Origin of the sequence: Hahella sp. HN01 (assembly GCF_018986435.1) — a bacterium.
GTDB lineage: Bacteria > Pseudomonadota > Gammaproteobacteria > Pseudomonadales > Oleiphilaceae > Hahella.
In genome coordinates this window covers 1-53809 of record NZ_JAHMIN010000040.1, presented here as the reverse complement: position 1 = coordinate 53809, position 53809 = coordinate 1, and the positions used below count along the sequence as shown (strand labels likewise).

The following is a 53809-nucleotide window of genomic DNA, read 5'->3' as shown; positions in this document are numbered from 1 at the left end:
GCGCCGGCGCCTCTTTGGGCAGCTTCGTCAGCTATACCCTGGAAAAACGCATTCTGGGCAAGAAGGCCAAGTTCGGCGAAGGCGACCCTCGCGGCGTGGCTGCGCCGGAAGCGGGCAACAACGCCGCCGCCAATGGCGCGCTGGTGCCCATGCTGACCCTGGGCGTACCCGGCAGCGGCACCACCGCGGTTCTACTGGCGATGCTGATTTCCATGAACATCACCCCAGGCCCGCTGATGTTCCAGCAGCATGGCGACATTGTCTGGGGCGTTATCGCCGCGCTGTTGATCGGTAACCTGATGCTGCTGTTGCTCAACATTCCGCTGGTCGGCGTGTTTGTGAAACTGCTGTCGGTGCCGCCTAAATACCTGTTGCCGATTGTCACCATGGTCGCTTTTGTAGGCGTCTATTCAATCAGTCACAGCGTGTTTGATCTGTACTTTATGATTTTCTTCGGCGTGCTCGGCTATGTTCTACGCAAGGTCGAGATCCCACTGGTTCCTGTCATTCTTGGAACTTTGCTGGGGCCGGAGATGGAGAAAAACCTGCGTCACGCCATGACGTTGTCGGACGGCGACTGGAGCATCCTTTGGAGCAGCGGTCTGTCCATCACGCTTTGGATTGTCGCTGGAGTGGGTCTAATCGCTCCCTACGTTATCGGGCCGATTCTGCGCAAGCGCATGAAAGGCGTCGATCACGAAGTGGACGAGGCGGTGACCGCCGATTGACCCTTGCGTCCAGGGACGGGCGCGCAACTGAGATTTGATTGTAAGTCTTGGTCCCATTTTCGGGTCGAAAGACCCTTTTTCCTCGGTGTGGAAACTATGCCCGCTCTCCTCCTGTTAAAGTCATAGTTTCCATTGCCTTGGCTGCGCGGCCCCCGATTTTTGCCGTCGCAGCCTTTCTTTACTCTTTTCTTTCTCTTTCTCTTTCTCTTTTCCTATTTCCCTTTGCCCTTATTTTTTCACCTCTCTATCCCTTCACGTCTGCATTTATTTACATTCCTTGTCGCTGATTGAGTGTCCTGATTACGCAGGTTCTGGACGCACGGGTTTGCCCGGTTCCGCCTCGACATTGGCCGTCAGCCGGATGCGCCAGGTTTTGTCGTCGTCCGCCAGTTCGCCATCTTTCAGCGCCGTTGGTTGCGCCACTGGCGCTACGAAACCTTCGGGATCGCATACGCGGACTTCCAGTGTCCAGCACTCTCCCGCAGGGATGGCGTCCACGCGCACGAACTGGGATTTATCCGCCCGCAACAAGCGCGCTTCCGCCTGCAGTTGTAACTGCGAGCCGTGCATGGGCACGATGCTGGGTTTTTCCCACTCGAAATCCCGGGGATTGGCGTTGGCGAAGGGCAGTGGCGCGTACAGACCGGACGACACGATCTGCCATACCGTCACGGGCTTGCGGTTCGATACCGCCTGATCCGCTGGGTTGGCCAGAGTCATGCGCGCCAGGGCGCATAAATGCTGGTCGCCGCCGACGAAAATGACGTTAGCGATCTGCCGCTCGTAGATTAGCCCCATTACCGCCGCCAGGGTATGAGGATAGCCGCACCAGCTGTCGTGGTTGCGCCACAGGTCAGGGTACTGTGTGAGGCGTTTTTCCACTGGCGCAATCACGCTGCCGGAAAAGATAAATTTAGGTCGTTCCGGCGTCAGCCGTTGCGCCTCGGACAGCCAATTGGACAGGGCGGCGAATTGGGGCGCGTCGATCATTTCCGCTTGCGCGCCGACGGCGCCAGCGCTGCGTAGTCGCCGTTCGGTGCGGGTGTCCATGACGAAGATCGGACAGTCGAATTCCCGAGCCGCGCTAACGCCCTGGGGATACCAGAGCGCGGCGTCCGGCTGGCGTCCGCTGCATTGAAAACTGCGGGCGGCGCGCAGGGCGAAGTCAAAGCGTTCGCGCTCCTTCAGGTGAGCGTCCAATTGGGGAGGGCGCCCAGAGCAATCGTCGCTGAACTCATGGTCATCCACCGTGAAGTGAACGGGCGCCAGTTGCAGCAGTTTGCGCATATTGGGCGAGTTGAACGCCTCCCGGTAGCGCGTGATGTAGCGCTCTTTCAGGGCGGTGTTATCGAACGCCTCGGCGGTGGCGTCTGCGTATATCTGATCTCCGATAAAAAAGACGGAATCTGCGCCAGGCAGTTGGGCGTCGCCTCTGACCTGACGTCCCATACCGACGAACGCCTGATCGGCGAGATCCCGTTCCAGCACCGCGCCCGGATAGCGGCAGGAGCCAACCAGAAAGCGCATGGCGGGGCTGACGCCGCGATGCAGGCAAAGCTCGCGCAAACGCCGCAGCCAGCCAGCGGAGGCGGGGATATGCAATGTCTGCGACAGTGCCAGCTGGGTTTCTGGATCAAACTGGCGCTGGGTCAGGCTGAAGCGGATGCGCACCTCACGTTCCTGTCCCGGATCGACTTTCACCGCCACATCCAGCAACAAGTGATGCGGATCATTGGCGGAGCAGAACTGACATTGAATCAACTCCGCGCCTTCCAGCGCCAGACGTCGTGTCGGCGTCGCCTGGGCGTCGGCCAGATCCGCCAGATCGGAAAGCTCCGCCCACAAACGCAGCACCATGCGCGGGCGGCCAATCCCAGCGCTATCCAGCCAGGCGCCGCGGATGATCGGTCCGGCGCTGAACAGGTTGGCGCTTACCGCATGCAAGTCATCCGCGGGGCGATAGCTGTCGAACAGTTGATGGTGAAATTCAATGCGGTCCCCGGCGGAGTGGCGCAGACACCCTACATCTTCGCTGAAAAAGGCGCGCAGACTGGGAAAAGCGTCCTTGTAAGCGTTCTGCGCCAGGATGACATCCATGTGGCCGAAATGTGGTACCCGCTTCAACAGCACAGGCGGCGCGGATGGACTGCCTTTCAGCATTTCACTGAGCCGGATGGCGGAACGGGTGGCGGATTGCGGATTGAATACCTTGCTTTGCTCGCCATGGATGAACAGGGTGGGATAACCCCAGTGTTTGCGCACCGCAGAGGGGGTGAGAAAGGTGTTTTCGCCGTCCCGGGAGGTCACCCGCTGTTGCTGGGCGAAGTAATACAGATGCCGATAGACGGCGCCGGGAGCTTGCCCCAGCATGTCCTGAAAAGCTTTGTGGGTGGCGGGAGAAATCTGATCGTGTCGCCACATGCGGCCGTACAGAAAGCTCATTTTGTCGCAGATGCCCTGGGATATTTCCACGCCGCCATCGGGCGCATGGTCGCTGTGTGTATGCAGCTCGCCGCCGTTGCGCGCTCTGCCTTCTTCCGCCTCCTGCAGCTCGCCCAGGCGTGCGAAAGAGAACGCCAGACGATCGAACATGGAGTCGAAGGCGCTGGGGTCAGGTTGTGGGATGGGGTTGAGCTGAGCGTCATTCACCGAGTCGCGCAGGAAACTGCCTAGCTTGGCGCGGCTGCGATTGACCGGGGAAGGGATGATCCAGGGATGGATTGCATTGAAGGCCACCCGTCCGATAAAGGAATCGGCGGGATCGTCCAGCCAGCCTTTGAGTATGGCCATGGTGGTGGCGGTGGCGCCGACGCAATGGGCGAACAGGTTGATCTTACCCGGATTGACCCGGTGAATATGGCGCACCGCGGCGGGTATATCGTAGCGGGCGATTTCTTCAATACTCCAGCCCTGCAGGGGCGCCGGCGTGGGAAGGGCGTTGCTGAGTCGATAATCCAGCAGCCACACATCGAAGCCGGCCCGCCATAGATAAACCGCCATGTTCTCGGGGATGGCCTCAGAGCAATAAATCAGACTGCCCTGGGCGAGCCCATGAATGAGCAGCACCGGTTGTCCCGGCCGCTGTGTGTTGGTTTGCGGATAGCGGGTCAGAACAATACCGATCTGCACCGAGGAGGCGTCATTCAAGGGGACGCTGAGTTCCGCGCGCTGCGGGCTGATCACCCGGTTATCCGATACGCGTAACGCCCGGGGATGCGGATTGGAAGCGATGGGCTTGTCAGGATAATGGGGCGAGCCAAAATCCCAGAACTGGGTTTGCAGCAAGCAGCGCAGAAACAGCATGCCCAGGCCCGCCGCCGCCATGGCGGACTCCGGCAGATTGGGCGATTTGACCACCTGAGCCAGCCCCCTTTCCGACATGTACTCCATGTCCACGTACAGGGAGCCCGACACAGCGTCGCCATAGCGCTGGTGGGACAGCTCGATGGGAAGATTGGTCAGGGCGCGCCAGAGCCTGGGAACGCCGTTCTTCCAGGCCAGCAGCTTTTCTCCGCGCAGGTGAATGATCTCCCCAGGCATGTTTTTGAAATGAGGCGTGCGCGAGCCGTTGGTATTAGGGGTGAACTGGAAGTTGTAACTCATGCGACGATATTGCGCATGATGCTTGGCGACGGTCCAGAAGCCTTTGATTTGTTTGAACAGCCCTGGCGCCGGCTCCTTCAGCGAAGCGTCTGAATCCCAGCGACTCAGGCGCTGTTTGAGCTGACGCAAGGCGAAGCCGGACAAAGATTGGCGGCGGGTGCGATAAGCGTTGAGGGCCTGCGCGCCGCGCCAGGCGGTGGTCAGCGGACCGGGTTCATCGCAGTGCAGCAGGCGCACTACGCCTTCGCCGACAGCGATGGGAATCGCGCCTTGCAACAGCTCCGGAGGCAGACCGTAAGTGTGCATTTTGGCGGTTTGCTCCGCGCTGAGCGGATTCAGGTACAGCTTCGCCGTCGCTTTCAGCTCCTCTCCGGGTTTCTGCAACCAGTCATGCAGATCTTCTATCTGTGTTTCCACCTTGAAGATCAGGCCCTGATCACCGGTAAGACGCGCAGCGACGCCACTGGCGGGTTGGGCCTCAGTGGGGAGCGCTTCGGCCCACTGTTTGATCCAGCTTTCTATCCAGTCGGGCAGACGAGCGTTGACTTCCTGCGCCTGCAAACGGCCGAACATCTGCTCGCTGATGCTCAGCGTCACTGTGGGGCTGGGCTTGGCCGCCGTGGTAGACGCGGACTGTTTTACTGGAGAGATGGCTTGCGCCAGCTCAGGACTGACCTGTTCCTGCGTTGGCGCAAGCCAGTCATGTTGTTCCTGAATCGCCTCTGCGGCCCGAAGAGACAACGCGGATATGGTCAGGAACGGATTGACCCCCAGAGCGGTCGGCAGGATGGAGCCATCCAGCACATATAGCCCCTCATGCAAAGCGGGTGCGTCCGTATTCCTGGCGCTTGGATCGGCTTTGAAGACCTGGCCGTAATGGTTGACGACCCCGGTGTCGGGACCGTCGCCCATGGCGCAGCCACCCAGCGGGTGCACAGTGATGACGCGACCGCCGGGAAGCTTGCCGCTCATAACGGTAGAGGCGTCATCCGGCAGGGTTTTCCAAAGAGGGTTAGGGACGTACTGGCCGCCGTCGAAGCCTTCTTTTCTGTCCTGGCTGCGCAGCAGGGCGTCAGCCGCGGTCAGGCAGGGGTTCTCCGCCGCCTTGGGCCAATCGACGCGAATGCGGGAGTAGTCTGTGTCAGCCTGTTGTGCGGGGTTATCGCTGGCGCGCAGGGAAAGGCCGCCGGCGGCGCCGTCATCTCCCATGATCAGGAGGATTTGCGATCGGTCCATGGCGTCGTTGTGGTGCGCCAGAGGATCTTTGAATATGCCGTTTTTACTCGCGTTGAGAAACCAGGCGGGCAAGGTCATGTCGGTGAGACGGTTCAGTTGCGCGCCGGTGGTGGCGATTTCGCCGAAAAGGCGCGCCACGCCATAGGGCGCAGAGCCGTCCTCCAAGGTCAAACGTACTTCTGCGCCGGTTTCGGGATGGCGAGCCAGCGGGCGGGATACGCCGGTAATGGTTGGGCCGACGCAGGACTCCTCGCCGGCTTGCAGAGATTCGTCAGGCTTGCCGATCGCCATGACCGGGTTCGCCTGTCCATAGCTCATGGCGAAACCGTCGCCGTTGGTGGAAAAGCGCTTGCCCAGCCTGTCGGAGAGCTGCAAACGGCCGGAATTCTGCGACCGTAACAGAATTTCCGTGCTTCCCAGCGCCCCCGCCGCCAGGATGACGGTGGCGGCTTCAACCCAGAATACCTCGTCGGACAGACTGTTCTTTTCCGTAGCGGTGCGTCGTACCCGCACCCGCCAACGACGCCCGTTTGGCCCGGTCGTATTATCCGTAGCAGAAGAGACAATAGGCTCCAGAGTGAGCACGGTGGCGCCAGTGTAAAATCTGGCCCCACGGGCTTTAGCCAACGGAATGAGGTTCATGGCCAGGGTATTCTTTGCGCCCTGATTGCATCCGGAAACACAGTTGCCGCAGAGATTGCAGCCCGGCTGCTCAACACCGACGGCGTTGGCGCCAGGACGCATGCTGATGGTCAATGGCGCTGTTTCCACTGACGCGTCAATTGCGTTGGCGAGTCTGGTCAGCGCCTGAAACTTGGGGAGACGGCATAGCCTGTCGCGGGCGGTTTGATCCTGATCGCGGACTCCCAGCAAGTGACGCACTCTTTTAAAGTGCGCTTGCAGCAGTCCAGGGTGCTCCCGAAACTCACGCGGCCAGGCGGCCTGCGCCAATGTATCCGCCTCTGGCTCCAGGGCCACGTTGGCGTTGATCAGCGACCCGCCGCCGAGCCCGCAGCCCACCAGCACATCCACCTCTTTACCAATGCGGAAATCATAGAGCGCGTCGGCATAGCCAATCGGGCGGGTGGAGCCGGATTTGAGTAATTGCATATGGCCGGGAATATCCCCCAAGGCTTCCGGGAAATCCCCAGGACGGTATTCCTTGCCCCGTTCCAACACTGTCACTGTCGCGCCACCGGCATTGTCTCCGGAAGACTTGCCCCCCGCCAGTTGCATGGCGGCGATGGAGCCGCCATAGCCGGAGCCGATAATCAATACATCGGTATCGTGGACCCGCGTTTCTGGGAGCGCATCTTTTATCAGGCTTTCGAATGGTTCGGAAAGATGAAAGTGCATGGCCGGAACTCCTTCCCTAGCAAAGGACTTGTTATGAGGTTGATGTCCGTTCGGCGGCGTTTTGACTGCGATGTCCGGGCGCAAGGGAGCGTCGGACTGCGCCGCTCTGGTTCCAGGGTGATGGGCTACGCCAATGCGTTGCACGCATTGTATTGACCGACAACATGTTGACCGACAAGGGGATGGCGTTCGGCTTGTCTGTCGATCGGGTCGTTATTGTTAGAGGACTGCTTGAATCAGAATAGCAATGAAAATTCGGTTTGGTTATTTTTTGAACAAAATACAGGTTGAATACACAGAAAGGAATAAACGAGGGGCCTAAACCTAGGTTTACTTGCAAGCGTCGAAAATTCTGCTGTTAAACTGAAATTGAATCGCCGCGCGGTAATCAAACTCATCTAAGATTAAAAGAGAGCGTGGCGTGACGCTCATCCACCGATGAGAAGCGTTCTCAACCCAGCCCGGAGAGCAAGGTGAGACAAGAGCATAAAGCTAAGGATTCCAGTCGCTTAGGGACGGCGCCGGAGGAGTTTGAGCGCGCCCATCTGATCGAATCCGTCAAAATCCGATGCCAGCAGACGCTTCCTGCAGTGCAGGGCGTGTTTCTTATCATGGCGATCTTTCTATTCATGTTATGGGATCAGGCGCCCCTGTCGCGCATATTGCTGTGGGTGGGCCCTGTCGCGGCGGCGCAAGTTCTGCGCCTGCAGATCAGTCGTCAGATTATGCGCCAGCTGGACAGCATGACCTTTCAGGAGATGCTGCACAGCGACAGACGCTTGTTGCGCAGCAGCCTTTTCAATCAGGCGCTGGTCGGCACGGGCATTTGGACCGTTGGCGCGGTGGAGACGGACAATGTCGCGTTTTTCATGACCCTGGCCATCAGCCTGTACGGAGTGGGGGCCATGGTGAATCTGGCGTCCGATTACCGCTCCTTCCTGTTGTCCATTCCCCTGTTGATGGGGCAGCCGATTCTGTACTGGTCCCTGCAGGGGGTGGACGAACTGCGCATCGCCGCGCCTTTGGCGACCCTGACGCTGTTAATGATCAGTTCGGTGCGCCGCAGCAGCCGCACTTTTGCGGAAAGCGTCGCCATGCGTTTTGAAAAGAGCGCGTTGCTGAACAAAGTCGAGGCGGAGCGCAAAAAAGCCGAAGAGGCGTTGGCGGCGGCGCAGGAAGCGAATAAAGCCAAAACCTATTTCATGGCGGCGGCCAGTCACGATCTGCGCCAGCCCTTATACGCGGTGTCACTGTTGACGGACACGCTGTCGTATCAGCCTTTGGGGGAGACGGCGCAGGAAATCGTCAGCAAACAGCGGCAGGCGATTGAAGTGCTGCGCACGCTGTTCAACAACCTGCTGGACCTGTCGCGCTTCGAAGCCGGCAAGTTTCAACCCAATATGAAGGCGCTGTCGCTGGAGGAAGTCATGCGGCCTCTGGAGGCGGAATTTCAGCCATTGTGTCAGGCTAAAGGTCTGGCCTGGCGCTGCAGTTATACGCGGGTCAGTCTCTATTCCGATCTGGAGCTGCTGAGCCGACTGCTCAATAACCTGATTTCCAACGCCATCCGTTACACCCACAAAGGCGAAGTCAGCGTGGATGCGGCGGTGGATGGACGTCGAGTGACGTTCACTATCAGCGACACGGGACCGGGAATTGAGCGTGACGACCAGGTGCGCATCTTTGAAGACTTTGTGCAGCTCAATAATCCCAGCCGCAATCGGGACAAGGGCATCGGTATGGGGTTGGCCATCGTACGCCGCATCAATGAAATTCTTGATGCGGGGTTGACTGTGCAGTCTTCGCCGGGCAAGGGCTCGCGCTTTTCCTTTTACGCGCCCCTGGCGGAATATGCCTGTATCGCGCCCAGCCTTCGCGACATAGAGGCCCCGGACAATGCCTTCATTGATCTTAATGTCTGGCTGGTGGAGGACGATCCATTGGTGAGGTCGGCGCTCTCTTTTCAATTCGACGCCTGGGGATGCCGCTACGAAATCGTCGCCAACAAGGACGAACTGCTGGCGCTGCGCCATCGCAGCCAGGGCTGGCCGGACGCGCTGATACTCGACGACATGCTGGACAAAGGCGAGGATGGGCTGGATATCGCCGATAGTCTGTCCCTGCAGATGCCGAAGGAAAAGATGCTGCTGGTGTCCGGCAATGTGCAGCCTGAGCGAGTAAGAGAACTACAGGAAAGTGGGTTCAGCTTTCTCACCAAACCCATCTCTTCACATCAATTGCAAACCTGGATAGAGTCCGTCGCGCCCCACTAGGCATCCCACTAGGCGCCCCACTGGGCGCCCCATCAAGGGCGACTGAGCGCTTTAGATGACGCCCAGCTGCCTCGCCTTCAGAATCGCCTGCGCCCGATTACGCACCCCCAACGCTCTGAATATGGTGTTCATATGGGTTTTCACCGTGCCTTCCGCCATATCCAGACGCGCGGCGATCACCTTGTTGGGCATGCCTTCCAGCAAATAGTGAAACACCTGCTCCTGGCGGGGGGAGAAATAGGGGCGGGACTCGACGGCGGTATTGCCGATGGCCACGGTTCCCGCCGCTGGTTCAAAACCCAACATGCGGATCGCGTGGGGCGGGATGTAGCAACTGCCGGCGAGTACGACTTTGACTGCGCTCACCACCACTTCCACAGGCGAGTTCTTTGGCACGTAGCCGCGTACGCCATACTCAAACGCCTTGGCGATGGTGTCGGTGGAGTCATCGCCGGAGAAGATGATGATGGGAACGTCGGGATAGGTTTCCCGCAAGGTCATCATGGCGTGTATGCCCTCGGCGTCGGACAAGTGCAGATCAAGCAACACCAGGCTGAATTCCACATTGTTAGCCAGTTTTTCCTTGGCTTCCGCCAATGTGTTGGCCTTGTCGATCCAGTTACACAGCTTCAACGCCAGCAACGAAGTGGAGAGTGCGTCAATCACTATCGGGTGGTCATCGACCAGAAGGGCGCGAACGTCAGCGCAATGAGTGCTTTCCATGTTTTTCCCCTTGGCAAAATCGCGTATACGCCTTGATTTCCAGTGTAGTAATGCTGGCCCAGCGCAACAATAAAATCGACATTTCTTTGGCCCTAAACTTTGGTTTAGGCGGGACTGTGGATAGTCGGAGGGGAGTGGGAGGCGTATAACTGAAGCTGAGACAGGAGATACGACGGGTGGGGACTGACAGTCATCTCTCTGAGAAGAAGCTAGGGCGCGATGGTTATCCACCGCGCCCGTTTTTTTGACGCCCCCGTTTCGATCACATGATCAGTGCGAGCGGCGTCGAGTTTCGCTGTACGGGATGCTTAGAACAACACGCGGCAGCGAATGGTGCCTTTGACGGACTTGAGTTTTTGCAGCGCCAGATCGCTGTAATCCTTGTTCACGTCCACGACCACATAACCGACTTTATCGTTGGTCTGCAGGTACTGACCGCAGATGTTGATGCCGTTGTCGGAGAACACGCTGTTGATCTCGGACAGCACGCCCGGCACGTTTTCGTGGATGTGCAGCAAGCGATGGTTCTGCGGATGCGAAGGCAGAGACACTTCCGGGAAGTTGACGGATGTTACGGTGGCGCCGGTGTCGCTGTACTTGGCCAGCTTCTCGCCGACTTCGCGACCGATGTTTTCCTGGGCTTCCATGGTGCTGCCGCCGACATGAGGCGTCAGAATGACGTTGTCGAACTCGCGCAGGGGAGAGACGAACTCTTCGTCATTGGAGCGAGGCTCCACCGGGAATACGTCGATCGCGGCGCCGAGCAGCTTCTTGGCGCGCAACGCGTCCGCCAGGGCGTCGATATCCACCACAGTGCCGCGGGAAGCGTTGATGAAGATGCTCTTGTCCTTCATCGCCTCGAATTCCGCTGCGCCCATCATGTCTTTGGTGCTGTGAGTTTCCGGCACGTGCAGCGTGACGATGTCGCTGATGGCCAGCAACTCTTTCAGGCTGTCCACTTGTGTGGCGTTGCCCAGGGGCAGTTTGGTGGAAACGTCGTAGAAGTAGACTTTCATCCCCATGGCTTCCGCCATGATGCTCAACTGCGCGCCGATGCTGCCGTAACCGACAATGCCCAGGTTTTTGCCGCGAATTTCATAGCTGTCCTTCGCGTGTTTCAACCAGCCGCCGCGGTGCGCCGACGCGTTTTTCTCAGGAATGCCGCGCAGCAGCAGAATGGCTTCCGCCAGCACCAGTTCGGCGACAGAGCGGGTATTGGAGTAGGGGGCGTTGAAGACGGCGACGCCTTTCGCCAGCGCTGCGTCAAGGTCGACCTGATTGGTTCCGATACAGAAACAGCCGATCGCAATCAGCTTTTTCGCTTCTTCCAGCACGCTTTCAGTGAGCTGGGTGCGGGAGCGTATTCCGATGAAGTGAGCGTCAGCGATGCGTTCTTTCAGTTCCTGTTCGGGCAGGGAGCCCTTGTGATACTCGATATTGGTGTAGCCAGCCGCTTGCAGGGTGTCTATCGCAGACTGGTGCACACCTTCGAGAAGAAGGAACTTGATCTTGCTCTTGTCTAAGGACGTCTGTGTCATATCGGTTCGGACCTTTTGTGTAATCGCACTTATTTCCGCCGCTAAGTTCTTAAACAGAAAGGCTTCCCGGGCCGCCTCCATCGTTATTCTATTTTTCAGGCTGGGAACGGCGCCGACAAACTCCGCCACTGGCGCTTAGCATTTTGGGCTCTGCTGTTGGTGACCAAACCCCGGATTCAGACATAAATCGCATCAGGGATCTACAGCGCAGGGCGCGTATGATACCATAATCGCCGCTTTTTGAACTCGCATATTCATATAAATCGCCGGTTGACCGATGTCTCTCCACGGCATGTGGGAAAAGGCTGCGCGCGCAGTGGCGGCGCGGTTTTCCGGACGCTGATTACAAGGTGTTGTTGAGAAATCCTATGAGTAAGGTTGCGGCGGAACAGATCGTTGAGAGGCTTAAGGCCATTGTCGTCTCCGGCAAAGTGTTGACGGACGCGGATTCCTTGCAGGCGTACGGCAAGGACTGGACCAAAAAATACGAGCCCGATCCCGTGGCTGTCGTGTTGCCCAAAACCACGGAAGAAGTGCAGGCGATAGTGCTGGCGGCCAATGAAATGGGCTTCGCCCTGGTGCCGTCAGGCGGCCGCACGGGGCTGAGCGCCGGCGCGGTGGCGGCCTCCGGTGAGGTGGTGGTGGCGTTCGACGCCATGAACAAGGTCAGCGACTTCAATCCCGCCGACCGTACTGTCGTCTGTCAGGCCGGAGTCATTACCGAGCAACTGCAGAGCTTCGCCGAGGAGCAGGGACTGTTTTACCCGGTGGATTTCGCCTCCGCCGGCTCCAGCCAGATCGGCGGCAACCTGTCCACCAACGCCGGCGGCATCAAGGTGATCCGCTGGGGCATGAGCCGCGATTGGGTGGCCGGCCTGAAAGTGGTCACCGGCAAGGGCGATATTCTCGAACTCAACAAAGGTCTGGCCAAGAACAACACCGGCTATGATCTGCGCCATCTGTTTATTGGCGCCGAAGGCACTTTGGGCTTTATCACCGAAGCCACCATGAAGCTGACCCGTCAGCCTAAAAACCTCACGGTGCTGGTGCTCGGCCTGAGCCACTTCAATCACGTGATGGATGTATTGCAGGCGTTCTCCCGCCGCATCGACCTGACCGCATTCGAATTTTTCTCCGACAAAGCGTTGCGCCATGTGCTGGCTAACGGTGATGTGACGGCTCCTTTCGAAGGGGAAGCGCCGTTTTACGCATTGCTGGAGTTTGAATCGCTGACGGAAGAAACCCTGGAAGAAGCCATGGGCGTTTTCGAAGAGTGCATGGAAAACGGCTGGGTGGTGGATGGCGTCATCAGCCAGAGCGAAACCCAGGCTAAGAATCTGTGGCGTCTGCGTGAAGATATTTCCGAAACCATTTCCAAGTTCACGCCTTACAAGAACGATATTTCTGTCGTTCCCAGCAAGGTGCCTGAATTCCTGACTGAAATCGACGACATCGTCGCCAGTCGTTACCCGGATTTCGAGATCATCTGGTTCGGCCACATCGGCGACGGCAACCTGCACTTGAATATTCTGAAGCCGGAAGGTCTGGCTAAAGAAGAGTTCTTCGCGAAGTGTGAAGAAGTGAACACCCAGGTGTTTGAAACGGTGCAGCGCCATCAAGGCAGCGTTTCCGCCGAGCATGGCGTGGGCTTGCTGAAAAAGGACTATCTGCAATACACCCGCGCTCCGGAAGAAATCGCTTACCTGAAGGCGATCAAGGTGGCGTTTGATCCCAACAATGTGATGAACCCCGGCAAAGTGCTGGATATCTAAACGGGAAAACGGAGCGTTTGCTATGGTCAAGGCGCGTTTTATTGGCGGCGGCGATTTTGAGAGTCAGATCGGTAAAGTGGTGTGCGTAGGACGTAATTACGCCGAGCACGCCCGGGAGTTAAACAACCCGGTGCCGACCACGCCCATTCTGTTCATCAAGCCGAGTACTGCGGTGGTGGAGATGCGGGGTCCCCTGGTTATTCCGGAGGGGGATGTGCACTATGAAACGGAAATCGCCCTGCTTATCGGCAAACCGTTGAAAAACGCGACCCCACAGGAGGCGCGCAGCGCCGTCATCGGCGTTGGCCTGGCTCTGGATCTGACCCGACGCGACCTGCAATCCGCTCTGAAGGAAAAAGGCCTCCCCTGGGAAATCGCCAAGAGCTTTGACGGCGCCTGCCCGTTGTCGGATTTCGTTTCCGTGACGGCGGAGGACGACCTCGCCGACCTGAATTTCAGCATGTATCTGAACGGCGAGCTGCGTCAGGATGGCAAAGCGTCGGACATGATCACCGCAATAGCGCCTCTCCTGGCCTATATGTCCTCGCATTTCACACTGATGCCTGGCGATGTGGCGCTTACCGGCACGCCGGCCGGCGTCGGTCGTCTGCAATCCGGCGACCGCGTGGAGCTGTCTTTGTCCCTTGGTCTGGATGTCGCCACTACCGTCGCTTGATAGGAAAGGGCGCGCTGCGCCCGTTCCTTTTCCTGTTCTCTTCGCTCTCCGTAAACCGATTCCTCTTTTACGCCAGAACCCCGGCGCAGCTTGACTCCGCTCACAGTGTCGCCGCGCCTGCAACAACATATTACAGTTGCGCCGGTTAAGCCTTCATGCGCCGTCTATACTTAGTTGGTTACGCACCAAAAAAATAAATTTGTAGAGGTTGGTCATGAAGTTACCTACGTCATTGCGCTTGTTAATGACCATTAAGGCGCGCGTTATCCTGTTGTTCCTGGTCTTTATTCTTATCTCGGCGACGTCATCCTATTTTTTGAATCTCCGCATCAGCGAAATATCCGACACGGTCTCTGTGCAGTTGCAAAGCATTGACGCGCAGAACGAGTTGGTGCGTGAGCAGAACCAGTTGATGGGGGAGCAGCAGAAAATCTATGACAGGGTGGCGGCGATTACCCAGGCGCAGTTGTTGTTGAGCGAGTTGCAGTACTGGTTTTTCCACGCCTCTCTGGCGGCGGACCGCAATTCATTGAGCCTGGGCGAAACCACCTACGGTCGGGTTAAAAAAATGCTGGCGGATCTGGCTGCGAATGATCCCGAGCGAGAGGAGCGTTTCAAAAAGATTCAGGATGCGTTGGACCGGTATCAGGGCTTCGCAGTGAGAATGTTCGGGTTCTACGAGGAGCGCTCCATGAGCATGGGTAAGTCCATGAGCGAACGGGCGCGGGGCGAGGCCATTAAATTCATCACTATGCTGAACCAGATTCGCGGCGAGTACGAGATGGCGCAGAAAACCTCGGCGGAAGGCGTGGCGTCGGCGGCCGATAAGGTCGCGCATCAGGGCAGTCTGGTGCAGGAGGGCGCCTTGTCGATTGGCGGCGCCGTAGAAGATGCGCGTCGGGCGAGTCTGGTCGGGCTTGGTTTTATGGTGATCTCCTGTCTGTTATTGGGCGCTTTCTTCATCTGGTCGGTCGTGCGCCCGGTGCGCAAAGTGACTCGGGTGATTTCCGACATCGAAGCGCAGAATGATCTGACCCGCACCATCGATTATGACAACTCAGATGAATTGCAGGATATCACTGAGGCCCTTGACCGTATGCTGCTCAAATTCCGCAGCCTGATCAGCGATGTCGGCAAGGCGACCGAAGTGTTGCAGGGCGTGGCGGCGGAAGGGGCTGACGGCAGTTTGAAACTGGCGGACCAAGTCAATCAGCAACAGGCGGAAACCTCCATGGTGGCGGCGGCGACCAACGAGATGACCGCGACGGCAAAAGGCATTCAGGAGACGACGGACAGCGCCGCGCATATTGCGGAAGAGGTGACCGACCTCACAGAAGCGGGACGCAGTGCGATGGCGGCGTCGGTGCGCTCAATCGAAGACCTTGCCAACCGCATTCAGAGCGCCAGCGAAGTCATTGGCAAACTGGCGCAGCGCACCGAGTCCATTGGCGGCGTGCTGGATGTGATTCGCGGCATTTCCGAGCAAACCAACTTGCTGGCGTTGAACGCGGCGATTGAAGCGGCTCGGGCCGGCGAGTTGGGGCGTGGTTTCGCGGTGGTGGCGGATGAGGTGCGGAGTCTGGCCAAGCGCACCAATGAATCGACCACGGAAATACAGGAAGTGGTGCAAAACCTTCAACGGGATGCGGAGAGCGCGGTAGGTGAAATCGGCGTCAGCCTGAACGAGAGCAAGCTCAGCGTGGCGAAGATCGATGACTGTCGCAAAGCCCTGGAGGCCATCTCCGACGCGGTGGCGCGTATGCATGAGCTGAATCATCAAGTGGCCCAGGCGACGGCGGAGCAGTGCGAAGCGGTGCAGAGCATTGACCGCAGCATTGATAACCTGAGCGGTCAAACCAATGAGATCAACGGATTGGCGGAAGCCACCACGGATATGTCATCAAGGTTAAACGAGGTCAGTAGCGATATCCGCACGGCGGTTGGACTCTTCAAGTTTTAAATCTTCGGCTCGACAACTCGACAGCTCGACAGAAAAAAGCGCAGGCGGATAATCCGCCTGCGCTTTTTTGTTTGCTGATCTTGTTAAGCGTTGGCTTAGAAGATCGTTTTGCTCATCAGATTAGAGAAGTCGCTTTCCGTACCGCTGGTGTCGATGGCGGTAATGGTGAAGTAGTGCGTGCCGGTTTCCAGGTTATCGAAGTAGTGATAGTACTGGCCGGCGGGCACGTTATAAGTCGCTTCCAGGGAGCCAGCGTCGTTAGTGACGTAGATGCGGTAGCCTGAGATGTCTTCCAGAGCTAGCGCGCTGCCGTCTTCGCGAGTAGTGGGCGGCTGCCAGAACATGTTGGCGGTTCTGTCTACGAACACAGTGACTTGCGCACTGTTGCTGACCACGGAGCCTGTGCTGTTGGAGACGATGACATCATAGATCCCCTGGTCGTCCATGGTGGCGGCGCTGATATCGTAGTAAGACTTAACCGCGTCTGGGATAGCCACGCCGTTCTTACGCCATTGGTAAGCCAGAGTTCCGCTGCCAGTGGCGGAGACGTTCAACGTGGTCAGGTTGTTGACTGACACGTACTGAGACATCGGTTGGAAAGTAATGTTGATGTCTACCGCTACGGTTTGTTGTTCCGTGGTGGCCGCGCTGCTGGTGGAGGTATCCGCAACAGTGGTGGTTGTGGAAGTGTCCGTAGCAGTAGAGCTGTCAGTGCTGGAAGTGCTAGTCGTAGACGTGTCAGTAGTAGAGCTACTTGTAGTAGAGGTGTCAGTAGTCGTGACGTCTGTGGTCTTTTTCCAGGAACCCTTAGTGCTGACTTGTGTGTCGTTAGAGCGCTTCCAGGAAGCGGCTTCCGCCATGGGAGCCAGTTGGGCCAACAGGCCGCTAGCCAGAATGACGCTGAAAACTTTTGCTGTAAATTTGGTAGTAGTAGTCATGTTGTTATTCCCCAGATGAATGGTGATTCGTAACTGATGGGGCCATTCTACGGATTAATTTTTAGTCAAAAGTTGTAAAACGCACATAAAATGTACAAAAATGCGTCAAAAAATTGGCTATTTTTTGAACTGAGAAATAGTCCATTTGGGATATGTGAACTAATTGGGACAAAGGCGCCGATTAGTTCACGGGGACAAAGAACGCGAAGAGGAAGGAACGGAAAAAATTGAGGGTATTATTCGATGAAAGTCGCTTGCCGGCGTTTTTTTATCTTTCGGTGAAGGGCCCTATTGGGGGATTTGAGCGCCAAGAAAGTCCAAAAAAGCCCGAATAGCCGGCCGCATGTAGTGGTTATCAATGTAGACCGCATAAATCTCGGCGCTTTTTTCCGCATAGAGCGAGGCGTCCCATTGCGGCAGCAACTGCAGTAAACGTCCTTCATCTATATAGGGCTGCATCGACCATTGTGTGAGCAGCGTGACCCCCGCGCCTTGTAGCGCGCATTCCAGTAGCGGCGTGCCGCCGGCGGAGCGGATGGAGCCTTGCACCTGCACGCGACGATACTCCTGGCCCTTGCGAAAGTGCCACCAGGCCTGACGGCGTCCGCGACTGATCAGTAGACAGTTATGTTGCGCCAGTTCGTCGGGTGTTTGTGGTGAGCCAAACCTTTGCACGTACTCCGGGCTGGCGCATAACAGTGTGCGGCCGTCGGTCAATTTCTTGGCTTTAAGCCGTGAGTCTTCCGGCGGGCCGATGCGTATGGCGATGTCCACGGCGTCCCGATACAGATCCACCATCTGATTTTCCAGCTCAATGTCGATGCTGACTTTGGGATAAAGCGCGAGGAATTGCGGCAGCAGGGGAGCGATGCGTAATCTGCCGTAGCTATCGAACACTGAAATGCGCAAGCGGCCCTCTGGTTCGCTGTGCTGTTGGCGTAAGGATGCAATGGTGTCGTCGACCAGCGCGAGAATGTCTTCCGCACGCTTGAGGAAAAAGTGGCCTTCATCACTGAGAATAAGCTGTCTCGTCGTGCGCTGGAAAAGCTTGGTCTGCAGCTTGGCCTCCAGATTGTCGATTTGCCGGGAGACGGATGAGGGAGATAACACCAGCGCCTTGCCGGCGGCGGAGAAGCTGCCGCATTCACAGCATTTGATGAAGGTTTTGAGTTCGTCGAGCATAGGTGTATTTTACCGTTGACGGAAAATGGTCGGCTTTGCAATTTATGCAAAACAGATTTGATTATAGGTCTTATTCCTAAGTTTTTTGCATAGATTGATAATGCCCATGGCTAAAGCCGATATCGTTAACTAATAGAAGGAACATGATGATGAGCACTCGTATCGCCCTGGCTGAAATCCCCAAACCCCTGTACGCCGCGATGATGGCGGTGGAAAGCTACGTACGCGGAACCGGTCTCGCAGAAGAGTTGCTGGAACTGGTGCGCCTGCGGGCGTCGCAGATTAACGGCTGCGCTTACTGTGTCGACATGCACTATAAGGATGCGGTGGCGGCTGGCGTCGACCCTTTGAAGTTGAACGCTGTCGCAGTGTGGCGGGAAATGGCTTGCTTTGATGACAAGGAGCGGGCGGCGCTGGCGCTGACAGAGACATTGACTCTGGTGGCGGAGCAGAAAGTGGAGGACGCCTTGATGGAAAAAGTGATCGGCCTGTTTGGGCATGCGCAGGCGGCGAACCTTGCTCTGGCTATCGCGCAGATCAACAGTTGGAACCGCCTGGCGAAGTCTTTTGCATATACTCCCGGTGATTATCAGGTAGGGCAGTACTCTTAAGCGTCCTGCGACACTGGCCTTATCCAGACCTGCGCGGCGGGGGCGTTGGCTCCTTCCGCGGCTTTCTCCTCCCGCTCTCTATCTCGATTCACAGCCATGCCTCCTTCTATTTATATAGCTATATAGGTTTACATCGGTGATACGCAGATTTGCACTGGACCTTTCTGCGGCGGCAGTTTAATCCTTACGCCCGATTACCTGGGCCGTAATTTTGCTAGTAATCTTTTGCACATGATTATCTACGTATTTTCACGTAAAATGACGCGCTCTTCGCCTGCTTCGGAACGGATGGGGACCCGTAATGAAGCGTCTGCGGCGGCTTTTGCGGCATCATGTCGCACAGGTCTGTCGATGCGCGAAGGGATTCAGGAAACCACAAGAGAGTGTGTTGAGGCTTACTATGACAGATAGAGTACAAGTAGGCGGCTTACAGGTCGCTAAGGTTCTGTACGACTTCGTGAATGAAAAAGCGATCCCCGGAACTGGCGTTTCTGCGGATAAGTTCTGGTCCGAGCTGGAAGCCGTCATCAATGAAATGGCTCCCAGAAACAAGGCGTTATTGAAAAAACGCGATGAGCTGCAGGCGCAGATCGACGCCTGGCACCGCGAGAACCCAGGTAAGGTCGATCTGTCGGCCTATAAAACATTTCTACAAGACATCGGTTATCTGGCGCCGGAAGCGGAAGACTTCCAGATCGCCACCGCCAATGTGGACCCGGAAATCGCCACCATGGCCGGTCCGCAGTTGGTTGTGCCGGTGATGAACGCCCGCTTCGCTCTGAATGCCGCTAATGCCCGCTGGGGCAGCCTGTACGATGCGTTGTACGGCACCGATGTCATCTCTGAGGAAAACGGCGCGGAAAAGGGCAAAGGCTATAATCCGGTGCGCGGCGCCATGGTCATCGAGTTCGCCCGTAAGTTTCTCGACGAAGCCGCTCCTTTGGCCTCCGGCAGTCACAAAGACGCCATCGGCTACAGCGTGGAGAACGGACGTCTGGCGGTGAAACTGCAGTCCGGCTCCAGCGTCGGCCTGTTGGATGAAAGCAAGTTGGCCGGCTACGTCGGCGAACCCTCCGCGCCTAAAGGCCTTCTGCTGCAAAACAATGGATTGCGCTTCGAGATACAGATTGATGCAAGCAGCCCTATCGGCAAAACCGATCCCGCTGGCGTCAAAGATGTCCTGATGGAAGCTGCGTTAACCACTATTCAGGACTGTGAAGATTCTGTGGCCGCGGTGGACGCGGAAGACAAAGTAGTGGCGTACGGCAACTGGCTGGGTCTGATGAAAGGCGACCTGGCGGAAACCTTCGACAAGGGCGGCAAACCCGTTACTCGTACGTTGCACGCTGACCGCGAATACATCGCCCCGAATGGCGAGCGTTTCAGTCTGCCAGGACGCAGCCTGTTGTTCGTGCGCAACGTCGGCCACTTGATGACGATCGACGCCGTGCTCGACAGCAATGGCGAAGAAATTCCGGAAGGCATCCTGGACGGAATGATGACGTCGCTGATCGCCATTCACGATCTGAAAGGCGAAGGTCCTTTACGCAACAGCAAGACCGGCAGCGTCTATATCGTAAAACCGAAGATGCATGGCCCGGAAGAAGTGACGTTCACCAACGACCTGTTCGCTCGCATCGAAGATGCGCTGGGACTGCCGCGCTTCACTCTGAAAGTCGGCATCATGGACGAAGAGCGCCGCACCACTATCAATCTGAAGGCGTGCATCAAAGCGGCGGCGGACCGGGTGGTGTTCATCAATACTGGGTTCCTGGATCGCACGGGCGATGAAATTCACACCAGTATGGAAGCCGGTCCAGTCGTGCGTAAGGCGGCGATGAAACAGCAACCCTGGATCAACGCCTATGAAGACTGGAACGTGGATACTGGTCTGGCGGTAGGTCTGAAAGGTAAGGCGCAGATCGGCAAAGGCATGTGGCCGATTCCCGATGAAATGGCGCAAATGCTTCAAGCCAAGATTGGTCATCCGCAGGCGGGCGCCAATTGCGCCTGGGTGCCGTCACCCACGGCGGCGACCTTGCATGCGCTGCACTACCATAAGGTGAACGTGGCGGCGCGTCAGGAGGAGCTTGCTTCCCGTACGCGTGCGTCTCTGGACGATATCCTGACCATTCCATTGCTGGGCGATCAGACTTTGTCCGCGCAGGATATTCAGCAGGAGCTGGATAACAATGCGCAGGGCATTTTGGGCTATGTGGTGCGCTGGGTCGATCAGGGCGTGGGATGTTCGAAGGTGCCTGACATCAATGATGTGGGGCTGATGGAAGACCGCGCCACGTTGCGGATTTCCAGTCAGCATATCGCCAACTGGCTGCGTCATGGCGTTTGCTCGAAAGAGCAGGTGCTGGAAACCATGCAGCGCATGGCGGCGATTGTAGACCGTCAGAATGCAGGCGACCCCAGTTACCGCAATATGGCGCCAAACTTTGACGACAGTGTGGCGTTTCAAGCCGCCTGCGACCTGGTGCTGAAAGGATGCGAGCAGCCCAACGGTTACACCGAGCCGTTGCTGCATGCCTATCGTCGCAAGGCGAAAGCCAAATTCGGCGGTTGATCCCGTAACGCTGAACGCAAAACGCCCGGCCTGAAGCCGGGCGTTTTCGTTTTCAGGCCAAGAGGCCGGCTAAGCGCCTCTTGCGACCAGCCTTAGGTGACGGAGCCCACCGCCAGCAACGGCGATGCGTCGATATCGGTGGCGTCCATCATGTCCGCGACTTTGGCGAGGCTGGCCAGGATCAGATATTGCTCCCACTCCGGCAGGTTGTCGAAGCGGGAGGTGAACAGCTCCTGCAGCGGCCGAGGCGCGCCCGCCAGTACTTCTTTGCCTTCATCCGTCAGCACCAGATAAATGCGACGCTTGTCTACCGAGTCGCGAATACGCGCCACCAGATTTTTCTTTTCCAGGCGGTCAACGATACTGGTGACCGTCGCCTGGCTCAGACTGATGTTCTGCGCGACCTGGCTCATCGTTGTGTTTCGTGAGTCGCCGATAGAGCGAAGAATTAGTAACTGCGGCGCGGTGAGTCCGGTTTCTTTGCCCAATTGCTTGGAGCGGAGGTCCGCTGCACGAATAATCCTTCGTATCAGGACCAATACTTCATCGTGTCGAGTCATGGGTAAATTACATCAATGGAAAAACTCATATTATCCTTCATACTTGTTGGGCTATCCACCTTTTAATTTGTGACATAAATATTACATGACAAAATTTTAAAATAGCCTAAAAACAGATGTGTAGGAGGTTTCGTGTCATTTTTTTACTTTGTTGTCAAAGTAAATGTGTGCTAATATTGATCAGCTATATGTATGAACAAACCAAGGAGTTCTTATGTGTGGCATATGCGGAGAGATCCGCTTCGACAACCACTCGCCCGATTTAAATTTCATCCGTCACGCCAACGACATTCAAACCCCCCGCGGCCCGGACGCCGAAGGCGTCTTCGTCCAGAACAATATCGCATTCGGCCACCGGCGCCTGAAAATCATGGACCTTTCCGATGCGTCTCAGCAGCCGCTGTACGACCCTGCGTTAGGGTTGGCGCTGGTGTTCAATGGCGCTATCTACAATCACCGGGAATTGCGCGCTGAATTGGAAGGTCGGGGTTATACATTTTATTCTGACGGCGATACGGAAGTGGTGTTGAAGGCCTATCATGCATGGGGCAAGGATTGCCTGACCCGGTTCAACGGCATGTTTGCGCTGGCTGTCTGGGAGCGCGACAGCGGTAAAACGATGCTGGCCCGCGACCGTCTTGGCATCAAGCCGCTGTATTTTCAACATGACGCCAAAGCGCTGCGTTTCTCCTCATTTATGCCGGCGCTGGCTAAAGCGTCGGACTTCAACGCGCGGATCAACCCCAAAGCGTTGAATATGTATCTCAACTTCCACTCCGTCATACCGGCGCCTGATACGATTTTTGAAGGTATCTACAAAGTGCAGCCGGGAACCTGGATGGAGCTAGATAAAACCGGAAACATCAACACGGGCAGCTACTGGAGTCTTGCTTTCGGCATGCAGCCTGGCGACGAGGCGCTGACCGCGGATGATTGGCGCGATCGTCTACTGGAAGCCTTGTTCGCGTCCGTGCGCCGTCGCAATAACGCGGCGGTTGAGGTCGGCGTGCTGCTCTCCGGCGGCGTCGACAGCAGTCTGCTGGTCGGATTGCTGGCGGAAGTGGTTCCGGACGGATTTCAGACTTTCTCCATCGGCTTTGAAGCGGTTGGCGGGGAAGAAGGGGACGAGTTCCACTATTCCGATATCATCGCCAATCATTTCGGCACTCGTCATCACAAAATTCAGATCGCCTCGGACCGCATGTTTTCGGCCTTGCCGAAAGCGATCGACGCGATGTCGGAACCGATGGTCAGCCACGACTGCGTGGCGTTTTATCTGTTGTCCCAGGAAGTCAGCAAGTACTGTCGCGTGGTGCAGAGCGGGCAGGGCGCCGACGAGGTGTTCGGCGGCTATCACTGGTATCCGCCGCTGGTGGGCGCGCAAGATCCCTACGCCTGTTATCGCGAAGCGTTTTTTGACCGCAGTTACGAGGAATACAAGCAGACAGTGCAGCCTCGCTGGATAGCGCCGGATTACGCTGGCGAGTTCGTCAAGCAGCACTTCCTGCGTCCCGGCGCCAATGACCCGGTGGACAAGGCGTTGCGTCTGGATATGAGCGTCATGTTGGTGGACGACCCGGTGAAGCGGGTGGATAACATGACAATGTCCGCCGGCTTGGAGGCGCGGGTGCCGTTCCTTGATCACGAGCTGGTGGAGCTGGCCGCGCGTATTCCATCGCCATTGAAGGTGAGAGATGAAGGCAAATGGATTTTGAAGGAAGCCGCGCGCCGCGTTATTCCTTCTCAAGTGATCGACCGCCCCAAAGGCTATTTTCCGGTGCCTGCGCTGAAGTATCTGCGTGGGACCATTCTGGAGTGGGTGAAGGAAGCCCTGTCCACGCAAAGCGCACGGGAGCGCGGCCTGTTTGATCAGGCGTATGTGGACAACCTGTTGTTGTCGCCCGATATGCACATTACGCCGTTGCGCGGCTCCAAACTCTGGCAGCTTGGCCTGCTGGAGCTTTGGCTGCAGCGCCACAATTTATAACGGTAAGCATTATTCAGCCGTGAAGCCCGCAGCGTCTCACCGGCGCTGCGTTAAGCAACCTCAGGCACGAAAAGGTTACATCAATATGGCTATTACACCCCGCCATCATCATGAAAGGATGTTGCGCAAACAAATGCCGTCATACGAATCCATGCAGGCGGAACATATACGCGCCGACGCGGACGTGGACGCTCCCAGGAATGTGAGCGTTCACTGCGGCTGGGGGCGACTGCTGCTGGCGAATACATTCGAAAGCCCGAAAGAACTGGCGAAGAGTCTGGCGGAAGAGTCCTCCGGCGATCGCGATATCGCGCTCTACGTCGCGGACCCGCATGTGGTGCTGAGTCATGCGCCGCAGTCGCTGTTTCTGGACCCCTCCGACACCATGCGCTTGTGGATGAGTCAGTATCGTCCACGCACTCGCGCTCTGCCGGGCGTCACGGTCAGACGAGCCAGCAGCACGGCGGACGTGGAAGCGCTGAATGCGATTTTCACCCAGAGAAAAATGGTCTGCGCACCTGTGGATCATGTGCTCGCGCATCGTCATTCCAAAGATGTCGTCTATCTGGTGGCGGAGGCGTTGGGCAGCGGCAAGATCATCGGCACCGTAATGGGCGTGAACCACATCAAGGCCTTTGGCGACCCCAGCAAGGGCTCCAGTCTGTGGTGTCTGGCGGTGTCTCCGGACAGTAAGACGCCGGGCGTCGGCGAAGCGCTGGTGCGCTATCTGGCGGAATACTTTCAGACGCGGGAATGCCAGTACATGGACCTTAGCGTGCTGCATGACAATTATGAAGCCAAGGCGCTATACGAAAAGCTCGGGTTTCAGGCGATACGCACCTTTGCGCTCAAAAAGAAAAACGCCATCAATGAGAAGTTGTTTGTTGGACCGGAGCCGTCCGCGAAGCTGAATCCTTACGCGAAAATCATCGTTAACGAGGCCATGCGCAGAGGCATTGAGGTGGTGATTGATGATGAGGTCAACAACCTGTTCACCTTGAGCTTCGGCGGTCGTCGCATACGTTGCCATGAGTCTCTCACCGACATGACGACGGCGCTGACCATGTCCCTGTGCCAGAACAAGATGCTGACGCATCGCACCTGCGCCCGCGCTGGTCTGCGCACGCCGATTTATCAACTGTATCACTCGCGGGAGCAGGCGGAAGAGTTTCTCGCCGATCACGGAGCGGTGGTGGTGAAGCCACTGGATAGTGAGCAGGGTAAAGGCATCTCCGTGGATATCCGCAATGTGGACGACCTGCATGCCGCGATCAGCAAAGCAGAAAGCGTTTCCTCATCGGTATTGCTGGAGACTTATCATCCCGGATTCGATCTGCGGGTGGTGGTGATCGACTTCGACACGGTGGCGGCGGCGATTCGTCGCCCGGCGGAGATCTACGGCAACGGACGCGATTCCATTCGCACGCTGGTGGAAAAACAAAGCCGTCGTCGCGCCGCGGCGACGGGGGGAGAGAGCCAGATCCCCATAGATGCGGAAACCGAACGCTGTATTCGCGAGGCGGGCTATGACTGGGACAGCGTGTTGCCCGTGGAAGCACACCTGTTTGTGCGGCGCACCGCTAATCTACATACCGGCGGTACGCTGATTGACGTCACCGACGATCTGCATCCCGAACTGCGCGCGGCGGCGGAAGAGGCCGCCAGAGCGCTGCAAATTCCGGTGGTGGGCATGGACTTCATCGTCAAGGACCACACCTCGCCGGATTACGTCATTATTGAAGCCAATGAACGCCCAGGGCTGGAGAATCACGCGCCCCAGCCGACGGCGCAACGTTTTATCGATTTGCTGTTCCCGCTGACGCGGAGCGTACGACATGCATCTTAGAGGCGAAGTTATGATAGAAGAGAAAGGCTATACCCTGGACTCTGAGTACCTCACCAAAGTATTGCTCGAATTGCTGGCCATTCCTTGTCCCACCGGCTTTACGGATGGGGCGGTTGTATACGTGTGCGAGCGTTTGAGCGAGCTGGGCATTGATTATGAGCTGACCCGGCGCGGCACCATCAAAGGGCGATTGCGGGGCAAACTGAATGCGCCGCAGCGGGCGGTGGTGACGCACCTGGACACCATCGGCGCGATGGTGCGTGAAATCAAGCCCAACGGCCGTTTGTGTCTGACTCCGGTGGGGCATTGGTCGAGCCGCTTCGCGGAAGGCTCGCGTGTGACTATCTTCAGCGACAGCGGCTGTTTCAGAGGATCGGTATTGCCTTTATATGCGGCGGGACACCGTTACAACGAGGAGGTGGATCGCCTTCCGGTGACCTGGGATCACGTGGAAATCCGCGTGGATGAATGCATTTACACCAAAGAAGACGCCCTCAGAATCGGTATCTGCGTGGGCGACTTTGTGGCTTTTGATCCCAATCCGGAATTTCTGCCCAATGGCTTTGTGGTTTCACGTCATTTGGACAACAAAGCGGGAACCGCCGCGTTGTTGACAGGGTTAAAAGCTATTGTTGATCACAATCTGCCGCTGGCCATGGATTGTCTGCCGATATTTACCCTGACAGAAGAAATCGGATCAGGGGTTGGGCATGCAATTGAGGCGGATGTCACTGAATTTGTCGGTATTGATATCGGCCCGGTGGCGGAGGGCCAGAACGCCAAAGAACATGGCGTCACCATTGCGATGAAAGACTCCTCGGGGCCATTCGACTGGCATTTGACCCGGCACCTGATTCATCTGTGTCAGGATCATCATATTCCCCATCAGCGCGATGTATTCCGCTACTACTACAGCGACGCGGTGTCGGCGGTGCAGGCGGGCCATGATATCCGCCATGCGCTGGTGACCTTCGGCACTGACGCCACCCATGGTTACGAACGCACCCATATTGACGCGCTGACTGCGATTTCCGATCTGGTGGTGCGCTACGCGCAAAGTGAGCCGGTGCGTCCTCATGACGCCCAGGCGAATATTCCCAAGGAGGATTTCCAGGATCAGATCACCTGGGACGAAATGCAGTTTGGCGGCACTGCCGTGCCGACGGTGAACGAAGTACTGGGCGAGCGCGAGAAAGGCGGCCGCAGTAAAAAGCAGATCGTGAAATAGGCGCTAAAAATTGCCTTTGAGCATATCGTCCATGTAGCCGTCGAAGACGCCGTCTTTATCCATTTCCTCCAGGCTGGCCGTCAGCAGGGAGGAAAGGCGTTCGCTGTCCGGGTGGGCGCGGGAAAATAGAATGAAGCCCTGCGTGGTGGTCAGCGGCTTGGCCAGGGTGGTCAGCAGGTCCGCCATGCCTGCGTCGAATTGTTCCCGCACAATGCGCCAGCCGGTCATTTCGTCAATGGGGAAGAGGTCAATGCGACGGCGCAGCAGCTTGCGGAAGTTAATGTCGTCGCGTGCAGTCTCCTCCAGCCCAAACACATTATTGCGCGCGGCGTTCCAGAACTCGTCGGAGTAGGTGTAGCCGATGGTGGCGCCGACGCGATAGGGTTTCAGGTCGGAGAGCTTGTTCCAATTGGGGATCGGATTGGACTTGAGGTGAAAGAACACCTCGTTATGCCAGGACACCGGCCCCACCTGATAAAACTCCGCGTTACGCTCTTCATTGAAAAACCAGAATGAGCTGGCGTGGACGCGCAAGTTGCGCACTTCCTCGTAAGCCCGTTTCCAGGGTAGATAGACAAACTCCACTTGAATGTTTTTGCGTTTGAAGGCTTCTCGCACCAGACGGTTGACGTAGCCGCCATAGCTGGACTTTTCGACGGTCCAGGGTGAATAGTCGCCGGTGCTGATAGTGATGGTTTCCGCCGCACTGCAGAAAGTCGCGGCGAGCGTCATGATGATGCAGCCCAGAAAAGTCGTTACACGTCTGTTCATAACATTCAACCCAGTACGCCGAGGTTATGGCGCGACTCGGAAGACTGCGCCCGGCCGCTGCGGGAAGTCGAAGGGTCGCTATAGTCTAAGCATAGGCCATCGTCGGGAAACCGCTAGGGACTGTCGACGTTTCGGCGTCGCTATGGAACAAGGTTGTTTTTTGGCTAAACAGACTCGAATGCGAGATTATTTGCCTGCGCTTTCCTGCAGCTTTTTCAGCACCCGCGACACTGCGATAAAACCGAAAGTGGCGGTGACCGCCGTGGCGGCGCCAAAGCCGGAAGCGCAGTCCAGACGCGTACTCTCCATATTGCCCGGTTTGCTCTGGCAGACTTCACCCCCTGCATCGGGGTAAACCTGCTGCTCAGTAGAGAATACCGCTTCAATGCTGAAACGGCGTTGCGGGTTGTCGGGAAAGTTATATTCCTGACGCAGGCGCTTGCGGGTTTTCGCCAGCAGCGGGTCGTGATAGGTGCGGCTCAGGTCGCAGGCTTCGATGCGAGTAGGGTCGGTCTGGCCGCCAGCGCCGCCGACGGTGACGATCTTGATCTTGTTGCGTCGGCAGTAAGCGATGATGGCGCATTTATGACGTACGCTGTCGATAGCGTCGATGATGAAGTCATAGCCGCGATCCAATAATTCCGCCACATTTTTCTCGGTGACGAATTTGAACTCGGTGCGCACGTCGCATTCCGGGTTGATCGCCTTGATGCGTTCCGCCATCACTTCAATTTTATTGCGCCCAACCGTGTTCTGCAGAGCGTGAATCTGCCGGTTGGTGTTGGACACGCAGATGTCGTCCATATCGATCAGGGTGATGGTCCCCACTCCTGAGCGGGCCAGGGCTTCCGCCGCCCAGGAGCCGACGCCGCCAATGCCGATCACGCAGACGTGGGCGTTGCGAAAGCGCTCCAGCGCGCGTTGGCCGTACAGGCGGGCGATGCCCCCGAAGCGAAAACTGTAATCTGAATCTGTCATGGCGGTCTGATCCGGGACTAATGCTGAATGAATCCGGCTGAGCGCGCGGGAACCTTGGCGCGGCGCAAGCAAAGCGCGGATTATAAGCGCCATCGGGCAATTTTTCTAAATTTTCCAAGCAGTCATGGACGGCTCTTTTTTGCCAATAAGGGCAAGATGATCTTTACTTATCTACAGGATATCGGCAAGAGCGCGCCTAAAATTTCGACTTCATAAGCCAACCAGAGGGAGATTTTGACCGCCTGCAAATTGGCTACTGGCGAAACTCAGGTGGAGACCGTTCGCTTGATTCAGTAGTCATATTCAAACAACCGCTATCGTACATGCAGACAACTATAACTGGACTTATACATGACCATTCCCATTCTTATTTGCGATGACTCAGGCGTGGCGCGCAAGCAGATGGCCAAGTCGCTGCCTGCGGGCTGGGATGTTGAGGTCAGTTTCGCCGCCAACGGCCAGGAAGCGATTGACCTGATTCATCAGGGGCTGGGGGATGTGTTATTTCTCGACCTCAATATGCCGGTTATGGACGGCTATCAGACGCTTGAGGTGATCAGCAAGGAAGAGTTGCCGACGATCGTCATTGTCGTATCCGGCGATATTCAGCCCGACGCCAGAAAACGCGTAATTGGGCTGGGCGCTTTCGATTTTATTAAAAAGCCGATCAACGGCGACGAGTTGACGGCGATTCTGCAGAAGACCGGTCTTTACAACGAGTCCGATGCGCCGGCCAAGAAGTCCGCCCCGGCGGTGGACCGCACCGTCAGCCATCAGGGCGCTATTTCCATGTTCGACGCCTTCCAGGAGGTGGCCAACGTCGCCATGGGGCAGGCGGCCGACCTGCTGGCGCGTTTACTGGATGTGTTTGTGCTGCTGCCGATACCGCGGGTGAATCTGCTGGAAATATCCGAACTGCAAATGGCGCTGCAGGCGACAGAGGACAACGATACGTATTCTGGCGTATGTCAGGGGTTTATCGGCTCAGGTATCGCCGGCGAAGCCTTCCTGCTGTTCCATGACTCCAGCTTCAAGGACATGGCGAAGCTGATGCGTTATGACGGCAAACTGAATGAGCTGGTTGAACTGGAGCTGCTGATGGATGTGTCCTCAGTGCTGATCGGCGCCTGCATCAAAGGCATCGCCGAACAGTTGGACATCGCCTTCAGCCAGGGGCATCCGGTGGTGCTGGGGCAGCATGTGAACGTCGGCGACCTGTTGAGCAACAACAACTGGCGCTGGACTAAAACCCTGGCCATCGAGATTTGCTACAGCATTGAGAACTACAACATCAATTGCGATCTGCTGCTGCTTTTTACGGAAGACTCGCTGCCGGTATTTCGCGATAAAGTGGCGTATCTAATATAGGGCGTACGTAATGTCAGGCGTATGTAATAAAAAATAAAAGGAAAACGATAAATCCATGGCTGAGAATCACTTCGACATTACTGAATTCCACTGGGTAATGGATATGCTCCAGACCATCGATGTCGGACTGGTGGTGCTGGACTCGGAATACCGCATCAACGTCTGGAACAGCTTCATGGAGAACCATAGCGGGCTGAGGCCGCATGTGGTGAAAGATCAGGTGCTGTTCGATGTCTTCAAGGAAATACCTGAGGAGTGGTTCAAGCACAAAACCCAATCCGTATTCCTGCTCAAGAACCGCACCTTCACCACCTGGGAGCAGCGTCCATTTCTGTTCCGCTTCAAAAATTACCGTCCTATCACCGGGACGGAAGAGTTCATGTACCAGAACATCACCATTACGCCTTTGGTGTCGCCTAACGGCGAAGTGCAGAACATCTGCCTGATCATATACGACGTCACCGACATCGCCAGTAACCGCCGCCAATTGGAGGCCGCCAACTCCAAACTGGAAAAGCTCAGCCGCATCGACCGACTGACTCAGCTCAACAACCGCGGTTATTGGGAAGAACAGCTAGTGAAAGAGTATCAGCGGCTGAAGCGCACCAATGAGGCGAGCACGCTGATCATGTTCGATATTGATCACTTCAAGAAGGTCAACGACACCTATGGTCACCCCGCCGGGGATGAAGTGATTCGCCTGGTGGCCGCCACGTTGCGGGAAACCATGCGCAGTACGGATATCGCCGGCCGCTACGGCGGTGAAGAATTCGGCGTCATATTGGTGAATACCGACTGCAAAAACGCCATGAACTTCGCTGAGCGCCTGCGCACCCGCATTGAGAATCTGGAAGTCACTCACGAGGGGCAAGATATCCGTTTCACGATCAGCCTGGGGCTGGCTGAACTGGATAAAAAGATTAAAGATCATAAAGAATGGATCGAGCGCGCCGACAACGCCTTGTACGCTTCCAAACAAGGCGGACGCAACCGCGCCACGACCTATGAAAAATAACGAGCGAATTCAGTGAAGTGCGCGTCCCCAAAGGCTTGGAAAGGAGTTGTGATGTGATAAAAAGTCACCGCTAGGGGGAAAGTGGGCGCTATCAACATTTTTTTGCTTTTAAACGGTCGTTTGGTTAGAGTTTCGGCGGTCGTTTGTCGCGAGAACCAGAAATGAAGGCGTCCCCAAGGAGTCGGTTGAAAAATCCAGCTACCCACCTGCATGCTGAATTAAAAATCAAGCGAGGACTGTTGTCGCGGGAGTGGGTAAAGGTGCAGATTCTGCAATTTTCCGCGGAAGGCATGCTGTTGCGCACGGATGAAAACCTTCAGGTCGGGGGCAAAGCGGTCATTTCTCTCAAGCTGCCCATGGACTTTGGCGATATCGCCATCAAAAAAGTCGAAATCAATGTTAAAGACCGCCAGAAGGTGTGTAGCTGCTTTGACTACGAGGTTGAATTCAATTTGGGCGGCAGCATGCTGCAGAGCGACAGGATTCGCAAAGACCTCAAACAGATTGAATCCCTTCTTTCCCGCTACGACTCACTGATCAACAAAATCCGTAACGGCCCGCTTTCCAGCAACAATCCCGGCTGATCTTTTCTCTCCTCCCATTGGCGCGACCCCATCATATTTACGCAATCTCACGTCAAAACTGGCGACTTCCGCTGTTGTCTGAAAAACTTGTAAAGCAAACCATGTTAACCCTGGTTAACGTATGGAGTATGCTAGTTCCGCCAGAGAGTTTAATCGCCGTGGAGGTAAATTTTGGCTAAGCGGACAAAGGACGACAGCAAGCAAAAAACAGCGCCGGCTACCAGGACCAAGCGGTTTCTGAAGCTGGCCGGCATGACGGCGTCCGTGGCGGGCAGTTATGCGGCGGAGCGGGTGCGACGCGCCTTCAATGAAGAGGACAAGGAGGAGCGTCAAGCCAAGGCCTACGACAAGATGGCCAATCAAATCGCCGACACCCTTGGCGAATTAAAAGGCGCGGTGATGAAAGTGGGGCAGATCGCCTCCCAGACCCAGGATTTTTTACCTAAAGAGTTTTCTCAGGCGTTGCAGCGCTTGCAGAAAGAAGCGCCGCCCATGGACTATGAGGTGATCGCCAAGCAGGTCGAGAGAGAGCTGGGCGCGGCGCCGGAAGAACTGTTCAAAGAATTCAGCGAGGAGCCCTACGCAGCGGCATCCATAGGCCAGGTTCACAAGGCGATGACGCTGGATGGGAAAGAGGTTATCGTCAAAGTGCAGTATCCAGGCGTGGATCGATCCGTGGACTCTGACCTCAAGCAGCTTAAGTTGACGCTGAAACTGGGGGGATTGCTCAAGCTGCCAAAAGAAAGCGTTGATCAGCTGTTCGAGGAAATTCGCGAGCGTCTTAATGAAGAGCTGGATTATGAGAATGAAGCCCGCAACATTGCGGATTTCCAGCGCTTTCACGCCAAGGATGAAGGTTTGATCATTCCCAGCGTCGTGCGTCAGCTATCCAGTAAGCGGGTGTTGACCATGGAGTGCGTGGAAGGGGATCACATCAGCGCGGTCAGCGCAGAGGCATACGGGCAGGACGTCATTAACCTGATCGGCCGACGCCTGTTCCGCATCATGGCGGATCAGCTATTCAAGTTTCACGCGATTCATGGCGACCCTCACGCGGGCAACTTCGCGTTTCGCCCTGACGGCTCTATCATCATGTATGACTTCGGCTGCGTAAAACGCCTGAAGCCGGAGATAGTGCACGCCTACAGTCAGGCTTTGACGGCGGGGCTCAATGCGGATTATGACGCGCTGGACAATTATCTGGTGGACCTGGGCGTCAGGGTAAGCGGAAAGCCGGCGGTGGAGCAGGACTACTACGCCATGTGGCGGGATATCTTCATACGTCCGTTCCGCAGCAAGGATGAGGAATTCGACTTCGCCAGCTCTAATCTGCATAAGCAGGTGGCGTCCAAGGCTACCACCGTTTTCAAGTACATGGACTTTTTCCAGCCGCCCGTGGAGAGCCTGTTTATCGACAGGATGATCGCCGGTCACTACTGGATGATGATGCGATTAGGGGTGCAGGCGGCTTTCCGTAAGGAGCTGGAAGATTACCTCGATCTTTCCTCCGCAGCCTGATAAGGCGCCCAAAATGGTCACTTTCTGCCCTTTTCGGGCGGAAGTGTGACGTAGTTTGGGTTTGTAACGCCGTATCTCTCACGGAAAACGAGCTAACTCAGTGGCAATATAAACGTTCGCGAAAAGCTAAGCGTTGTTGTATTGATACGGTAGTGAGCTAGTAAGTCCATGTTGAAAAGTCTTCGTGAAACACTGATGGGACGAATCGTCGGCGAGAAGCGTTCCAGTAAGCAAGTTGAGGAGAAAAAGGCGGAAGTCAAAGCTCCTCCGGTGGAATTTGAAATGAGCGCACTTGAAGCACTGCGCGTTTCTACTGTGACTCGCCGGGTGTAATAGCCCGCTGAACAAAACAACATAACGCCAAAAGATGTAGCTGAACGCTTTCTTTTGTGTGAATAGGGACCTGGATGGTCCCTGTTTTTTTTAGCCCCTCTGAAACCAACCTCAATCATACTCAAAGACCGGTATTAAGCCGGCGGCCCCTATACACGCAGGGGCCTTTCTTCTGTGACTTATCGCCGCAAACTCTGGCGCGATGCGGGTGAAATGTTGGAAAGTTTGCCCGCAAGCCCTTACACCTGCCTTTAAATCTGTTATATAACAGGCCTTTATTCTCCCGGATTAGTGAACGTGTCTACCTCCGAGCATCCTGAATGCGCCATCTATCTTGCTGATATTCGCCAGATCGACCCGGGCCTTGATGGCCGTTACTGCGCCATGCTGGGTCCAGGAGAAGACGAACGGCTTTCCTCGTTTCGTTTTCCCGAGGGGCGTTTAAGTTTTTTGCTGGGGCGGGCATTGGCTCGGACTCAACTGGCGGAAAGGCTGCACTGCGAGCCGGCGGAGGTCGCGATTGCCATCAGCGACAAGGGCAAGCCTTTTCTGAGCGATAGGGATGCGGCCTGGTGTTTCAGCATCGCCCATGCCGGCGCCTGGGTAGCGGTGGCGATCGCGAAGACGCCTGTAGGGCTCGATCTTGAGCGCGCGGAGCGGCGCAACGTCAAGGCGTTGGCGCGTCGCTTTTATACGGAGCAGGAATATCAGTGGGTGTGCGGGCAACCTGAAGAAAGTCAGGCGCAATGCTTCTTTCGTATCTGGACGCTGAAAGAGGCGGAGGTGAAACGGCGTGGTTCGGCCATGTCGGAACTGCTGTCCGGGGCGCCGTTTCGTCTGCATGGCGACTTGGCGGTGGCGGAATTTGCTGAAGGTGCGGCCTGTGGCTATGGGCTGTTTCAATGGCGTGAAGAGCAGTTGTTGGGAGTGGCCCTGAGCGAGCCGCGCCCGATGCGCTTTTTTGAAGGCTTGCCGGGACAGGGCTACGTCCAGGTTTCGCCAAGTCTTCTGGCTGGTTCGGAAAACTGGCGACATCAATAATAGAAAGAGAGTGGATACTAATAATGTCAGAATACTCAACACTTAGCGTTACACAGGAAGGCGGCGTCGCCGTCATTGAATTGAATCGTCCCGACAAAGCCAATGCGCTGAACATGGCGATGTGGGAAGAAATCGGTCTGGCGTTTCGTCGGGCGGATCAGGAAAGCACAGTGCGGGTAGTGGTGCTGCGCGGCGCGGGTAAGCACTTCTGCTCAGGTATCGACCTGATGGACTTCGCTTCTGTCATGACCGGCAAGGAAAAGTGCGACGGTCGTCGTCGTGAAGAGCTGCGCCGTCTGATTCTCAAGCTGCAAGGCTGTCTCTCCGCCATTGAAGACTGCCGTAAACCCGTGCTTGCCGCCTTGCATGGCGGTTGTATCGGCGGCGGCGTGGATATGGTGGCGAGTTGCGATATGCGCTACATCTCTGCGGAAGGCTATCTGCAGATCAAGGAAATCGATATCGGCATGACGGCGGATGTGGGCACGTTGCAAAGACTGCCGCATATCATTGGCGATGGCGTCATGCGGGAGCTGGCGTATATCGGCCGTAAGGTCGACGCGGAAGAGGCGCGGGCCATTGGTTTGGTTAATCGTGTATATGAGTCGCCGGAAGCCTTGATGGCGGGCGTCATGGAAACTGCTCAGGTGATCGCCAGCAAGTCGCCTTTAGCGATTCGCGGCACGAAAGAGATGATCAAATACACCCGTGACCACAGCGTCGCGGACAGTCTGAATTACGTCGCTACCTGGAATGCGGCGATGTTGATCAGCGAGGATATTCAGGAAGCCATGATGGCGCAGATGCAGAAGCGTGAGCCCAAGTTCAGGGACTAGTCAGCTGTGAAGAAAGGGGAGGCGGGTCCTCCCCTGAAATGTTAAGTCTTACTTTTTGTTCCTGTGTCTTGGTCTTTCTTCGTTGATTTTCAGGAACATGTCTCGCGCTCTGACGCCCAGGTCAGGGTTATCCGTAAAGAATCCGCTTACCCCAAGACCAAGCATTTGAATGGCTTCGCCAGTCAGCGTCTGTGGTTCGTTGTTCGGATGCAGGGTCAGGAACTGTTCTTCCACACGTAACGTATAAGGGTGAATCTCCAGTCCGTTAGCCAGGGCTTCCTGCAGGAAGGGGTGCACGCCGCCGGTCAGCTTACTGCCAACTTCAGCTTTGCCGTCGCCGTTGGTGTCTTCCTTTTCGTCAAGGCTGGCGCGCAGCAGGAAGCTGTTTTTCCAGGGGCCGACGCCTTCCGCGTAGTTGTCCGCAATAAACTTGACGGTTTCCGGGCTGACCAGTTTGCCGTATCCGGTTGTATCGGTGACGCCGCCCTCGATCAGGTCATTCAACTCGCCATAGATCATTGCCATGTCCGCGCCGTGTTTCGCGTTGTAGTACATGTCGTAGGGGCGAGAGAAGTTGCTGTCCGGTTGTACGTAGATATCGTCAAAGTCGCCATACAACTGCACCAGCGGCAGATCTACGTTGTTGCTGGGCATGATGTCCTTCTGCAATTCCATCAGGTTTTCAACCTCGAAGGATTGAATGTAAACCCGTGTGGGATCGGTGAAGTTTTCGCTGACCAGGGTTTCGATCAACTTGCGGCCGATGGACATATTGATTTTGCCGCCTTCCAGAAACTCGCCTTCTTTCGCGAAGTAAGTGGGGTGCTTGGTTTCTGGATAGAGGCCGACTTTTTTGCCGGTGTTATGTTCGATCAGACGCACCATGCCGATAATTTCTTCCAGCGTGGGAATGGCGAATTTGCCGTCAAAGCGCGTGTTGCGAGGACGTACCTCCGGAATGCGCTCTTTGGCGCGCAAGGTTTTGATTTCCGCCAGGGTGAAGTCTTCACTGAACCAGCCGGTCATGGCGACGCCGTCGATCATTTTGGTGGTTTTGCGGTCGGCGAATTCTGGGTGATCCGCTACGTCAGTGGAGCCGCCCAGCTCGTTTTCATGGCGGGCGATCAGGTGTCCGTCTTTGGTTGGCACGAGGTCGGGTTCGATAAAATCCGCGCCCTGGCGAATGGCCAGCCAGTAGCTGGCGAGCGTGTGCTCAGGACGGTATCCGGGAGCGCCCCGATGGCCGATGACGATAGGGTGGTCGGCGGCTGCGGTGGCGACCGCCGGTTGCTTGGCCTGCGCTGCGGTAACTCCTGCGCTGAGCGCGGCCGCGGCGATCCAGGGGAGACACTTCGGCCAAGTGAAATACTGTTTCATCGTTATATCCCTAATTAGATTTCTCATTCACAATCAGTAGAGTACAAACTAATAGAAGAAAATGACAGTTTAAGGTCACGCTATTTTTAGCCGCTTAAAGCCATCGTGAGCAAGTTTCAATTTGGTCATGAAAACCAGGATTTGCAGGGGTTTACAGACGCTCTTTAAAGGCTCTCAGAGGCCTTTATTGCGATTGCCCACAGTCGTTTTGGGCGCTCTTTACAGAAATTTAATGCGCCTTTATGAAGAACAAGGTCAAGCACAAAGACAAGCACTTAGACCCGCAAAAATAGGAAAGAGCGATCAGACTGAGGGAGAGGAAGTAAGCCGGAAGTTTTACTTCCAGCTTACTGAAGAGGGCTGTCAGAGGTGGTCCATTTCCCAGGTGACGGAATAGGAAGCGGAGACGCCTTGTGATTGCGGGCTGCCGGATAGGCTGCCGCCTGAATTGAACTCGACTTTGTATGTGCGGCCTTTTTCAGTGGGAATCTCGATATAGCTCACACCATCTTTGAATCCGTTTTTCGGATCATAAGTGATGCTTCCTCTATAGCCATTTCCTCCTGCTGATACATAGCTGTTCAGGGGCAGGCAGGAGCCTTTTTCCGGGCAGTTGCGGTCCATTTGCTCAACACTGAAGTTGATGCGCAATACACCGTCTTCGGTAGCGCGGATACTGTGCTGGAAGTTGCCGCCGTGGCTGACTGCAACGCCGGTCCGGTCTCCCTCGCTGCGGACGATATCTGCGTCAATGCGGTAGCTCAGTGTGGCTCCGTTATCGAAGTGGGAGACTTCCAGATTGTAATCCAGAGAGGCGGACGCGCTGCTTCCATTGACGCTGAGGTCGTAATGTTGGCGCACAGGTTCTGCACTGTGCAGTGTCTTGCTCTCGTATTCTCTCTGGGTTTCGCCGCCAACACCGGTCTGAGCCGTGCTTCTGTAATACTCAAACAGGGTTTCGGCGGCGCTGACCTGAGTGGAAAGCATTGTTGCGGCCGCAGCCATAAGTATCAGATTCTTCTTCATAAATCGTATTCCTTGAAAACATCACAAGAGATTGGCCATAGAGCTGGATCGCGTTTCCGGGCGCTTTCCATGCAATAACTCATCGCGGAGCCGAGACTGGCTCAGGCGTTGAGGAGTTATGTGGCGCTAGAATAAATCGGCGGGAAGACGCTGACTTGTAAAAAACGGACACGGTTTTACGGAAGGGGAGAGAACAAAAAATGGGGCCAAAGGCCCCGAATGACATCGTTGGGAAAAGTCGGTAAGACGAGCCCGAAAGGGCTTAGAAAATCTGCTTGCTCATGATGTTGGAGAAGTCGCTTTCAATGCCTGAGGTGTCCACCACGGTGACGGCGAAGTAGTGAACGCCGCTGCCCAGGCCGCCAAAGGTGTAGTCTGTCGCATCTGCCTGCGTTTCCACGCTGGCGCCCCAGGAGCCGTCTTCAGTGGTGTGATAGATGCGGTAGGCTGAGATTTCCTGTTGGGCCAATGCGCTGCCGTCTTCGCGAGTATTCGGTGTGTTCCAGACCAGGCGCACGCTTTGGTTGACCGTCAGGGACAAAGTTGCGCCGCTGCTGGTGACGGAGCCGGTGGCGTTGCTGATGATAACGTCATAAACGCCTGCGTCGCTGTCGTCCAGGTTTGACAGGCTCAGGTAAGACTGCACGGCGTCAGCGATGACGACGCCATTTTTACGCCACTGATAGTTCAAAGCTCCGCTGCCTGACGCGCTGACGTTCAGAGTAACTGACTCCCCTTTGCCGGCGCTTTGCGAGGCGGGCTGCAGGCTGATGACGATATCCAGGGCGACGTCGCTTTCCTGGCTGGAATCCTGAGAGTCGTTCTGGACTTGGTCCTGCTGTGTGTCCTGCTGGGTTTGAGTGGAAGAGCCTGAATTGGTCTGGCTGCTGTCCGTAACAGTGTCATTGGTGGTGGATGAATTAGTCGTGGAAGTCTCCGTCTGGGTGGCGGTTTGCGCGTTGGCTTCAGACGCTGAACTTGTGCTTTCCACCTGTGAAGAAGTGGCCCCTTGAATGGAGACAGAGCCGTTGTCGGAGCTTTCACCCGCCGCTCCGCCGCCGCAGCCATGTAACGCCAGCGTCGCGGCTAAAATCGCGGTGGACAGTAATCTGGTTTGGGTGGTTTGAGCAGCCATCGGTCACTTCCTTCGTTATATGTCAACTTATGATCAATAGTAGATGGCTATAAATGAAAAAGACTGTAAAACGTCACACGTAGCTAACGTAAATCGTCAAAAAAATGACGAATCAGGCTAAATCTTGAACTTTGTATGCAAAGTGTGCGGTTCCTCTCAGTTTGTGAGAGCCGGAAAGAGTCCGAGAAAGGAAAACGAGTGAGGAAGAAGAGAGAAAGAAGTGCGAGGATCGAATAGTCCAATGCGCGGATGTACGTTCTGATCGCTAGCGAGTAAAGTGGCCGGCCCTCGCAATCGCTAACATGGCGAGCGGATCAGATGAGCATTGTCGTTATCTTTACCTTTACTTAGGGATGAGCGCCTCCATGAACTTCTATGAACAATATCTTGCGCCCTGGCTAACGGACTGGACCGATTGGGCGCTGCTGGCCTGTGGCGTCTACACAGTTATGTTTGGGATGTTTGAGATGTTCTGGCGGCGGACAAGGGCGTATGATTATTTGTCTACTGCAAACTTTGTCCTGCTTCTGTTACTGCAATTCCTACTACCTGTAATGGCCGTCTGGGGCGCTGATTTTGTGCAGCCGGGGCTGATCTTCATGGCGATCTACACGGCGCTCTTTTTTATCAGCACTTCTCATGTAAACGAGGGCGGAATCGCATTCATGATCCACCTCCAACTATTGATGCTGATCCTTCCCCTCGCGATTCTGATCCGAGTGATCCGGTTTATTTGGATGCTGTTTTAAGGGAGATTTGAGTGGCGTTCTTGCTGTGCAGCCTGGGCGATAAGATAGACATGAACCAATTGTGCGCTGACTCTACCCTGGTTTTATCTTTTTAATGGAAATTATGGCGAACGAACTATTCGAAAAGTGGTTGCTGTCTCTGTTTGATCATGACCCGGCAATGGGCGATTGGCGTTGGGAGGTCGAACCCATAAATATCGACCCCACCTTGGCCCCGGATTTTATCGTTCTATTGAACCATCGCTGGAGTGAGCTGTTAAACAGGTACGACGATTGGCAATTGGGGACTGGAATTGAGTATCTCTATAACAATTCCTTCTCTGATTTCGCGTTTGACTTACGAGACGCTCCTGCTCCGTTGGATGCGCGAATTGCCGCTATCCAGTCGATAAAGTACATGTACTCAGATTGCTTTGCTATACGATGTGAAGCGGCTTTGGGACATAAGTCCGAGACAGCGAGCGAGCTGAATTGTTGCTGTTATATGCTTTGGGATGTCACGCCTCTATCTTATTGTGAAGGCAACCCCGATAAGGAGGCTCTATATTCCGCCCTGGCGGAAGTAATGGAGTTTGCGCTTGGATTGAGCAACCCCGCGTGTATTGAAAGCGCGTTACATGGGCTGGGTCATATGACGCCTTACTACCCCAAAGCCAGGCAGATCATTCAGCAGTATATTGACCGAGGCGTTAAGAAAGCCTCCTCGGAAATGGATAAGTTGTTGCTGCATTACGCTGTTGCAGCGAAAGAAGACGGTATTCAGTAAACCTGTATCGTTTCAAGCATCCCCAAAGCATAAAGAAAGAGGCCCTCATCTGAGGGCCTTTTGCGTTTTACTCAGCGCAATCAGCGTAGGCTTTTGATTAAGTTTTCACATTCACTGGCGCTGATATTTTCACCGCACACCGGGATTTGGTTTTGCGGTTTGCCGTTGGCGACGTCGTTCACCAGGGTATTGCCGAGAACATGGTTGACGGCGTTGAGGTTGTAGCCGTTGTCCTGCTCCGCCATCCAGAAGAAGACGCCGGCGAAGCCGTTGTCTTTGGCGTACTGTGCTTTTAGCGCAGCGGTTCGCGGCGATTCTATGGTGATGAAGGAGCCGATGGCGGGCTGTACGAGATAGTCGGCATTGGAGGCTTTGTCGGTGTACAGCTTGTACCCGTTGTAAGGCCGTAAGGATGGATCAAGGAAGCTTTGATACATCTCATAGCCTTCCAGAACACCGGCTTCCCAGCTGCCGTATCCGGCGATGGCGAGTATAAAGTCAGTGGTCCCCGGCGCCTGATTGGGCTGGTGGGTGGTCGCGCCAGCGACTCCGTTGCTGTACTCGGTTATATCCGCTGAGCTTTTGAGGCGCTTGGCGCGATGGTAGTTCGCCACGCCGACCATCAGTTTGTTATTGGGGACGCCCTTGCCCTGCAGATAAGACATCGCCGTAGTGACGGAAGTATTGGCGGATGAACCCTGCGCGCTCGGATTTACCTGCATGGGGGTGTGATTGCTTAGCTCGCGCTCCCAGGCGCCGGTGAGGTCATAGGTCATCACATACAGGCGATCCATATATGGATGCACGGCGGGCCAGTCGATCAGGTCGAGACGACCGGTTCCTGCGGGGATCGCGGAGGACAGGCGATAATGCTTGCCGGTCTTCTGTCCCAACCAGTCCATACCTGCACGAATTTCTTTCAACAGACGCACATAGTTAGCGGCGTCTTCCGGCCTGTCCGCGTCAGGAACGGCACCGTCGGAGGCGGGGTACTCCCAGTCGATGTCGATACCGTCGAAGTCAAAGCGTTGTAAGAAATGGATCAAGGAGTCGACGAAGGCTTTGCGTCTGGCGTCATCCCGCGACATCCAGCCAAAGCCTTCAGACAGGGTCCAGCCGCCGACGGATAGATCCAGTTTCAAGTGCGGATTTTCTTTTCTCAGTTTATAGAGCACGCCGAATACGCCGCCAACACTGGCTGGCTCCAGCTCATACATGCTCTCCGTTCCCGTTACGCTGCCGGGAACGCCGACATTGCGCACGAAGGCCGCTTCAAAATCGGCGATGGCCATGGCGCCGTCAGGCAGATTGCTCTGATTGCAGGTGCGATTCACCGCCGCGGGAGCGGACGTGGGGAAGCCAGGGTCCTGAGTGCTGGACGCATCGGGATAACAGATACCGGAGAAACCGTAGACGATGCGATGCAGGTTCTTCACGGGAAGTTTGGTGAAGTCATAGCGCCGACCGTAGATCGCCCAGTCGCCGATGTAAGTGACTATTTCCGTTCCTGCGCGCAGTGAATAAGTATTGTGCTGCAACGGCACGGTTCCGGGAGGCAGTTTGGAAACTCGGGCTCCGTTATCGGCGTCGAAGCCGGGATGATCCCCGCCTGGATCGGTGGACGGAACAGAAGAGCGCGGCGTACTGGTGGATGGCGTATTGGAGATGCGCGCCGCGCCGATGGCGCCGCCAGGAAAGCTGACGCCGGCGTTGGGGTTGCCATCGACAGGCTGCGGATCGCCGTAGTCGATGTCGTTGGGAATAGGGACTGGGCACAAGCTGTCATCGGGTACGCCTACCAGTTTCCAGCGATCGGGATAAGTAGGGTCGTTAGGGGGAATGCCCCAGACATCCACCTGGGCCTGGTAAACGCCGCCCTGATAAGCCGCCACGGCTCCGGTGCGATAGACTTTGCTGGCGCTCCAGGCGCTGGCGCAGAATGGCGTATCCGGCCCTGGACCGGGATCATCAGGGTTGTCGGGGTCGTCTGTGCCGCAAGGCCCAATTAAGGTCCAGGCGGAACTCCAACTACTGCCGACGCCAGGCTCATACGCCCGGGCGGCTGCGGACGAGCACCAGCCGGAGACATCGCAGCGATAGTCATTGCCAACGTTCTGCACGATTTGTCCCGCGCTGTAGCTGGTTCCGGCGGAATACTGCGGAGCGTCGCAGGCGCCGGGGTCGTCACCGGGGCCGCCATCATCGGGAGGGGAATCGCCATCGCAGGCGCCGAGCCCGTTCCAGGCCTGTTCCCAGGCCCAGCCTACGCCGGGTTCATAGGCTCCGCCCAATCCGCACCAGCCGCTGACGTTGCAGCGATAAGCGTTGTCGTGATGTTGACGAATGGCGTTGGCGCCGATAGCGCCGGTTTCAAAGGGGGCTACGCTTGTGCAGTCATAAGCGTAGCTATTGGCTGCGATGGTCCAAGCGCCGCCAATTAAGAGCGTGGCCAATAGCTTCTTCATGGTCCATTTCTCTCGTGTGGTTGGTTAACAATCCTGGGTCAGCCAACTGTCATACCACCAAAATGGCTTCGCCAAGCGGTGGCCGAGCGCACCCGTGCTGGACCGGCGCACGGTCAGTTTTTGTGGGCTGGATTCGCCGCGGGGAGCGATGAATCCGGCCCGGTAATGCAGAAGTTCTTTATAGTAGTTGGTGAGTTTTTAACCTTTTTGTCCGTTATTGGCAATAGGCCGGTCGGGGGAAGAAAATCGCCGCTAAAATAGAGGGTTATGCGCTTTTGCCAGGGAAGCCTTTACCCGTCTTTGCCGGCTTTGGCGTCAACGTGCAACAAACCGGCTTTTCCCCAGTTGCTGTCGTCATAGTCCTGTAAAAATATCGTGACCGACTCCGGCTTTACCCCGTAGCTGGTCACAAAGGCGTCGGTAATTTTTTTCACCAAATCCCGTTTCTGCTCCAAGGTTCGGCCGGGGGATTGCGCGATGGTGACGACGGGCATAATTGACTCCTGCAAATATATGAATGGAAGGGTAGCTGCATCAGCTTTGCTGTCTGGCCAGCGAAGCGGGTCGCCACCAGAGTTTGGAGACCATCAAGAAATTACCGAAGATGATGACGCCAACGCCTGAAAATGTGGTGGCGTCCCACCGATAGTCTTCAAACAGCGTGGAGATCAGGATCGCGACGATAGGGAACGCCACCATACAGTACGCGGCTTTGTTGATGCCGATCTTGTTCACCAGGGTCAGGTAGATCGTAAAGCCGAGCACTGACGCGAAAATCGCCAGATACAGCAGGCTGAAAATATATTGGGAAGTGAAGCTGAACTTGAGCGGCGTGTTGGTGGCGAAGACGGCGATTAACAGCACCATGGCGCCGTAAGCCATTGAATAGCCATTGCCGGTGAGCGGCGTGATGCCCTTGGCTCCATTACGCACAGAGATCATATTACCCAGTGAAAATACGAGTGTGCCCAGTAGTGCGAACAGCATTCCGGTAAAAAAGTCCGCGCCAAAGTGTTGTTGCGTCAGTTCCCGCCAGAACAGGAGCACAATGCCGGCAATGCCGAAGGCGATGCCGATGAACTCGCTTTGCGAAGTGCTTTGACGCAGGAACAGCCAGCGATTGACGCTGTTGAACAGCAGCACGGTGGAGAAAATGATCGCGACGATGCCGCTGGGGATGTATTGGGTGGCGTGATAGAAGCACAGAAAGTTCAGGGAAAAAAAGCACAGTCCCTGCCCGGCGAACCACAGGTGGTCGACAGGCTGGGTCTTCTGGATTTTTTTTAGCAAAAACAGAGCGGGCAGCAGCAGTAATGCGGCAATGGCGAAGCGATAGAAAATGGACGTCAGAATGGGAACTTCGCCCAATTGCATGTGGATCGCGAACCATGACGTGCCCCACACCAGAATACAGGCGATATATAAAAAAGCGGTCATAACGAGCTTGTCTCCTTTGCTCTAGCTGGCGGCCGCCGTCTCAGGCGCATGTACGGCCACACATTCCTTGATAAAGTTGCGCAGGCGGGAAACCCCTTCGCTGATCTGCTCCGGCGTCAGGTAGCTGAACGAGAGCCGGATTTCATTGGACTCCCGCGGCGGCGAATAGAACATTTCCATCGGCGTCCAAAGTACGCCGTATTGTTCCGCTGAGGCTTTAAGCTGTTTCAGGTTAACAGTGAACGGCAGCGTGAGCACGAGAAAAAAGCCGCCATCTGGTCTGTTCCAGGTGATTTGCGAACGCAGGGGCGAGCCTTTGGGAAAGGCGACCTCAAGCTGATGCAGCAAATGCTTCAGATTGTTCTGATAGAAATGGATTCTGCTCTCGCAATGCAATCGCAGGTCGCCCTTGCATTCCAGCAACACGCCGCCGACCACGGCCTGACAGATCGGCGATGTATTGAGCGTCAGCATGCTTTTGATTTTGGTAAGCGCTTCCGCCAGTCGCCGGGATACAACAAACCCCATGCGTACGCCTGGAAACAGCGTTTTGGAGAACGAGCCCAGGTACGCCACGGAGCGGCCGTTTCTGTCCAGAGAAGCCAGCGTCGGCTTGATGGCGCTCGCCGCGCCGAAAATACCGTAAGGGTTGTCCTCCAGTACAGTGAAGTTGTAAGTGTGGGAGAGCCAGACCAGATCCATGCGCTGGCTGAGAGGTAGCGAGACGCCCGTGGGGTTGCAGAAGTCGGCGTTGATATACAGCGCTTTGACCTTGTCGCCTGCCGCCTCCAGCGTCTGGATTTTGTTTTCGATTTCACTGATTTCCACGCCCTGATCGTGGACATCGAAGGTTTCGACCCGGATATCCAGCAGTCTGGCGGCGCCGATAATGCCGACGTACACCGGCTGTGGAACCAGCAGGACATCCCGAGGATCGGCGAACAGAGCGCGCAGAGTCAAAATCATTCCTTCCTGGGTGCCGGAGGTGACCACAATATCTTCGGGGCGACAGATGACGCCGTCGGTTTTCTCCAGCATCTCGGCGATGAGCCCGCGAATATGCCCTTCCGACGGGCCGTATTGAAACAGCTGAGTGATGACGGCGCTTTCAGGCCGACGTTTCTGCTGGGTGAGATGCTCGACATAGCGATGCAGATAACGACCGATATCATCGATTCGAAAGTCCGTTTCGATCGGGCGTCCGGGCGCGAACGATATCGCGTCGGGATATTGCCCGGCGATATCGTTGAGAAAAGTCATGGAGTTAAGGCATGGGTCCGCCAGGGATGTATGCAGCGGCAGCTCCTCGCGTTCATCCTGAGGTTGCATTGCGTTCATGAATTACTCCTTCCAGATTTGCGGGCAGAAATCCGGATCGGTGTAGTCCGGGTCGCCGTTGCCGTTTTGGCGGCAGAAATAGTCGTTGTTGTATTTCAACGCGGAACCGTCCGCCATCGTGTGGCGCTTGTAGGTGTTGCCGCCGTCCTGCAGGTGAAGAGAAATCGAGACGCGGTCCACTTGGCTGTAGTTGGGGGAGCTGCCATGAAAGGTGTGGCAGTTATGAAAGCTGATATGGCCGCGTTTGCTGGTCATGGGTATTTTTCTGACGGTGTCGCCATTAAGCTGGGCGGTTTCCTCCAGCATGGTTTGCAGCTCATCGATGCTGCGCCGTCCGAAGTGGCGGGTGACGCTGTCGTTGGCGTCGATTTCCCGCCAGCGATGGCTGCCGTCGATCATTTCCAGGGCTCCCATGCCTTCAAAGCAGTCATAAAAGTTGATAAAGGCGGTCAGCAGTTTGCTGGACGTGCAGGTTGACCAGTAATGGGCGTCTTTATGCCAGGGGACGACGGGGCGAAACATGCCTTCAGCCGCAAAGTCGCCTCGGGCGGGCTTGGTGATCAGCGCGCTGTTCCAAACGCGTATTTCGTCTGTCTGCGCCAGCCGGGCGGCGATAGCGCCAATGATTGGCTTGGTCAGCAGACGCCGAAACGTATCGCTTTCATAATGCACGTAGTCATTGTTGCGGGCGACATCGCCATCTTCCGGGGTCCAGTAGGCTAATGTGGAAGGCATGGTCGGCAAGCGTCTGTCGCGCTTGCCTGCATAATAATCGCGACTTTCCTGAGCGAAGGCGTCCAGCTCCTCGTCGGTAAACACTTTGCCGGTCATGAACCAGCCGTGCTCCTGGTAAAAACGCACGTCCTCATCGCTGGGCAACAGAGCATGTTCTTGCTCGCTCAGTGGGTATTCCGCTATATACACGTAGTATTCCTTTCTATGTTTGATGTCGGAGAGAGTCGCCGCGGGGTGGCCGGCGTTTATCAGTAGGCGTCGCTGGCTTCCAGTTGGCGGAACAGGTCTTCCACGTTCTGCTCCGAAAAGCCTTCTTCCTCGTTTCTTTCTATGAACTCGATCATGACGCCGGAATTAGGGCAGCGCACAGTGAAGCGCTGGATGAGGTCCGGGCCTTTGATGGTTTTGGTGCTGAAGTCCAGCCCTTGTTTTTCCAGCTCTTTGCACAGGCTTTCCACGTCGTCCACCTCTATGGCGATGTGCTGTGGCCCTGGGCCGTATTCATTGATAAAGCGGGTGATCTGAGAGGCTTCGTTGACGCCTTCCAATAAAACGAACTTGATTGGACCCGCCTCCATGACGGCGGAATGCATGGCGCTGTGCGCACCGGTGGTGGTCATGCGATCGGAGAGGGTGAATCCCATCATGCTGAAATAGCCGATGGCCTGCTCCAGATCCAGCACAGCGATCGCCACGTGATCAATTTTTTTCGCCTTATGCCTGAGCATTAACTTAGACATGTTTTCCCAACCTGTCGTCATAGGGTTTCTCCTTGATATGAGGGGTGTTTGGTCCAAATAATTTCCTGGCTGATGTCCGCAAGCGACGCGCAACCGCAAAGGTGCATGCTGAGCGTCAGATCATCGATGAGTTGTCTTAACACCTCGGCGACGCCTTGGGCGCCTGCGGCGGCGAGTCCCCATAAGACCGGGCGGCCAACGCCCACCGCGTCGGCGCCCAGGGCCAGAGCTTTGAGAATGTCTGCGCCGCTGCGTACGCCGCCATCCACAATGAGCGGCATGGACTCGCCTACGCGTTGACGTATGTAGGGCAGCATGTCGATGGCGGAAACATGGTGATCAAGTTGGCGACCGCCGTGATTCGATAGATACAAGGCGTCGACGTCGTGCTTCAGCGCGATTTCCGCATCCTGCGGATGCAGCACGCCTTTCAATATCAACGGCATGCGGGTCTGGTTTTTCACCCAGTCCACATCGGCCCAGGAAAGAGCCGGCTCCAGCTGTTCTGCGACGAAGGCGGCGACGCCGCCGGACTGACTGGGTACAGGGGGCTCACTGGATAGTGGCTCGTCAAACTGGTCTGTGCGTTTTTGATAGCGCTTAACGTCAAAGCTATTGCGACGATCCCGCAGCCGCGCGCCCATACGTGGCACATCAACGGTCAGCACCAGGGCGCTGCAGCCGGCGTCCTGCGCCTGCTGAATGATGTCTCGATTGCGTCCGCGATCTTTGTACAGGTAAAGCTGAAACATGACCGGCTCTGCGGAGTTTTTGCAGAGGGTCTCCAGGGGCGTGTCTGACATGGTGCTGACAATGAGTGGCGCGCCACACTGGTTGGCGGCCGCCAGGGTCGCCCGCTCGCCGTCAGGGTGAGCGAGTTGATGGTGCGCGCTGGGAGCGACAATCATCGGGGTGGCGGGCGTGCGGGCGCTCTGGAGTGGCGATAAACGCGGCGCGCTCGTATCGACGTCGCTAACGCCGCGCAGCACACGGGAAATCAGTTTTACCCGCTCCAGGGCGCGGATGTTTTCCTGCAAAGACCGCTCAAGCCCCGCGCCGCCGGCGATAAAGTCGTAGATTTCCGGCGCTAAGCGGCGTTTGGCAAGCTCTTCCCAATCCTCAATACAAACCGGCTCCATGCTGGCTCCCTTTGGTGTGATGGTTTCCCTGTCCGTTCAATGCGAAGGAGTACGCCCTGTGACGATATCCGAAGGGCTCCTGCAGTCGGACATAACGGAAAATATTCAGATTCGTCTCTGATTGAATATTTTCGTAAATTTTCTAATTTGTACGTATTTTTTACTCTATTGGCCTCATTAATTCTCTGTCAACGAAAATTTGATGAAATTTCGAATAATGACGAAGGTTGGGAACATTGGGAATGCATTGCTCATAACGGGCGTTATGAATTAAAAACCTCTCTTTCCGTTGGCGTCTGTGAGGTGTTGAGAATGAGAAAAAGAAAGTTTTTCACTTTTCTATGCAATCCCGGCGTCGCAGCTAGACTATGTCTACATGACCATTTTCATGCGTAGATGAAAGGAGTTCAGACCATGGCTAAATCGATGCGGGATCTTCAGGTAGGTGAAAATTTGGGCGAAAGTCGATGGGTGAGAGTTGATCAGGCGCTGATTGATCAGTTTGCCGATTGCACTCGCGATAGGCAGTGGATTCATGTGGATGCTGAGCGTTGCCGGAAGGAGAGCCCATATGGCCAGCCCATCGCTCATGGCTTTCTAGCGTTGTCGCTGCTGCCGGGGCTGTTATATGAGTTGATCTCTCCGCCAGAGGACGGTTATGCGCTGATTAATTATGGTCTGGAACAAGTGCGCTTTCTTGAGGCGGTGCGGAGCGGCGATGAAATTCGCTTGGAGGCGAAGCTGGAGAGTATTCAGCAAAAAACGAGTGGAACGTTATATCGAATAAATTGCGCGGCGCGCATCAATCATCGCGAAAAGCCTGCCCTGGCGGCTGCATTATTGGTGCTGTGTGCGGAGCTGAAGCCTTAGAGCGTACTGCGGAGTGTTGGCTTCAGCGCTATCTTGAGATGGTTTAGAAACCTTGCAGGCTGGCGAGATCTTTAACTTCGCCTGCGCTGACGGTGCAAAAGCTTAGAGGAGCTTGCTTTTGTTGGTCGCTGATAACTTTTACCTGGGCTGCCGCAACTTTGCGCAGGCTGTCGAAAGGCAGCGTGGTCACGGAATCGTCTTTTTGGGTAAGGGCTCTAAGAAGTTTGCTGAACATGATGTCGTATCCCGTAATTATTGTTGCTTACATTCAGTAGCGACCTTCTCCGGCGGTTCCCGTCAAAAAAGTAAAAAAATGTCATATTTTTATTGGGAGGGCGGTGCGCTTCATGGCTTCGTTGGATGCGTAGCCAATAAAAACATGAGATTATCTCCGCCCACCTTTCGAAATACCCTGTAAGAGATCCCCTTAGATGCAACGAAATCTAGAAGACCGATCCTTTTTGCTGCTGTTGCTGGCTGTAACCTTTGGGTTTGGACTGCTGATCCTGCCGTTCTTTTACGCTATTTTCTGGGCGGCGATGTTGGCCATTCTATTTGCGCCGTTGCACCGCTGGCTGATTCGCCGGTTTCCCGGCAGGGACAACGTCAGCGCGCTGCTGACATTGCTGGCCAGCGTATTGATCGTGGTGATTCCGCTGGCGGTGATGATGACGATGTTGGCGAAGGAGGGGGCCAGAGTCTATCAGCAGGTAAGCTCCGGCGAGATACAGTTGCAGGTGCTGGTGGACAAAGCCAGAGCCGCCATGCCGGTGATTCAGGAACTGGCTGAACGTTTCGAGATTGACTTGGGCAACGTCAAGCAAATGCTGTCGCAGGCGGCGTTGACGGGCAGTAAGTTTTTCGCCACCCAGGCGTTCAATTTTGGACAGGAATATCTGCAGTTCACCGTCAGCTTTGTGTTGATGCTTTATCTGACTTTTTTCTTTTTAAGAGACGGCAGCAGTTTGATACAGCTGTTGATTCGCGCTCTGCCTTTGGGTGACACCCGGGAAATTCATCTCTTTCAAAAGTTTGCGGAAGTGTCCCGGGCGACGGTGAAGGGGAACCTGGTCGTGGCGATGGTGCAGGGCTCTCTGGGAGGTTTGATCTTTTGGGCGCTTGGCATCAAAGGCGCGCTGTTGTGGGGCGTAGTGATGGTGGTGCTGTCTTTGTTGCCGGCGGTGGGGTCCGCCCTGGTATGGGGCCCGGCGGCGGCATATCTGTTTTTCAGCGGCGATGTTTTCAAAGGCGTTGTGCTGGTGCTGTTCGGCTTCTTTGTCATCGGGTTGGTGGACAACGTGTTACGCCCGGTCCTGGTGGGACGCGACACCAAAATGCCTGACTATCTCGTGCTATTGTCGACCTTGGGCGGTTTATCGTTATTCGGCTTGAATGGATTCGTGTTGGGACCAGTATTGACCGCGTTGTTCCTGGCGTTCTGGCAGATCTTTATGGAAGAGTTCAATAATGGCGAAGAAGAGACCTTCGTCGATGAAGACGAGGCGTCCGGGGTCTGATAAAACCGGGCGCGTATTGCGCCCGGATGTGCTTATCAGTCGAGGTGGAACAGCTCTTCTGGCAACGCCATCAAGCTGGCCGCGCCGGCTTTGACGCTGGCGGCGAGTGAGCGAGTGCGGGGCAATAGACGCTCAAAGTAGAACTCCGCTGTGTGCAGTTTGGCTTTATAGAAGTCACTGTCGCCGCTTTGCGCTTCCAGTTTGTCTTTGGCGGTCACCGCTATGCGCAACCAGAAATAGGCCAGGCAAACGTAACCGGAATACATCAGAAATTCGACTGACGCCGCGCCGATTTCATCCGGGTTGGTCTGCGCTTTTTCTGCAACGCCCTGAGCCAGTTGCCGCCACTCATCCAAGTGCTGCATCAGCGCGTCCGTCCAGACACTGAAGCGGCGGGCGGCGTTCTGAGTTTCGCAAAACGCGCGTATCTCATTGACGAACTGACGCAGCAGCTCTCCCTGGCTGCCGATGATCTTGCGAGCCAGCAAGTCTATGGCCTGAATGCCGGTGGTGCCTTCATACATGGTGCAGATGCGGGTATCCCTGGCCAGCTGCTCCATTCCCCACTCCTTGATAAAGCCGTGACCGCCGTAAACCTGCATGCCGTAGCTTGTGCACTCCTGCGCTGTTTCCGTCAAAAAGGCTTTGACGATTGGCGTCAGCAGCGCCAGTTTCGCCTCCGCGGCGGCTTTGATGTCAGCGTCTTCGCTGTAGAGCGTCAGGTCGATTTGCTGGGTGCAGTACATCGCCAGGGCGCGTCCGCCTTCGCGGATCGCTTTCTGCGTCAGCAGCATGCGCCGTACGTCGGGATGCACGATGATCGGATCTGCGGGCTTGTCCTTGTTGACGGGGCCTTTGAGAGAGCGCATTTGCAGGCGATCGCGAGCGTAGCTGATGGCGCCTTGAAACGCCGCTTCGGTGGCCGCCAGACCTTCCAGTCCCACGCCGACGCGAGCGGCGTTCATAAAGGTGAACATGCAGTTGAGACCGCGATTGGGTTCGCCGATCAGATAACCGCGCGCGCCGTCGAAATTCATGACGCAGGTGGCGCTGCCTTTGATGCCCATCTTATGTTCAAGGGAGCCGCAGGATAACGTGTTGGGCGTTGTGATTTCACCGCTATCGGACACATTGTACTTGGGTACGATAAACAGGGATATCCCTTTAGTGCCCGCGGGGGCGTCCGGCAGGCGGGCCAGGACGACATGAACGATGTTGTCGGACAGGTCATGGTCGCCGGCGGAGATGAAAATCTTGGTCCCGGTTATGGCGTAAGCGCCGTCAGGTTGCGGCTCCGCTTTGGTTTTCAGCAGTCCCAAATCTGATCCGCAGTGGGATTCAGTCAGACACATGGTGCCGGTCCAGCGCCCTGCAATCAGGTGAGGTAAAAAGCGCTGCCTCTGTGAATCCGAACCATGGGCGAGAATGGTTTCAATACAGCCCTGACTCAGTCCTGGGTACATGGCCCAGGCGTGATTGGCGCCGGAGAACCACTCGGACAGAACGCTCGACAGCGAATAGGGTAAGCCTTGGCCATCGTACTCTAATGGCTGCGACATGGCGGGCCAGCCGCCCTCGACATACTGTTGATAAGCTTCTTTAAAGCCTGTGGGCGTTGTCACGACGCCGTCATTCCAGGAACAGCCCTCTGTATCGCCCACCGCATTCAGCGGCGCCAGGATATTCTCCGCAAACTTACCGCCCTCCTGCAGGATCGCCTGCACCATATCCGGCGTCGCATCCGCGAACCCCAGCTTTTCGTAATGCTCGAAGAAACCCAACAGTTCATCCATCACAAACGCCACATCACGCTGCGGAGCTTTGTAGTTCAACATATGCCTACCTCGTCTTAATCAATCACCAACAGCCAAATATACTCAGCCAATAAACCCAGTTTACCCGCAGAGGCAGGTTAAGCCGTTGGTGGTTTTTGACAAAAATGATGCTGCTTCGGACGAAGGGGGGAGTAGATATTCTGTAAAAGGGGATGATTTTTTGACGGCTAAAAGGTGATAAGGTCACTAGTTTCGCGTTGTTATTAGGGTGGAGTAAAGTGCGCGTCGCTCATGAAGAGTGTTCAGTTACAGCAATATTGCTAAGCTACTTACGGCCTGAAAATATACAAAGGATTTTTGGGCAACTTGCAAAGAGCAAATATATTGACAAGATAATTGTTTCTAATAACAACCCTGATGTCGATCTTTGTGTATATATTGAACAGCATCCAAAGCTAACATTAATCCAGCAGGTTGTTCATTATCCGCCATGGATAAGATTTGAATTTGCTGCACATGAACCCGCTAACTACTTTTTTTCTGTCGATGACGATATCTTCCTATCCGTAGAGCAGATTGATCTGTTACTTGAACGATTGTTTGATAGACCTGTTGTGCCTCATGGAGTATGGGGTCAAAGAATAGTTAATACACCTAAAGGCCTCAAACTGGTTGATGGCGTTCAAGGTCAAAGTAGAAGCGTGGATGTACTTAATCGAGTATACGCATGTACAAAGGAGCATGTTTTAAACTCCTTTAAGTTATTAAAAATTTTGGGCTTGGATCACGCTAGGAAAATAGGTCCTTTCGAAGATGTCCTTTTAAGCTTTGGTTCGGCAGAGAGACCCTTTTGTCATGATCTTGGTGTGTTAGAAGAGTGTGATTCTTCCAGTAGCCTTGAAAAAGCATTGCATATGAAGCCTGGTTTTATTGGACTCAGACAGCAGTTGGCTTTAGATATATTAGAGCGGGCTAAAGATATTCCTTGGCTTGAGCCAGAAAGGTGTACGGTTGTTGAATATTTGAGCGATTATGAACGGTTTTTGCTCGAAACTTAGTTTAGGTCAGATTGTTGCCAGTCATGGTGTGCGGTGATTAAATGACATTGTATTTTCTTTTAGAGAGAGCTGTGGGTGAATTGCTGTAAGGATACTGTTATGAAGGGGCATTTCATCCTCGTAGCTCAGTTTACATCATTTATATAAAGCGATAGGCCGCTGACGACAGGCGCAAAGTCTGCCGTCAGCGGCTTTTTTATGCGTTAAAAAAGTCAGTCGGAAGTATTTAGGAGTCATCAAATGGTTGCGGTTGTATCAGGGGAAGGTCTGGGATTATTTGGCGCGGCCTTGTCAGGCGCGGGCGCGGGATTATCGCAAGCGGGCGTGGGCCAGGGCGGCGAGCGGGTCTACGTCAATGCGGCCACGGGCAACCTGGTGCTGCAGCGCCGCGATGAGCTGCTGTTAGGCGCGGGGCGCGACGCCAGCCTGATCCGCACTTATAACAG

General features: G+C 55.7%; 44 protein-coding genes. 24 read left to right on the top strand and 20 right to left on the bottom strand.

What is annotated here, in order from left to right:
- Positions 1–728 (top strand): tripartite tricarboxylate transporter permease (locus tag KP814_RS27355; RefSeq protein WP_216739762.1); only part of this gene is annotated, 728 nt, incomplete at its 5' end.
- A gap of 300 nt (positions 729–1028) precedes the next feature.
- On the opposite strand, the gene KP814_RS27350 is transcribed toward KP814_RS27355, so the two are convergent.
- Complete coding sequence (locus KP814_RS27350) at positions 1029–6923, bottom strand: alpha/beta fold hydrolase (RefSeq protein WP_216739761.1); 5895 nt, start codon at positions 6921–6923, stop codon at positions 1029–1031.
- 473 nt (positions 6924–7396) lie between these two features.
- Between KP814_RS27350 and KP814_RS33505 the strand changes: the two genes are divergently transcribed.
- Positions 7397–9196 carry a hybrid sensor histidine kinase/response regulator gene (locus KP814_RS33505; RefSeq protein ID WP_216739760.1) on the top strand — a complete coding sequence of 600 codons (1800 nt, stop codon included), beginning with the start codon at positions 7397–7399 and terminating at the stop codon, positions 9194–9196.
- 51 nt (positions 9197–9247) lie between these two features.
- Here KP814_RS33505 and KP814_RS27340 read toward each other — a convergent pair whose 3' ends face one another.
- Both KP814_RS27340 and serA read right to left on the bottom strand, forming a co-directional pair.
- A complete protein-coding gene (locus KP814_RS27340) occupies positions 9248–9919 on the bottom strand; it encodes a response regulator transcription factor (RefSeq protein ID WP_216739759.1) in 672 nt (223 codons plus the stop codon).
- A 308-nt stretch (positions 9920–10227) separates the two neighbouring features.
- Entirely contained in the window at positions 10228–11457 is a 1230-nt protein-coding gene (serA, locus tag KP814_RS27335; RefSeq protein ID WP_127972858.1) for a phosphoglycerate dehydrogenase, read from the bottom strand.
- A 368-nt stretch (positions 11458–11825) separates the two neighbouring features.
- On the opposite strand from serA, the gene KP814_RS27330 reads away from it, so the two are divergent.
- From KP814_RS27330 to KP814_RS27320, 3 genes are all read left to right on the top strand, one after another.
- A complete protein-coding gene (locus KP814_RS27330; protein ID WP_216739758.1) occupies positions 11826–13229 on the top strand; it encodes an FAD-binding oxidoreductase in 1404 nt (467 codons plus the stop codon).
- Between the two features lie 22 nt (positions 13230–13251).
- The gene (locus KP814_RS27325; protein ID WP_216739757.1) at positions 13252–13905 is read left to right on the top strand and encodes a fumarylacetoacetate hydrolase family protein; all 654 of its coding nucleotides are present in this window, start codon (positions 13252–13254) and stop codon (positions 13903–13905) included.
- Between the two features lie 214 nt (positions 13906–14119).
- Positions 14120–15865 carry a methyl-accepting chemotaxis protein gene (locus KP814_RS27320; RefSeq protein WP_216739756.1) on the top strand — a complete coding sequence of 582 codons (1746 nt, stop codon included), beginning with the start codon at positions 14120–14122 and terminating at the stop codon, positions 15863–15865.
- 95 nt (positions 15866–15960) lie between these two features.
- On the opposite strand, the gene KP814_RS27315 is transcribed toward KP814_RS27320, so the two are convergent.
- Together KP814_RS27315 and KP814_RS27310 are read right to left on the bottom strand one after the other, a co-directional pair.
- Positions 15961–16803 carry an immunoglobulin domain-containing protein gene (locus KP814_RS27315; protein WP_216739755.1) on the bottom strand — a complete coding sequence of 281 codons (843 nt, stop codon included), beginning with the start codon at positions 16801–16803 and terminating at the stop codon, positions 15961–15963.
- A 288-nt stretch (positions 16804–17091) separates the two neighbouring features.
- Positions 17092–17985 carry a LysR family transcriptional regulator gene (locus KP814_RS27310; protein ID WP_216739754.1) on the bottom strand — a complete coding sequence of 298 codons (894 nt, stop codon included), beginning with the start codon at positions 17983–17985 and terminating at the stop codon, positions 17092–17094.
- Positions 17986–18134: 149 nt separating this feature from the next.
- Between KP814_RS27310 and KP814_RS27305 the strand changes: the two genes are divergently transcribed.
- Both KP814_RS27305 and KP814_RS27300 read left to right on the top strand, forming a co-directional pair.
- The gene (locus KP814_RS27305; protein ID WP_216739753.1) at positions 18135–18596 is read left to right on the top strand and encodes a carboxymuconolactone decarboxylase family protein; all 462 of its coding nucleotides are present in this window, start codon (positions 18135–18137) and stop codon (positions 18594–18596) included.
- A gap of 400 nt (positions 18597–18996) precedes the next feature.
- Complete coding sequence (locus KP814_RS27300) at positions 18997–21171, top strand: malate synthase G (RefSeq protein WP_216739752.1); 2175 nt, start codon at positions 18997–18999, stop codon at positions 21169–21171.
- Between the two features lie 92 nt (positions 21172–21263).
- On the opposite strand, the gene KP814_RS27295 is transcribed toward KP814_RS27300, so the two are convergent.
- Positions 21264–21731, bottom strand: coding sequence for a MarR family winged helix-turn-helix transcriptional regulator (locus tag KP814_RS27295; RefSeq protein WP_127972851.1), 468 nt, complete (start codon positions 21729–21731; stop codon positions 21264–21266).
- A gap of 214 nt (positions 21732–21945) precedes the next feature.
- Here KP814_RS27295 and KP814_RS27290 point away from each other — a divergent pair, with 214 nt between their 5' ends.
- From KP814_RS27290 to KP814_RS27280, 3 genes are all read left to right on the top strand, one after another.
- Positions 21946–23718 carry an N-acetylglutaminylglutamine amidotransferase gene (locus tag KP814_RS27290; RefSeq protein ID WP_216739751.1) on the top strand — a complete coding sequence of 591 codons (1773 nt, stop codon included), beginning with the start codon at positions 21946–21948 and terminating at the stop codon, positions 23716–23718.
- Positions 23719–23803: 85 nt separating this feature from the next.
- Positions 23804–25564: an N-acetylglutaminylglutamine synthetase gene (gene ngg / locus KP814_RS27285; protein ID WP_216739750.1), complete on the top strand. Its 1761-nt coding sequence runs from the start codon at positions 23804–23806 to the stop codon at positions 25562–25564.
- Between the two features lie 10 nt (positions 25565–25574).
- Positions 25575–26792: an osmoprotectant NAGGN system M42 family peptidase gene (locus tag KP814_RS27280; RefSeq protein ID WP_216739749.1), complete on the top strand. Its 1218-nt coding sequence runs from the start codon at positions 25575–25577 to the stop codon at positions 26790–26792.
- 3 nt (positions 26793–26795) lie between these two features.
- Here the strand turns inward: KP814_RS27280 and KP814_RS27275 are convergent, their stop codons facing one another.
- Both KP814_RS27275 and tcdA read right to left on the bottom strand, forming a co-directional pair.
- Positions 26796–27563 (bottom strand): ABC transporter substrate-binding protein, encoded by a 768-nt coding sequence (locus KP814_RS27275; protein ID WP_216739748.1) that lies wholly within the window; start codon positions 27561–27563, stop codon positions 26796–26798.
- A gap of 186 nt (positions 27564–27749) precedes the next feature.
- The gene (gene tcdA / locus KP814_RS27270; protein WP_216739747.1) at positions 27750–28541 is read right to left on the bottom strand and encodes a tRNA cyclic N6-threonylcarbamoyladenosine(37) synthase TcdA; all 792 of its coding nucleotides are present in this window, start codon (positions 28539–28541) and stop codon (positions 27750–27752) included.
- A gap of 27 nt (positions 28542–28568) precedes the next feature.
- Between tcdA and KP814_RS27265 the strand changes: the two genes are divergently transcribed.
- The 8 genes from KP814_RS27265 to KP814_RS27230 all read left to right on the top strand — a co-directional run bounded on the left by KP814_RS27265 (position 28569) and on the right by KP814_RS27230 (position 35236).
- Complete coding sequence (locus KP814_RS27265; RefSeq protein ID WP_216739746.1) at positions 28569–28757, top strand: hypothetical protein; 189 nt, start codon at positions 28569–28571, stop codon at positions 28755–28757.
- 135 nt (positions 28758–28892) lie between these two features.
- The gene (locus KP814_RS27260; protein ID WP_216739745.1) at positions 28893–29909 is read left to right on the top strand and encodes a response regulator; all 1017 of its coding nucleotides are present in this window, start codon (positions 28893–28895) and stop codon (positions 29907–29909) included.
- 55 nt (positions 29910–29964) lie between these two features.
- Positions 29965–30924 carry a diguanylate cyclase gene (locus tag KP814_RS27255; protein WP_253938669.1) on the top strand — a complete coding sequence of 320 codons (960 nt, stop codon included), beginning with the start codon at positions 29965–29967 and terminating at the stop codon, positions 30922–30924.
- Between the two features lie 185 nt (positions 30925–31109).
- Complete coding sequence (locus KP814_RS27250) at positions 31110–31508, top strand: hypothetical protein (RefSeq protein ID WP_253938668.1); 399 nt, start codon at positions 31110–31112, stop codon at positions 31506–31508.
- 171 nt (positions 31509–31679) lie between these two features.
- Positions 31680–33026: an AarF/ABC1/UbiB kinase family protein gene (locus KP814_RS27245; RefSeq protein ID WP_216739743.1), complete on the top strand. Its 1347-nt coding sequence runs from the start codon at positions 31680–31682 to the stop codon at positions 33024–33026.
- A gap of 168 nt (positions 33027–33194) precedes the next feature.
- Positions 33195–33359: a hypothetical protein gene (locus KP814_RS27240; RefSeq protein WP_216739742.1), complete on the top strand. Its 165-nt coding sequence runs from the start codon at positions 33195–33197 to the stop codon at positions 33357–33359.
- 297 nt (positions 33360–33656) lie between these two features.
- Positions 33657–34400 (top strand): 4'-phosphopantetheinyl transferase superfamily protein, encoded by a 744-nt coding sequence (locus KP814_RS27235; protein ID WP_216739741.1) that lies wholly within the window; start codon positions 33657–33659, stop codon positions 34398–34400.
- A 23-nt stretch (positions 34401–34423) separates the two neighbouring features.
- Positions 34424–35236 (top strand): crotonase/enoyl-CoA hydratase family protein, encoded by an 813-nt coding sequence (locus KP814_RS27230; RefSeq protein WP_216739740.1) that lies wholly within the window; start codon positions 34424–34426, stop codon positions 35234–35236.
- A 48-nt stretch (positions 35237–35284) separates the two neighbouring features.
- On the opposite strand, the gene KP814_RS27225 is transcribed toward KP814_RS27230, so the two are convergent.
- From KP814_RS27225 to KP814_RS27215, 3 genes are all read right to left on the bottom strand, one after another.
- Positions 35285–36613, bottom strand: a complete 1329-nt coding sequence (locus KP814_RS27225; protein ID WP_216739739.1) for a glycerophosphodiester phosphodiesterase family protein — start codon at positions 36611–36613, stop codon at positions 35285–35287.
- Positions 36614–36976: 363 nt separating this feature from the next.
- Positions 36977–37639, bottom strand: coding sequence for a hypothetical protein (locus KP814_RS27220; RefSeq protein ID WP_216739738.1), 663 nt, complete (start codon positions 37637–37639; stop codon positions 36977–36979).
- Positions 37640–37901: 262 nt separating this feature from the next.
- Complete coding sequence (locus KP814_RS27215; RefSeq protein ID WP_216739737.1) at positions 37902–38774, bottom strand: immunoglobulin domain-containing protein; 873 nt, start codon at positions 38772–38774, stop codon at positions 37902–37904.
- A 365-nt stretch (positions 38775–39139) separates the two neighbouring features.
- Between KP814_RS27215 and KP814_RS27210 the strand changes: the two genes are divergently transcribed.
- A complete protein-coding gene (locus KP814_RS27210) occupies positions 39140–39523 on the top strand; it encodes a hypothetical protein (RefSeq protein WP_216739736.1) in 384 nt (127 codons plus the stop codon).
- A 103-nt stretch (positions 39524–39626) separates the two neighbouring features.
- Positions 39627–40289, top strand: coding sequence for a hypothetical protein (locus tag KP814_RS27205; RefSeq protein WP_216739735.1), 663 nt, complete (start codon positions 39627–39629; stop codon positions 40287–40289).
- Between the two features lie 80 nt (positions 40290–40369).
- On the opposite strand, the gene KP814_RS27200 is transcribed toward KP814_RS27205, so the two are convergent.
- The 7 genes from KP814_RS27200 to KP814_RS27170 form a co-directional block, all read right to left on the bottom strand.
- On the bottom strand, positions 40370–42754 hold the full coding sequence (locus KP814_RS27200; RefSeq protein ID WP_216739734.1) for a glycosyl hydrolase family 18 protein: 2385 nt from the start codon (positions 42752–42754) through the stop codon (positions 40370–40372).
- Between the two features lie 290 nt (positions 42755–43044).
- On the bottom strand, positions 43045–43248 hold the full coding sequence (locus KP814_RS27195) for a 4-oxalocrotonate tautomerase family protein (RefSeq protein ID WP_216739733.1): 204 nt from the start codon (positions 43246–43248) through the stop codon (positions 43045–43047).
- A gap of 40 nt (positions 43249–43288) precedes the next feature.
- Positions 43289–44191 (bottom strand): DMT family transporter, encoded by a 903-nt coding sequence (locus tag KP814_RS27190; RefSeq protein ID WP_216739732.1) that lies wholly within the window; start codon positions 44189–44191, stop codon positions 43289–43291.
- Positions 44192–44212: 21 nt separating this feature from the next.
- Positions 44213–45529, bottom strand: a complete 1317-nt coding sequence (locus tag KP814_RS27185; protein ID WP_216739731.1) for a PLP-dependent aminotransferase family protein — start codon at positions 45527–45529, stop codon at positions 44213–44215.
- 3 nt (positions 45530–45532) lie between these two features.
- Entirely contained in the window at positions 45533–46453 is a 921-nt protein-coding gene (locus KP814_RS27180) for a phytanoyl-CoA dioxygenase family protein (RefSeq protein WP_216739730.1), read from the bottom strand.
- Positions 46454–46512: 59 nt separating this feature from the next.
- Positions 46513–47025 (bottom strand): VOC family protein, encoded by a 513-nt coding sequence (locus KP814_RS27175; protein WP_253938667.1) that lies wholly within the window; start codon positions 47023–47025, stop codon positions 46513–46515.
- Positions 47022–48143: an alpha-hydroxy acid oxidase gene (locus tag KP814_RS27170; protein WP_216739729.1), complete on the bottom strand. Its 1122-nt coding sequence runs from the start codon at positions 48141–48143 to the stop codon at positions 47022–47024. Before KP814_RS27170 ends, KP814_RS27175 begins: the two co-directional genes overlap by 4 nt.
- Positions 48144–48557: 414 nt before the next feature.
- Between KP814_RS27170 and KP814_RS27165 the strand changes: the two genes are divergently transcribed.
- Positions 48558–49013, top strand: coding sequence for a MaoC/PaaZ C-terminal domain-containing protein (locus KP814_RS27165; protein WP_216739728.1), 456 nt, complete (start codon positions 48558–48560; stop codon positions 49011–49013).
- Positions 49014–49056: 43 nt separating this feature from the next.
- On the opposite strand, the gene KP814_RS27160 is transcribed toward KP814_RS27165, so the two are convergent.
- On the bottom strand, positions 49057–49248 hold the full coding sequence (locus KP814_RS27160) for a hypothetical protein (RefSeq protein WP_216739727.1): 192 nt from the start codon (positions 49246–49248) through the stop codon (positions 49057–49059).
- 196 nt (positions 49249–49444) lie between these two features.
- Between KP814_RS27160 and KP814_RS27155 the strand changes: the two genes are divergently transcribed.
- A complete protein-coding gene (locus KP814_RS27155) occupies positions 49445–50530 on the top strand; it encodes an AI-2E family transporter (RefSeq protein ID WP_216739726.1) in 1086 nt (361 codons plus the stop codon).
- A 35-nt stretch (positions 50531–50565) separates the two neighbouring features.
- Here KP814_RS27155 and KP814_RS27150 read toward each other — a convergent pair whose 3' ends face one another.
- Positions 50566–52365, bottom strand: coding sequence for an acyl-CoA dehydrogenase C-terminal domain-containing protein (locus KP814_RS27150; RefSeq protein WP_216739725.1), 1800 nt, complete (start codon positions 52363–52365; stop codon positions 50566–50568).
- Between the two features lie 218 nt (positions 52366–52583).
- Here KP814_RS27150 and KP814_RS27145 point away from each other — a divergent pair, with 218 nt between their 5' ends.
- Together KP814_RS27145 and KP814_RS27140 are read left to right on the top strand one after the other, a co-directional pair.
- Positions 52584–53363: a hypothetical protein gene (locus KP814_RS27145; RefSeq protein WP_216739724.1), complete on the top strand. Its 780-nt coding sequence runs from the start codon at positions 52584–52586 to the stop codon at positions 53361–53363.
- Between the two features lie 240 nt (positions 53364–53603).
- The coding region (locus KP814_RS27140) for a hypothetical protein (RefSeq protein ID WP_216739723.1) at positions 53604–53809 on the top strand (206 nt) is incomplete at its 3' end.

Excerpts from the sequence above, each read along its gene's own strand:
- KP814_RS27215 (WP_216739737.1), bottom strand. The coding sequence starts at position 38,774 with ATGGCTGCTCAAACCACCCAAACCAGATTACTGTCCACCGCGATTTTA.
- KP814_RS27305 (WP_216739753.1), top strand. The coding sequence starts at position 18,135 with ATGAGCACTCGTATCGCCCTGGCTGAAATCCCCAAACCCCTGTACGCC.
- KP814_RS27310 (WP_216739754.1), bottom strand. The coding sequence starts at position 17,985 with ATGCTCGACGAACTCAAAACCTTCATCAAATGCTGTGAATGCGGCAGC.
- KP814_RS27315 (WP_216739755.1), bottom strand. The coding sequence starts at position 16,803 with ATGACTACTACTACCAAATTTACAGCAAAAGTTTTCAGCGTCATTCTG.
- ngg (WP_216739750.1), top strand. The coding sequence starts at position 23,804 with ATGGCTATTACACCCCGCCATCATCATGAAAGGATGTTGCGCAAACAA.
- KP814_RS27170 (WP_216739729.1), bottom strand. The coding sequence starts at position 48,143 with ATGGAGCCGGTTTGTATTGAGGATTGGGAAGAGCTTGCCAAACGCCGC.
- KP814_RS27210 (WP_216739736.1), top strand. The coding sequence starts at position 39,140 with ATGAACTTCTATGAACAATATCTTGCGCCCTGGCTAACGGACTGGACC.
- KP814_RS27150 (WP_216739725.1), bottom strand. The coding sequence starts at position 52,365 with ATGTTGAACTACAAAGCTCCGCAGCGTGATGTGGCGTTTGTGATGGAT.
- KP814_RS27220 (WP_216739738.1), bottom strand. The coding sequence starts at position 37,639 with ATGAAGAAGAATCTGATACTTATGGCTGCGGCCGCAACAATGCTTTCC.
- KP814_RS27280 (WP_216739749.1), top strand. The coding sequence starts at position 25,575 with ATGATAGAAGAGAAAGGCTATACCCTGGACTCTGAGTACCTCACCAAA.
- KP814_RS27275 (WP_216739748.1), bottom strand. The coding sequence starts at position 27,563 with ATGAACAGACGTGTAACGACTTTTCTGGGCTGCATCATCATGACGCTC.
- KP814_RS27290 (WP_216739751.1), top strand. The coding sequence starts at position 21,946 with ATGTGTGGCATATGCGGAGAGATCCGCTTCGACAACCACTCGCCCGAT.
- KP814_RS27225 (WP_216739739.1), bottom strand. The coding sequence starts at position 36,613 with ATGAAACAGTATTTCACTTGGCCGAAGTGTCTCCCCTGGATCGCCGCG.
- KP814_RS27325 (WP_216739757.1), top strand. The coding sequence starts at position 13,252 with ATGGTCAAGGCGCGTTTTATTGGCGGCGGCGATTTTGAGAGTCAGATC.
- KP814_RS27240 (WP_216739742.1), top strand. The coding sequence starts at position 33,195 with ATGTTGAAAAGTCTTCGTGAAACACTGATGGGACGAATCGTCGGCGAG.
- KP814_RS27160 (WP_216739727.1), bottom strand. The coding sequence starts at position 49,248 with ATGTTCAGCAAACTTCTTAGAGCCCTTACCCAAAAAGACGATTCCGTG.
- KP814_RS27340 (WP_216739759.1), bottom strand. The coding sequence starts at position 9,919 with ATGGAAAGCACTCATTGCGCTGACGTTCGCGCCCTTCTGGTCGATGAC.
- KP814_RS27265 (WP_216739746.1), top strand. The coding sequence starts at position 28,569 with ATGAATCCGGCTGAGCGCGCGGGAACCTTGGCGCGGCGCAAGCAAAGC.
- KP814_RS27190 (WP_216739732.1), bottom strand. The coding sequence starts at position 44,191 with ATGACCGCTTTTTTATATATCGCCTGTATTCTGGTGTGGGGCACGTCA.
- KP814_RS27230 (WP_216739740.1), top strand. The coding sequence starts at position 34,424 with ATGTCAGAATACTCAACACTTAGCGTTACACAGGAAGGCGGCGTCGCC.
- KP814_RS27330 (WP_216739758.1), top strand. The coding sequence starts at position 11,826 with ATGAGTAAGGTTGCGGCGGAACAGATCGTTGAGAGGCTTAAGGCCATT.
- KP814_RS27320 (WP_216739756.1), top strand. The coding sequence starts at position 14,120 with ATGAAGTTACCTACGTCATTGCGCTTGTTAATGACCATTAAGGCGCGC.
- KP814_RS27195 (WP_216739733.1), bottom strand. The coding sequence starts at position 43,248 with ATGCCCGTCGTCACCATCGCGCAATCCCCCGGCCGAACCTTGGAGCAG.
- KP814_RS27295 (WP_127972851.1), bottom strand. The coding sequence starts at position 21,731 with ATGACTCGACACGATGAAGTATTGGTCCTGATACGAAGGATTATTCGT.
- KP814_RS27175 (WP_253938667.1), bottom strand. The coding sequence starts at position 47,025 with ATGACGACAGGTTGGGAAAACATGTCTAAGTTAATGCTCAGGCATAAG.
- KP814_RS27200 (WP_216739734.1), bottom strand. The coding sequence starts at position 42,754 with ATGAAGAAGCTATTGGCCACGCTCTTAATTGGCGGCGCTTGGACCATC.
- KP814_RS27155 (WP_216739726.1), top strand. The coding sequence starts at position 49,445 with ATGCAACGAAATCTAGAAGACCGATCCTTTTTGCTGCTGTTGCTGGCT.
- KP814_RS27205 (WP_216739735.1), top strand. The coding sequence starts at position 39,627 with ATGGCGAACGAACTATTCGAAAAGTGGTTGCTGTCTCTGTTTGATCAT.
- KP814_RS27300 (WP_216739752.1), top strand. The coding sequence starts at position 18,997 with ATGACAGATAGAGTACAAGTAGGCGGCTTACAGGTCGCTAAGGTTCTG.
- tcdA (WP_216739747.1), bottom strand. The coding sequence starts at position 28,541 with ATGACAGATTCAGATTACAGTTTTCGCTTCGGGGGCATCGCCCGCCTG.
- KP814_RS27260 (WP_216739745.1), top strand. The coding sequence starts at position 28,893 with ATGACCATTCCCATTCTTATTTGCGATGACTCAGGCGTGGCGCGCAAG.
- KP814_RS27185 (WP_216739731.1), bottom strand. The coding sequence starts at position 45,529 with ATGAACGCAATGCAACCTCAGGATGAACGCGAGGAGCTGCCGCTGCAT.
- KP814_RS27255 (WP_253938669.1), top strand. The coding sequence starts at position 29,965 with ATGGCTGAGAATCACTTCGACATTACTGAATTCCACTGGGTAATGGAT.
- serA (WP_127972858.1), bottom strand. The coding sequence starts at position 11,457 with ATGACACAGACGTCCTTAGACAAGAGCAAGATCAAGTTCCTTCTTCTC.
- KP814_RS27165 (WP_216739728.1), top strand. The coding sequence starts at position 48,558 with ATGGCTAAATCGATGCGGGATCTTCAGGTAGGTGAAAATTTGGGCGAA.
- KP814_RS27350 (WP_216739761.1), bottom strand. The coding sequence starts at position 6,923 with ATGCACTTTCATCTTTCCGAACCATTCGAAAGCCTGATAAAAGATGCG.